Genomic DNA, 44,682 nt, shown 5'->3' with positions numbered 1-44,682 from the left:
ACTCCTCCCCACTCCTCCCCGCCCCTCCATTGTCCTCCAAATCCCCCCCCTTCATGCGAGATGTTTAACCTGCGGTTGATCTACAAGTAATAGTTAGTTGTTAAGATCAAGGCAACAAGATTACTGGGAGGGATACCGATGCGTCTGGCTTTATTCACGGACACCTTTCTTCCGCAGACGAATGGCGTTGCCCGTACACTCGGCCGGCTGACCGGCCACCTGCACCGCCGGGGAATCGATCATCTGCTGTTCACGCCAAAATCAGCCCCGGAGAGCAGCTACCCCGATCCTGTCAGACCCGTTGCCAGCATCCCTTTTTTCCTCTATCCCGAGTGCAGGCTGGCCCTGCCCGGCATGTCCTCCATCCAGAGTGAACTGACTGCCTTCGCCCCCGACCTGCTCCATCTCGCCACCCCGTTCAACATCGGCTTAACCGGCCTCCGGTATGCCCGCAAGCAGCAGCTCCCCCATGTCGCCTCCTATCACACCCACTTCGACCGTTACCTCGAATACTACAAAATGAGAAGAATCCTCCCGCTCTACTGGAAATACATGAAGTGGTATCACCGGTCCTGCGATGCCATCCTGGCCCCTTCCCGCGAGACCTTAACCAGCTTACGCATGGAGGGCTTTACCCGGCTGCGACTGTGGTCCAGAGGGGTGGACTGCACCTTGTACTCACCGGAGAGACGAAGCGAAGAAGTGCGGGAGCGTTACAGCAAGGGAGCAGCGCTGATGATGCTCTATGTCGGACGGATTGCCCCGGAAAAAGATCTCACCACCCTCCTTCAGGCCATGCCGCTCCTGCCGGAGTCTGTGCGTGCAGCGGTTCAGCTGGTGATTGTCGGCGATGGGCCGCTGCTGCCCGAGCTGAAATCGCAGGCACCGGACAATGTCACCTTCACCGGGGCCAGACACGGCGAAGAGCTGGCAGAGCTGTACGCCTCTGCGGATCTGTTCGTCTTCCCCTCCTGCACGGAGACCTTCGGCAACGTCGTGCTTGAAGCCATGGCGTCGGGGCTTCCCGTCATCGCCGCAGATGCTGGCGGAACCCGGGAGCTGGTGGCACCCGGTGTCACCGGCATGCTGTTCAAGCCCCGCAGCCCGGCAGCCATGGCAGAGCGGATCTGCACTTCCGCCGCCGGGCACCTGCTGCGCAGCGCAATGGGCCGCGAAGGGCGGCACCAAGCCCTCAAGCGCTCCTGGGAGCAGATTTTCGACAGACTGATTAAGGATTATGAAGAAGTCATCGAGCGCCGCAGGATCAAGAATGAAGCTGGGATTTACACCGCCTGATCCGCTGTCTGCCCGCCTATGAAGACTAAGCGTTCCCGGGACCACGGGAATGCTTTTTTCCATTGTTCACGGTTTCTCCCCATCACTCTATTGACCATTGGAATAATGACTTATATTATACACATATACAATAATCCAAAAAATGGAATTCAGTCAGGCGGTGATCCTTTGAAGCCCCTCACAACGATTCGCAGTCATCTTGAGGCTTATCTCTATTCCCAGCAGTTGTCCATCAACCAGTTCTCCATTCAGTCCGGCATTAATTCCGGCACCTTAAGCCGTATCCTTAGCGGCCAGCAGCCGATTGCCATGAATCATCTGAAATTGATTACCCGGGGCATGGAACTGCCCGAGGATCATTTCTATAGCATGTATGTCGATGAGTGCTTCTTATATTCGGCACCAACCTGGCGGCGGCTGCGCCCCTTCATCCTGAATTCGGCGGAGCTGGGGCGGCTGGACTGTATTGAGCTTGTAGCCAAAAATCTGCTGGACAACCTAACCTACGCTCCGATGCTTTTTGAAGTGGCCGAGGACCTGTTCCAGGAGCATCACTGGCAGGCGGCGGCCGTGCTCTACAAGAATATCAGCACAAGCGAGAAGTATCAGCATTCGGAGCGGCTGGCCCTCTGCCAGTACCGTTTGTTCCGCATCACCCTCGGAGACAGCCAGACACTCAACCTCCAGGCTGCTCTTTTATTCGAATGTTATCTTGAACGGCTTGAAGTGCCGGATCAGCTCGACGGGCTGAAGCATCTGATGCATGTCTATTACTCGCTGCACAAGTGGGACAAGGTGGACGCGCTGGCCCAGGAGATGCACCGTCTTGCCATGCTCAGCTACCACCATCTGCACCGGTCGCAGCGCAGGGACCGCCAGGATAAATGTCCTGAGAAGCCGGTTTTCTTCTATGCGCTGTATTCGCATCTGATGCGGGCAAGTGTGTGCGAAGAATTCCGGGACTATGAATCGGCGCTGAAATACGTAGCTCTATATATGGATAGGAGCTGGATACGCGAAAAAGGGGAAGAAACCCGGCACATTCTGGACCAATTCCAGGAGTGGGGTACGGCCAATACCCTTCTCTACCGGATGATGTCCGGCGACTATGAAGTGTTGCCTGAATATGTGGCCTATATTGCTCCGCATGCCAGTGAGATCTTTGTAGCCCTGTACCATATTATGATCTCAGCCAACCGTTTCTCCTGGAATGTCGATGAAGTGCTTGAACAGTTCCCTTCCTATATTCCTTACCGGACCAACCTGAAGGACTTCGGGGAGCTTCACAACCAGCAGATCCTGGCTGACCAGTACTCTACCTTTCTCGCGGAATTAGCCAACTATTATTTACGCAATCACCGCCTGGAAGGAATGGGCTTCCTGCTCCAAAGTCTGGAATCCTCTGCTAAAATAAAGAGTGATAGCATAATCATTAAATGTGTGAATCTGTTTGAACAATTCCGGCATCAAGCCACTGAGGAACAGACAGAACAATACAGACTTCTGATTGGAGAGGTGCAAGAATCCAATGATAAGAAAAATGATTATGCTTCTAGTTTCGTGTAGCTTGGCAGTTATAGTTTTTCACCCCTTGGGGGGTTATGAATCTGTAACAGAAGCTACTTTACAATCCGTGGTTCAGCCTATGGGTCACGGGACGGGGGACGGCTGATCCAGCAGTGGCCACACCCGAAGAAAGGATGAGAAACATGAAGATCAACCGGAGGATGTTAGTCCTCGCCGCACTCGCACTGGCTCTGGCCGGCTTCGGCCAAGCCTGCCCCGGGCGTGCAGCTCCAATTAACCTACAGTAACGGAAGCGGGTTATCAGGCATGGCCGGAGGCACTGCACAGATCAAGAACGGGGTCTCTTATATGCCGGCTAACCTGGTCACAATCATGGGACTTGAGGGCAAGTGCAATCATGCCAAGTAGAAACGGCTTTGCCGTCCTTTTAAAGGATGGTATCGTTTCAGCGAGAAATAGAAGGATAAGTTATCGTGTGCAACCTATACATTCTTAGATTTGGACAAAACTGCTGCCTTCAGCGGGTGGAACAAAAGCTTCAGTGTGAAGCTTGGTCAATCCACCGGCGTACTGGACGGGAAGAAGGTCTCCCTTGGAGGCACACCTTATATGGCTGATAAGCAGCTGTATGTGCCTGTCAAATTTGTAGTAGCGGCCCTTGAAGCCGGACCCGTAAGATGGGATGCCGCCATGAATACGATACGGGCCAATGGTCTGCATATGTACCGCGGTTATTCAGAAGTGTTCGACGGCGGAGTGTACTCCCAGTCGCTGGACAGCGGCGAGCTGTATCTGACAACGGTGCAGAACATTAAGCATAAGCTTGCTGTTCTCGGTAGAGGACTGGATGTAGTGGACTTTACTTTCGAGCGCACACCTGCCGGTCTGACACTGCTTCAAGTTGTCAACTCCTATGGCGAACCACATGTGCATGCGGAGTATTATACCTACCTGGTGAAGAACAACAATGTAATCCGCCAGGGCATACGAATATCCACACCTCCTTCGGCACAGCCCCGGTCTGGGCCGGCGATAAGCTGGTACTCAATGATGGCCGCACGCTAAGGCTCATTGAGGATGGAACCGGAGCAGTCCGCGAGACGGTAGATATACCGAAACTGCTGGGTGCCACTGTAGCCAAAGATGTCTATTATAATGTCGAAGCCGTCTACCCGGATGTTCTGCTGGTCCGCCCTACAGACACCGCATTCCTGACCCTTGTTGATCGTACTACCGGTAAGCAGACTGTGTTATACAAGCAACTGCTCAGTGCGGAGCGCCAGCGCGAGGTAGAGCAGCCCGACTCCATGTTCCCGGGGGACTATATCTACTTCACCGGACGCACAGACAATGTCTTCACCTTCAACCTTCATAGAATAGACGGCAGCCCAGACATCATCAAGACCTACACATGGCCAGGCAGCCAGAACTGAGCCGCTACACTTTACATTCGAATGAGCTCGGTTTTTCGCATACATTTTTTCGGCCACGACAAAAAACATATAAACGTCATCACAACAAACAATGACGTTTATACGCCTAACCTTTAACAACCACCAAATGAAAGACAGGGCGTCTACAAACGCCCCTGCTTTTTCATTCTCCGCTCTATTCTTCTCTGTCTTCTTCGTTCTCTTCTCCGTTTACGGTCCTTTCGGTAGAGCAGGAGATCCAGCATAACTTCGAAAAGCACCCCGAATAGCTCAGCCATACAACCCCTCTTTTCAGCGGTTTCAGCGGTTTCAGCAGTTATAGAAGTGCTGCTTCACTCCCTACGGCCGCCGCAGTCCACCCAAGCTTGCTCCTTCACTAAATACCCGCTCAATCCTCCGCTGCACCTCGGGGTCAGGAATTAACGGCGGCGCCTGATGCGGCTTCACCCGGGCGTCGATAATCACATTATCACAGGCCCAGTGCTTATGCTCTACCGTGCTGTTCACCCCATGGATGTCATGGGAAGGATTGCTGCGCGTGAAGGTCGCCCACAGGAAGTTGTTCAGCGATTCCGACATGAAGCTGCTGTCATCGCACAGAATAATCATCGGGCAGGAATCAAGCGCCCCCTGCGCTGCAATGGCAGCACTCAGAGCGGAGATTTCCTCTGCCGCCGAGGAGTAATCCCGGAACGGCTTCCCCTGCATGGCAACGATGCCCGGCATAATCATGGCCGCCGGACCCCAGCCCCGGTCTACCCGCTGAAGAACCTCAGGCACCTCCGTACACAAGCTCCGCTTCTTTTCCCCTACGGCTGCGAAGACCACCTTGCTTCCGCTGTTGATCCCGGTGCCGGAATAATCCAGCGTATCGATCGTTGTGTTCGTCTGGAAGTGAATATCGCGGCGCAGATTGATCCGCTCCAGGATGTAAGTCAGGAACCCGGCGATATCATGCGTGCTGACCGGCTTGTCCTCTTCTGCCGTGATGAACAGATATTTCGCCAGACTGAGCTGGCCGGTTCCGAGAATCCGGTTGCTGATCGTCAGCAGCTCTGCAGGCTGCTTAAGCTGCTGATACGGGGTATACCGTTCACTGCCGATCGCGAACAGCAGCGGGTGCACGCCCGCAGCATCTATCGCATGTACCTCCTTCACGCCGGGAATCTCCGAGCGGATCGCCCCGCCGGTCAGCTCATGGATGAGCTCTCCAAAGGCAGTGTCCTCCTGCGGTGGACGGCCGACCACCGTGAAGGGGAAGATGGCCCTTTTTTTGGCATAAACCTTGTGTACTCTCATCACCGGAAACGGGTGAGTCAGGCTATAATAGCCCAGATGATCGCCGAACGGCCCCTCCGGCTTCGTCTCCCCGGGATGAATCTCTCCGGTAATCACGAAGTCGGCATCGCTGCTGACGCAGAAGCCGTCTACATAGCTGTAGCGGAAATGACGCCCCGAGAGCAGCCCGGCAAAGGTCATTTCACTTAAGCCCTCCGGCAGCGGCATCACCGCCGAGAGCGTATGCGCAGGGGGACCGCCGATGAAGCAGCTGACCTTAAGCGGCTCGCCGCGTCTGTTCGCGTGGGCCTGATGAATGCCGATGCCGCGGTGAATCTGGTAATGGACGCCCACTTCCTTATTCAGCTCATATTCATTGCCGCTAAGCTGGATACGGTACATCCCCAGATTGGAGTTCATAATGCCCGGCTTATCGGGATCTTCGGAGTACACCTGCGGAAGCGTGACGAACGCCCCTCCGTCGCCCTGCCAGTGCTTAATCTGCGGAAGATCGGAGATTTGAATCTCCTCGAACCCGGCAGGCACGCCGCTGCCCTTCTTGATCGGCAGCGCTTTGCGGGCGGCAAGGCCTGTACCGATATACCTTAAAGGCTGTTTGAGCGCCTTCATGGGATTGCTGCGCAAAGCGATGACCGCCTGCGAAGATTCCCATGTGTCGCGGAAGATGAACTTGCTGCGCTCGATCGTTCCGAACAGATTCGAGACTGCACGGTACTTCGAGCCCCGGACATTCTCGAACAGCAGAGCAGGACCGCCTGCCTCATAGACCTTCATATGTATCGCCGCCATCTCCAGATGCGGGTCCACCTCTTCATGTATGCGAATTAAATGCCCGTGCTTCTCCAGGTCAATAATACATTCTTCCATATTGCGATATGACATGCTTCTACTCCCATTCTCTCAAGAATATGAACCTCTTTATTATCAATGAGTGTGTCCGTCAGGTCAATTGCCAGCCAGGGCAACCTCTCCAGTTGTCACAAATATTCTTGCCTTCTTCTGTGGAGAGCCATTATTATACTTGTAAACCGGACGGCTCCGGGCATACAAACGGCAAAGGGGACTAACGCAATGATCATCAAAAAGGTAACCTGGCTGGAGCTCTTCTACGATCTGCTGTTTGTCGCTGCGGTCTCCAAAGCCAGCCATGTGCTGCTGCATGTAGAACACGAGACCCTGTCCCTTGAGACACTGGGCAAATTCGTACTGATCTTCATTCCGATCTGGTGGGCCTGGGTCGGGCAGACGCTCTTCGTTAACCGCTATGGTCAGGATACGGTGATGCACCGGGTATTTATTATTGTCCAGTTGTTCTTCGTATTGATCATGACGGCCAGTCTGTCTGTGGATTTCGATGCCAACTATCTGCCGTTTCTGATCGGCTACTTGGGACTTCGCATCATGACCGCTGTCCAGTACCATTATGTCCATTCCGGAGAAAGCGGGCACCTGCGGAACACGGCCCGCTATTTGGGATCGCGCTTCTGGATTGGGCTTACGATTTCAGCCTGCTCCCTGTTCTTCGATTCCTGGCTCCGGTATGCCGTGCTGTACGCCGGGATTGTGCTGGATATTATGCTCCCGCTGACCGGCCGGCGGATTCTGGTGAAGACTCCCGCCAATACCCATCATCTGCTGGAGCGCTTCTCGCTGTTCGCGTTGATCCTGCTCGGCGAATCCGTGGTCAGCATCCTCGCCGTGCTGCAATCCAGCAGCTGGACCGGACCATCTGTCGGCTTCGCTGCGCTCACCTTTGTGCTGATCATCGCCATATGGTGGCAGTATTACGACAACCTGGAGAAGAAGGTCGATATGCATATCCAGACTGCCGGGCAGACGATTATCTACGGGCATCTGTTCATTTATCTGTCGCTGTGTATGCTTGCTGCGTCAATCCAGCTATTGTTCCTGGATCAGCTTCATTATGGGCAGATGCTGAACCTGTTGTTCGGCTCCGTGCTGCTCTATTTCGCTTCCACGGCACTGGTCTTTCAGGTCTACAGGCATAAGCAGCACCAGCTGGGAATGAAGCCGCTGGCACTACTGACCCTCATTCTGGCCTGCTTCTATGTGCTTGATCTTCTAGTCCATGTACCGAATGTACTGATCATGGGCGAGCTGGCGCTGTTCTTCGCACTGTACGCCAGGATTACTGCCTGACCCGTCAGCCAGTCAGCTCTCAGGCAAGGCCAATCTATTCGCTCTGCACGCCAAGAGGCTGCACCAGAGGTCATTGCCCGCCTCAGGTACAGCCTCTTCCGGCCGTCTTACTGGCCTGTAAATTCAATCTCATCGTAATCATAATAAGCCTGGAGGATCTGCTGCCGGTCATCCTGGAAGAGCTGGTCGGCCACACCGCTGACCAGTCTCGGAATCGCATTTCGTAGGCCCGAGATGGCCGATGCCGATAACCCGCAGCTGGCCAGAGCGGAATAGTTGAACACGAATACGCCATGCAGCAGCTTGCGGCCTGCTTCATCCCGGCTCTGAAGTTCAAAGCCGGGGCTAAGATACGGGTGCGCATCCAGCAGCGGATTCGCCGATCCCACAGGCGCTGTGTACCGGTCGCTCCAGCGGGCAATATGAGTCTCCACCTGCCGCAGCTCCGGCCGCAGGGCAGGATCGCTGAGCAGGCCCGTGCTGACGATCAGATAGTCGAAGCTGAACTCTCCGGCGGGCGTAGTCACCACCGCCTGCTCCCCTGAAGCCTCCACCTTCAGCCACGGCGAGCCGAGGTGCAGCTGGAAGCCGGGCCATGCCGCTGCGCGGCGGAAGGTATCGCTCGTCGGCGGCTGATTATACTGGAAGAAATGCGAGATGACCGCATATTTGTCCGCATCCGCCAGGGTATGGAACCGCTCAATCATGCCCGAGCCCTCCATCTGGCGGATCGGGTTCACCCCCGGAAGCTGCGTCCGGCGGACGAAGACCTGGGCCTCAGCCGCTCCCTCCTGAAGCGCGTAATTGGCATTGTCGAAGGCGGACGCCCCGCCGCCGAGAATCCCCACCCGCTTGCCGCGAAGGGCAGCGAAGTCAATCTGCCGGGAGGTATGGGCGTACAGGTGCTCCGGCAGATGATCTGCAATCATCGGCGGAACATGCCACTGCCCTCCGCCTTGAATGCCGGTAGCCAGCACCACCTTACGGGCCAGCAGTGTTTCGGCCTGCGCACCCGCTCTTGTAACCTGAAGGCGGTAGATTCCATCGTCACCAGGCTCGACCAGCATTAGCCGCACCTCGTTACGTACCGGCAGCTTCAGAATCTGCCGGTACCAGCGCAGATACTCCATCCACTGCCCGCGCGGGATTTTATCCACCTCACTCCAGGCCTCCGCCCCATGCTGAGCCACCCACCAGGAACGGAAGGTCAGCGACGGGATGCCGAGATCAATCGAGGTCAGAGCTTTGGGCGTACGCAGCGTCACCATCCGGGCATAGGTCTCCCAAGGCCCCTCCAGCCCGTCACGATTCTCGTCGATAATCAGCAGATTCGAGATCCGTTCACGCAGTAATCCAAAAGCCGCACCAAGCCCGCTCTGGCCCCCGCCCACAATCACGACATCATAGACATGGCCTTCATCATGCTCCACAGGGCGAACCCAGTCCGCGCCGCCATAGGCGAGGTAAGAGAGATCCGTGTTCACACGTTCATTCAAGGCTTCCAGGCTCATCATTCCTCAGACCTTTCCGGGGCATCTTCAGCTCATAGCTGCTGCTCACTTTGCATTCTATTCCATAATCCCTGATATACATCTATGGCGATATTATATAGGGTATGCCCCCGCTTTTGAATATCGATGGAAGGTTTATTGTCATAAGAGCTGAATTCAGTGGACGGGATTGTACATTAAGCCAACATTTCAACGTCAGCTCCCCTTAACGCTTGACAAATGGAATATTATCTTACGCGTATCAGCAAAAAAGAGCCGTCCCCATCAGCTCAAGCTCCGTGCTCTCAATGATAAGCTGCGTCAGCAAACTGCTCGATTTCCTGCTCTATATCCAGCCCGCCAACTTCCTGATCATTCCGGTGATCCTCTATAGTATCTATTATTTCAGACACACTAAGACAACAGCGCGCCCTCAATGAATCCGGGCGCGCTGTTGTTAGTTAGAAGCGTGCTACAAAAAACTCGCGGTTCGACGGGACGAACTTCTGTGTGCGCTGCACATTATCCGCATCGATAATCCGGAGCGTGTAGCTGACCGTTGTCAGCGTACTGATCGTATTGAACTGGGCGACGCCGAATTCATCGAATTGAGCCGTGATCACAGTGCCGGAGCTCCGGGTCAGTGTAGCCTTCCAGTCCTGCGTTTCATATGGGACATTGTTATTGTTCACGGCAAGCACGATGAAATTATTAAGCACCTGTCTGATCCGCCGTCTCTTGGGTCTTACTACCGCCGCTGCTCTTGCTTTTTTAGCCATCAGTTGACGTTTTGCCAGCAATGCCTTCTTCTCTGATTCTTTCATTTGCTTCACCACTTTCTATTGGAATACAGTAGTAAATGCAAGAGAAGAATCAGCCGAAACGCGTTATTGCCTGTTATTTGCATAAATGTATCGCTGTACTCATTCCTGGTTTCGTACCCACGAGGCAGCTGGCCGCATACACTGCTTCATAGAGGTGATTACATTATGAAGAGTAAACCATCATGGGCCAGGCGTCACGCCGCCAAGCTCAATCGGCCCCTAAAGCATAAGATCCGCAGAGCTTATTCCACTGTTGCTACAAAAGCAGCTATACCGGTGATCATACAGTTCAGACAACCGCTTACTCCGGCGCGGCTCCGCGAACTAAGGAAGCATCTGGGACGGCATGTCCTCCCGGTCAAGCATCATCTGCGGCTTCATCAGGCCGTGGCTTCACAGGTATCCCTGAAATGTCTGGAGTATGTATGCCGCTGGAACGGAGTCCATAAAGTCTATCTGGACGGCATTAAGAAAGCTACGCTCAACATTGCAACTCCATCCATAGGCGCTACAGCAGTTAGACGTTCAAGAGGGCTTACCGGCAAAGGCATCAACATCGCTGTGCTCGATACCGGAGTCTATCCGCATCCCGACCTGACCCGGCCGGTGAACCGCATTCTGGCGTTCAAGGATTATATCAATCACCGGAAATGCCCGTATGATGACAACGGACACGGCACGCATATCACCGGGGATGCCGCCGGTAACGGCTGGTCCAGCCGGGGCAAGTACCGGGGACCCGCGCCGGAAGCGGGAATTGTCGGAATCAAGGTGCTCGATAAGTATGGGGACGGCTATGACTCCACCATTATCAAGGCCATTGAATACTGCATTACCCACCGCAAAAAGCTGAGGCTGCGCATCCTCTCCATGTCCTTCGGCGGACCGGTGGCTCCGCATATCAAGGATGACCTTCTCGTTCAGGCCGTTGAAAAAGCCGTCAAAGCCGGCCTCACCGTAGTCATCGCCGCCGGCAATGCCGGCCCTAGGCGCCGGACCATTGAGTCCCCAGGGATCAGCCCCTCCGTGATCACCGTCGGTGCTGTCAATGACCGCCGGACGCTGACGCAGAAGGATGACCGGATCGCTGTCTATTCCAGCCGCGGGCCCGCCCCCGGCGGCAGAGTGAAGCCGGATCTGGTCGCCCCCGGCGATTCAGTGATCTCGCTGCGCGCCCCCGGCTCCCAGCTGGTCCGTGAATTGCCGCGCAATAAGGTCGGCAAGCGGTATTTCAAGCTGTCCGGCACCAGCATCTCCACGCCCATCGTGTCCGGTGCCGCCGCACAGCTGCTCCAGCTTGCGCCTTGTCTTACGCCGCGCCAGGTGAAGCTCTTGCTGAAGCGTAACGCCTTCCCTCTCCGCCTGAAGCCTAATACCGGCGGAAGCGGGGAGATCGACGTACGATTCCTGAAACGGCGCTGCTCCCCCAAGAAACCCCACAAAGTGAGACTTTAGCTCCCCAAAACAAAATAACCGGTACAGTAACCGCTCCTTATTCTTCGGGGAGCGGTTACTCCTCAGACAGCTGCGGCCATAGCTGGCGCGCCCAGGCTAACAGTATCTCGTCTTCTCCATATCTCCCTATACACTGGAAGCCGAGCGGCATCCCTTCAAGCGTTGCCGCAGGCAGAGTGACCGTGGGCACTCCCGCGAAGCCCCAGACCGCAGGCATCCCTGCCCAGCCCGTATTCCGCTCCTCGATCTTCGGTGCAGTCCCCCCTTGGGCCGGAGAGACCCACAGGTCGATTCCCTCTTGGTCCATAAGCTCCATCAAGTCGCGCCGCAGCTCCCGTTGCCGGGTGCGGTACTGCTCCAGCTCCTCCTCCGGAATCTGCTGTCCTCTAAGGATCGCTTCCTGCACGGGGACACCGTATTCTACTCTATGCTCCGCGAATCTATCTTCATGCTCCCGTGCCAGCTCACCCTCAATGAAGCGCAGCATGGCATTGCCGTAGATGAGTTCATCCTCCCACGGCATTTGGACATAACGGACTTCATATCCAAGCTGTTCAAGCCCTGTAATCTGAGCCTGGAACACCCCTTTGACTTCCGCACTCATCAGCTCCATATAGACTCCCTTAGGGATACCCAGAACCGGCTTACGGGAGATTGGGGCAGCAGGAGCTTCCCAGTCCGGGACAAGCAAGGCTGCCGCAGCCTCCATATCAGGCAAATCTTGCGTGAAGAACCCTATCGTGTCAAAAGACGGCGAGAACAGCAGCACACCATCCAGCGGAACCCGGCCATAGCTGGGCTTGAACCCGACCACTCCGCAAAAGGACGCCGGGGCGATCACCGAACGCAGCGTCTGTGTGCCCACTGCCAGCGGACAGAGCCCCGCAGCCACCGCTGCGGCGGAGCCTGCACTGGACCCGCCGGGAGTATGCGCGGTGTTATGCGGATTACGCGTAGCAATGGGTCCGTTGTAGGCAAATTCCTCGGTCACCGTCTTGCCTGCAATCACGGCCCCGAGAGCACGCAGCTTAGTGACCAGAGACCCCTGGGCACCGGCTAACAGCTCAGCGGATAGCTGCGATCCCGCCCGGGTCGGCAGACCGTCCACATGGAGCAGGTCCTTAATGGCTACAGGAATGCCGAATAAGGCCGGGTTACGCTCATCTCCGCTGTACATACTTTGCAGCAGAGCTTGTTCCGAATCCAGCCGCACTTCAACCTCATCCTCAGGGACAAACGCATGGATATGCGGCTCAAGCTGTCTGTAACGCTCCAAGTACTGGTTAAGTACAGTTCCGGGTGAATATCCGGGTTCATCCATCCGGCTCATCATTTCTGTCAGGGATACCTTGTGAAGCAACATTAGATCATCTCCATGGAATATTATGTATAGCATTTGGCTTATTACGTTTCAGACTGCATAAGGTAACAGAAATTCCCAAGCTTTCTCAGCGCCAAAAAAGCCACCCGGGCCGCCTCCCCTCCAAGATGGCTTTCATGTTCCCTATCACAAGAGCTTCCTAAAGCTCTTTGTCTCCTTGATCTCCGCTCTGCTTATACTCATTCAGCTTCTGATTAAGCTGCTTGGCTTCCCGTTTCCCGTCGATGTGCATCATTGCGTACACCATAGTTTTGACCACCAGAATGACAATGACGAACGGTACCAGCACTCCCTTATCCATTAGCGGGCCGTCCGCAAACTGCCACAGCCAGAGAATTACCAGCACATCCGCAAGGATGAAGCAGAGATAGAAGCTGATGGTCTGCACTTTGGGATCTACCTCATACGTATTCACCAGCGCATACCGGAAGCAGGTAAAAGCAGCCGCCCCCAGGAACAGCTGCACCAGCAGCGAGCCCCGGATCATCTCCGTAGCATTCAGAGCCAGCACAACCGCCGCAAGCACCATCAGCCCCCCGCAAGCCACCAGCAGATCCTTCACGAACAAAGATACATACTTTCTGGTTGTAATCATGAGTTTCCCTCCTATTCAAGTCTTGACAGCACAGCTATAACCCTAACTTCCGTTTGAGCACCGGGACATATTGTCTGGAGATGTGGACTTTCTCACCGTTGTGCAGCAGCGCCTCGTATCTTCCGTAGAGCACCGGGCGGAGCGACTCGATCTTGGCCACATTCAGGATGCTGGATTTGGAGGCCCTGAAAAAATCACCAGACTCATACTCCGTCTCCAGCTCATACAGCTTCAGCCTCGACTCATACACCTTCTCCTGGCAGTAGATGAACACCTTATGGTCCACCGCCTCGAAGTAATAGACATCACACGGATGGATGATGTGCATCTGTAGCCCGGTCATACCAATCAGCTTCCTGGGGCCTGTGTTCACCGAGTGGATCAGCGCCAGCAAGTCTTCATCCGGGTCATTGCACCTCAGAATAATTTCAGGCTCACCGCCCTCCGGAACCTGCTCAATCGTGATTTTCACCGCCACCGCCTCCTGCATTCTCTCCCTACAACTACAGTATATTTTTGTCAAAAGACTTATACAATGGCCTTTGCGCAAGCTGCACTCTGGCGGGTTCAAGCTGCAGGTTTGGTTGGTTCAATTCCTTGGTTGGCTCTCTAACTGGTCCGCCTAATTGCAGGCTTCAGCCGACGACGCCGTGTTATATAAGCAGCAAAAAACCCGCAGATCAGCTCTGCGGGTTCTTGGAATATACAATTTTACGGATGCTATCGATAGATAAGCCGTATTGCTCACACAATTGGTCCAACTCTGCACCTTTTTGGAAGCGGCTACGGATCTCAGCATTGCGGACTTTATAGTAATCGGCTGCCCCTGAGCTTTCGCCCCATTTTCTGCGTTTACTCTTGCAGGTTGGGATATACAGGGCTTCCCCTTGAATATATTGCTGAATCTCCTTCAGCAGGTGGTCTGGCAACAGCTTTGCTGCATTTACACATTGCATATCTGGCTCGCTCCTTAAAATTTATTAATCTTTTAAGGGCAAAGCCTGTGTAAATAACTGTATTACTTAAAACATACTTCAGGCGAATAAATCCGCTCCATGCCAAGCTTTCGCCTTAGTTATTTCACAGGCTTTGCATGGAGCGTGCCGTTCACATACTGACTCATCCGAAACATGGCCATCACCTCCCGGGATTCTGGAATTGGTGCAGATTAACTCTATTCTAGAATAATTTCCATATTGGTTCAACAACGGATGTGCACTGTGCCAGAAGTATAGCATTTAGCTATAATCAAATATTACCGGAAGAACATTAGTTTTTTGCGGGCGCCGATTATATAATAGAAACTATATGGTAAAGAAAGGATGCGATACAGCAAATGAAATTCTCAGAATATGTATACGAACGGCCGGATGTGGAGCAATTCAAGCAGGAGTTCACCACTCTGCTAAAGGACCTGGAGACAGGCAATCTGGAGGAGCAAAAGGCTGCCGTGGCAGCAATCAATAAGCTGCGCAGCCGCTTCGATACGATGGAGACCCTCGTGAGTGTCCGCCACTCCATCGATACGGAGGATGCATTCTACAAGGCAGAGCAGGATTATATGGACGAGACCGGACCGGTGATCCAGGAATACATCACGGATTACTACAGAGCCCTTGTCAATTCCAAGTACAGAGCCGAGTTCGAGCAGGTATGGGGAACACAGCTCCTAAGCTTGGCCGAGATCTCACTACGCACCTTCAGTCCTGAAGTAATTGAAGATCTGCAACTGGAGAATAAGCTGTCCTCCGAATACTCCCAATTGATCGCGTCCGCCAAAATCATGTTCCAGGGCGAAGAACGCACGCTGGCACAGCTGATTCCGTTCGATTCTTCCACGGACCGTGAAGTTCGCAAAGGCGTATTCGAGGCCCGTAATGCCTTCATGGCAGAGCATGAACCCGAATTCGACCGGATCTATGACGAGCTGGTGAAGGTCCGGGCAGGAATCGCTGCCAAGCTGGGATACAAGAGCTTCGTGGAGCTCGGGTATGACCGGATGGGACGTACCGATTATAATGCTGAGATGGTGGCGGGCTTCCGCAAGCAGGTGCATGAGCATATCGTGCCGGTTGCGGGGAAGCTGAAGCAGCGCCAGCGCGAACGCCTTCAGCTGGACGGACTGAAATTTTACGATGAGGGTATTAAGTTCAATTCCGGCAACGCTACCCCTAAGGGCGACCCGGACTGGATCGTGGCGAATGGTGCGAAGATGTACCAGGAGATGTCCCCGCAGACCGGTGAATTCTTCAGCTTCATGCAGGAGAACGGGCTGATGGATCTGGTCAGCAAAAAAGGCAAGGAATTCGGCGGCTACTGCACCTTCTTCAGCGACTACCGTGCTCCGTTTATTTTCTCCAACTTCAATGGTACCTCCGGGGATATCGATGTGCTGACCCATGAGGTCGGGCATGCGTTCCAGGCGTATTCCAGCCGGAATATGGAGGTTCCTGAATATACGTTCCCGACCTCCGAAGCCGCTGAGATTCATTCGATGAGTATGGAGTTCTTCGCCTGGCCATGGATGGACCTGTTCTTCAAGGAGGAGGCGGACAAGTACCGTTTCAACCACCTGGCGGACAGTCTGGAGTTCATTCCTTACGGCGTATCTGTGGATGAATTCCAGCATTTTGTGTACGAGCATCCCGAAGCTACACCGCAGGAACGCAAACAGGCTTGGCGGGACATTGAGCGAAAATATCTGCCCCACCGTGATTATGACGGCAATGCTTATCTGGAGCAAGGCGGCTTCTGGCACAAGCAGGCCCATATCTTCCGTCTTCCGTTCTACTATATTGACTATACCCTGGCCCAGCTCTGCGCCTTCCAGTTCTGGAAACGCTCGAATGAGGACTTCACCTCGGCCTGGCCGGATTATCTGAAGCTCTGCCAGGCCGGAGGCAGCCGCTCCTTCACGGAGCTGGTGAAGCTTGCCGGTTTAACCTCCCCGTTCGAGGATGGCTGTATCGGCTCTGTCATCGGTGAGATTGAGGGCTGGCTGAACAGCATAGACGATAAGGCGCTGTAGGGGCGAGGATTCATACACCGAATACAATTAAGTTACATTCACCATCAAGCACAGCGTCAACTATTAGGGGCTGTCCCAAGTAGCCGGTTCATGGCTTCGGGACAGCCCCTAATTTTAAGTTGGATCGATATGAGCACGCTCTCTTATTTCTTCTTCCCCTTCTCTGCGGCCTGCTGCTGATTCTCCTCTACTCTGAATTTGACGATTCTGGCAATGAGATCATAGGGGAGCGGCTCCTTGAGGGGGAACTGTACCGAACCCTTGGCTCCTTTGTACTGCGCTAGCTCCTCCTTGAAGGCTTCAATTCCCCGGGGTGCAGGATAGAACCCAATATGATTCTTGAAGGCGGCAAAATGCACCAGATTCTTATGCAGGAACCAGGTCGGCATCTGGTAGCTGATCTTCTCCACTGCCTCCGGTGCAGCTTCCGAAATGACCTTACGCAAGGTCTGCAGAAGCTCCTGGACCTCCGGCGCAAAGTCCGCAATATACTGGTCAACCGATTCATAGGTAACTTTATTCTTGTCCACTTCGGCTTCATCTCCCTTGGGTTGGTTCATAGATCTTCAAGCCATTGCAGGCATACCGGAATGAAACCGGCATAGTCATTCAGCGCTTGCAGGGTAGGCAGTACCTGGCTCGTTCCAAGCTCCCGCTCGGAAATATCCGGCCCTTCCAGTCCCAGAGACCGCCGAATGCTATACTCCAGCCAGCCTATTTTACCGTGGAAGCCGCTGCTCAGCACTTCTGGCCAGGGATCAGTAATCTCTCCCCCTTGATTACGGTAAGCATGAATCACTGCACAGAAATCTGCCATACGGATGTGACCACTCTCAAAGTCTGACCAATAGAGCGCTACTTCCATCAGCTCCTGCGCCGGGTTAACCCAGCCTGCGGCCTCCCAGTCAATGATCACGGGCTGACCTTCAGAGCTCCACAATACATTCTTCGGGTCCAGATCCCGGTGGCTGATGACTCTGTTCCCGCCAAGGACCGTCATAGCGGCGTTGACCTGCTTGCCATAACAGCTTAGCTTGTCCAGATTAGCCTTAAGGGGTACAGCCCACGAGAGGCCCATTGCTTCACCCTGCAAGGCATACCCCAGCCAATCTGTCCGCAATTCCTCCGCTGTGCTGTCCCTTTGGAGCTCGTTATGGAGGGGGGTGAAATCCGCCGCATGGATGTCAGCCAGAGCTTGTCCGATCAGAATGCAGTGCTCCAGCCCCGCTTCAGCCGCAGAGACGGAACGGCCTTCTATCCAAGGGAACAGCAGATAATATTGCCCGTCCGCTTCATGTATACAGCTTCCCTCATGGAGAAGTGCAGGAAGTGCGCTCACTCCCTGCCTGCGGGCCTGCACGGCTACCTTCTCGGCTGCTATCATGTTGTTCATCACAGCTTCCTTCCGCATGAGCTGCGGGTTGAGCGCCTTCACTGCATACTCTGCCTGATTCGTGGTCACACGATACATCCGGTGGAGGAAACCGCCGGAGATTTGCTCCGGCACCCCACTCAGTAAGCCCAACTTATATGTAGCACACAGCTTTTCAAAATTCAAATTGTAATTCGTTAGCGTCATGATCCCTTCGTCCTCCCGGCATAGAACTTCAAATATTCGTCCATATGGCTCTTCCAATAGTCCCCGTCATGCTGGCCTGCTCTGAGGTGATATTCCACCGGCACGCCCTTTCCTTTAAGCAGGGTATACAGCTGCTCTGTGCCTTCATAGAACCGGTAGCTGTCCTCCGCCCCGCAGTCCAGGTAGATACTCAACTTCGATAAGTCCCTGTTCTGCGCCAAAAGAAGCGGATCACGCTCCTGCCGCAGCGCTTCCGTCGGATAGAGAAGCTGGACCAGGCCGTTCTCGCCTCCGGCAAGAGACCAGTCATCCAGGAACAGCGCCGGGCTATGCCCGCCAACCTTACTATAGATATCGCTATGCAAAAACGCCGAATGCAGGCTGATAAAACCACCCATCGATATGCCGCCAATATAGCGGGAACCGCTCTCAGGCAGAGTATTGAAATGCGTATCCGTATACTCCACAACATCCTTGACCAAATAATCCTCATAGCGTTCACCGCCCAGCGCTGCGGGATTACCTGGATTAGCTACAGCATTCAGCCCATAGCTGTTGTCCATCTGTGGAGCGACGATAATGAGCGGCTCGATTTGACCGGCCTCTATCAGTCGGTCTGCATTCTGCTGAAGCTCCAGCCCTCCCCACATATCCGTCTCCCGGCTGCCGTAGCCATGGATGAAATAGAGGACCGGATAACGCTGAGAGGCATTATAACCTGTAGGAAGATAGACACTGAGCCGCATCTCCCGGTCCAGGGCCTCACTTTGAAAAACCAGATTATGAACCCCAGGGCTTTGCAAGGGTGCCATCTCAACCTTGTCTGCCGCCTCTTCAGACGCTTCGCCTGAGTTCCGTGAACAACCTCCCAGCATTATACACAGTATGATCAGAAACAGATACAGCCTGAAGCCTCGAGAACCTTTCATATCGGCCGCCTCCCGTTCTCCGCTACAATCGTAGCGCTTACATTAAACAATATCATGGATTTGGATATTAATGGTAGGACAATTATGTTGTCTATGTATTATCAGGTCAGCCAGAAACTACTGGTTGGCCTATCTTCTATGTGTTTTAATAAAAATCAATCGTTTTTCCGGTCAGCTCCGTCTTACTTATAAAAACATATTTCGAGGACGACTTCTTCCATAGACCAACACAATAAGGAAGAGGGGATGGTGAATGGGGGGAAGACAATGAACAAAACCAATACAGCAGATCTGTCGCTGATGGATGAAGAGGTGTTCTATGAGCGGCTAGCAAGTGAGCACCGTAAACTGTATGCGCTCGCTTACAGCTATCTGCGCTCAGAAGCAGATGCCCTGGAAGCGGTGCAAGAAGCCTCATGCCGGGCCTGGATGAAGCGCAAACAGCTTAAGAACGAGCAGGCCTTCACACCTTGGCTACTCCGTATTACCATCAACTGCTGCATGGATGAGCTAAGGCGTAAAAAACGCGTTGTGCTGACGGAAAGGCCGGAGGAGGAGACCCAGGAGATGAAGAGCAGCGATCGTCTCGATCTGGAGCGCGCCATGAGCCGGCTAAAGCCGAAATACCGGCATGCCGTGATGCTCAAATATTACCAGGATATGACAACCACCGAAATTGCCAAGGTACTGAATAAGCCCGAAGGCACGATCAAAACCTGGATGCGTCAAGGACTCATGCAGCTGCGGAAATATCTATGAGTAAATAGGAGGTGAAGGAAATGTTAGCAAAAGAAGAGCGTGTCCTAAAACAGGATGCACAAGAGGTCCATCTTCATGCAAAGGAGATTAAGGAATTGAAAATATATAATGCAATGCGCAGTGGAATGGCACAAGGGAAAAAACGCAGCAAACGGCGTTTCTATTCCTATGGGGCCGGCGCTGTATTAGCCGCGGCCGCAGCTATTTTTGTGATTGTCTCATCCATCGGCTTACCGGCCGGAGGTACAGACGATTCCGTCCTCGGCGGTTCAGTGCAGGCGGTCAGCACCACAAGCTGGAATGATTTTGCAGACTATCGCAGACAGCCATTAACGAACCGGCTGGTTGGCGGCATCCTGGAACGAAATCTGGTAAAGCCGGTCCGTCAAAGCGCATCAAACAAAGGATACCGTATGGATGTGGATGGCGCCGTCACGGATGGCCGTAAAGTGTATATCCTATTCAATGTGCACAACGGTACGGATCAAGAAGTTATTCCTGCGGATACGAAAATTCAATTCGGTGATTTCGAGGTTCCATATCCACATCGGGGCGCAGCCCTGGAATTAGCGAACAGTGGCGAATCCAGAATTCAGCCTGGCGAAAACAAGAATTTTATTTATTCCACCAACTATCCTGCTTCCATCACTGATTCCAAGGATCTGAAGTTCACTCTAATTCTCACCGGAACGTCCGAACAGGCGCTCGCTTCCAGCAGCAGCAAGTATCGGACCAGCCTGGAGGTATCGTTTCAGCTTGATCCAGACGATTTCAAAGACCAGGTGCGCACGCTGCCTGTGAATCGCACGCTTACAGTGGACGGTCAACAGATTATAGTGCACCAAGTACAGTATACTCCGTTCAATACTTATGTCGATCTGGAGTATGACAAGGCGAACACCAAACAGATTTTCAGCCTGCTGAATCCTGTTCTGACCGCAACAACCGGGAGCCAAACCGAGAAATTGGTGTATCCGGGTAGAATCACGTCCAATAATTCCGAGGTGTACAAAGACTCCTCGCAGGCAACACTGGTGTTCAGGTATACCGGGCTCAACCAGCCGGACTCCATCGCGCTGAAAATTGCCGGTATCTCGGCGCTGGAGCCGGAGCATATGAAATTTGTGGTCGATCTGAACAAGCAGCAAGTGATTGAAGCACCGGCAGACGATTGGGAAATGGTCACCTCCAAAAAAGAACATAATGCAACGGCGGAAGAGATTCTGCTCCGGCGTAAGGTGACCAACATGTTTTATTATACTGATTCGCAAGGGGCAGTACAGGCAGAGTACATCGGTGCAGGGCTGGACGACAAATTCACCGATGCGAACGGCCAGGTGCATGATAGAGCCAATCGGGAAACGCCACTAATCAACTTCGGCGGCACCATGATCTCTGGAGACGGTACGGGAATTGATGAGATGAGTTTATCTTTTGACAGTCAAGCTGCAGATTATCCGCAGCCGCTTACCCTATCGGTATCGCGCATTTGGAATCCAATTATGGAGACGCAGAGCATCGAGCTGTTCTCAAAGAAATAGACTACAGCAAGAAGCCCCGCCCAGCCGACAGGCTTACGGGGCTTCTTGCTTATTTATCTGGACTTTGGAACTTCCACTCCCTAATTAATTTTGGTAAGCTGCCACTTCTGGGCATCGGTTCCGTTATCTGTCCATTGCTGCACGACGGCTCCATCTGCGGTAGAGGAGTTCGAGACATCCATGGCCAGCCCGCTGGCTTTGGAGATCAGCTTGTAGTATCCGCCGCCCACATCGACGATGCTCCACCGCTGGGCGTTGCTGCCGTTGTCATTCGCCTGCTGGAGCTGGACTCCGCTGGCCGTGGAAGCATTCGGCACATCAAGCAGTTTGCCGCTGTGCATCGCTGTAAGCTTGTAGAAGCCGTCTCCCGTGCTCTCCACTCTGAACTGCTGATTGGCAGCGGTGTAATTAGTCCACTGATGCATTTTGGCTCCGTCTACTGTAGATACATCCGTCACATCCAGTACCTTGCCGCTTGCCTTGTTCATCAAGGTGTAGACCCCTCCGCTGACAATGCCGCTCGAAGGAGCGCCAGCCTGATATACCCGCACATAATCCACGAGCATCTGCGCCGGGAAGCTGGTTGAGGCATTCGGAGCACCCGGCCAGTTGCCGCCCACCGCGAGGTTCAACAGCAGGAAGAACGGTTTCTGGAATTCCTCCGTATTTCCGGTTCCGTTCTCAATATAGAATTCATTGAACTGGTTGCCGTCCACGAACCATCTGATGTACTTGGAATCCCACTCTACGCTGTACACATGATATTGAGAGAAGTCCAGATTGCCTGACACCCGCCCAAATTCGGCATGGCCTCCTGCATCCCAGTGCACCGTGCCGTTAACGGCAGCGTTATTGTTTACCCGCTCCATAATATCGATCTCGCCGCAGGCCGGCCAATAGGCGGTATTAATATTGGAGCCTAGCATCCAGAACGCAGGCCATAACCCTTGGCCGGACGGCAGCTTGATTCTGGCTTCGATTTTACCGTATGTGAAATTCTTAAGCCCCTGCGTCTTGATCCGCGCCGAGGTATAGTTCATGCCTTCATAGGATTCTTTCTGCGCAGTGATGACCAGATTGCCGCCTGTCACCTTCAGATTCTGTGAACGGTTAGTATAGTATTGCAATTCATTATTGCCCCAGCCCCCGGTGCCTGTGCCAATCTCGGCTGTCCAGTTCCCGGTATTGAGTGAAGAACCGTCGAACTCGTCGCTCCAGGCCAGATTCCAGGTTGCTGCGCTTGCGCTCCCTGCAGGCACCAGTGCGATTAATAACGCGAACAGCATGAACAAGCTTAAGACTTTACCTCTTTTAAACATCTTCGTCCTCCTCTTTTGGCGTTTCAAAGTTGCCAGCCTTATTTCAATGCACGCGTACGTTCGCGCAGTTGAAACCTTTCCCAACCGGTTTCGGACATGAATATGGTAGCGCCTTCTTCTGCTACATCCCATATATATCGCTTTTGGTTCCCGGAAGAACCAGAAATTTGACAATTTAGCGAACCCGGCGGAACGGAGCAGCTGGCCTTCGGACGACACTGCCTCATCAGCCCCAAACACAGCAAAAAACCGCTCCCGAGCGGAGGCGGTTCCTGCTTTTGCAAAGAGTTGTTGCCGTACTACTCGAGTCCGTGCTCTTCGCGGATCTTATACATCCCTTGTACGAGCAGCTCCGAAGGATCACGGTTAAGCTGCATATGCGTCAGTAACAGATGGAGCGGGATAGCGCATACGTTATTCCCGTCCGTGATTGCAGGGAAGCCTGCTTCAAAGACCGGTCCATGCTCCTCGTTCCAGGCCAGTCCGGCATGCACCTGCTCCGGTGCGAACTCCTCTGTTACAGCGGCGATACACATCGGAACCAGCACATTGTCGACAGCGGCCTTGGCTTCCTCTTCACTGGCGAGCGGCTTAGGCATGGAGTTGCCTCCCTTGGTCTTCATCAGCTCGTGGAAGAAGGACGCCATCCAGATCTCCGGACTGTTGCCGGACTGGAACCGGCCAGCCAGCTCACGAAGGAAGAAGCCGCAGTAATAATCAGCGTTATCGTTATCCTTTACACGGAATACAAATACCGGGCCGTAGTTGTCCAGGTTCAGCACCTGTCCTTCCACATCGCTGAAGCTCATTTTGAGCGCTACAATGCCGTTATGAAAAACAGCCTTGAGCAGCTCATTCCAGTTCTCTTCGGTCATGGCCTTCTCGGCAGCTTCCGCTTCACCGTTCACCGGCTCATTCGTGGTGTCATTGGTTGTTTCGTTTGTCATTGTTAAATTCACCCCACTTTCTATCATACCATCCTATTGAACAAGGTAACATACCCTATCTCTCAGGCACAAATGGAAAGGTCTGCCGGACCCGGATGTATGTCCTTATGCGCAAGTGCTATACTAGACAGGGTACAGTAACCATCTCATCTTGTAGAAGGGAATGACCCTAACCATGAATACCGAACAATTAGACCGAATTCACACTGGCCAAGGCTTTATAGCTGCTCTGGACCAGAGCGGAGGAAGCACCCCCAAAGCGCTGCTGCAATACGGTATTAAGGAAGACCGTTATTCAGGGGACGAAGAGATGTACACCATGGTTCACAGCATGAGAACACGCATTATTCAGAGTCCCGCCTTTACAAGCGAGCATATTCTCGGTGCAATTCTGTTCGAGAACACGATGGACCGCCTTATAGACGGGCAATATACCGCCGATTATCTGTGGGAGCAGAAGGGCGTCGTGCCTTTTCTCAAAATTGACCAGGGACTGGCCGCTCCTCAGCATGGAGTCCAGCTCATGAAGCCTATTCCCGCCCTCGATGCCCTGCTGAAGCGGGCAGTCAGCAAGCATATCTTCGGCACCAAGATGCGCTCCGTGATCCATGAGGCGAACCCGGAGGGTATCCGGCAGGCCGTTCAGCAGCAGTTCGAGCTGGCCCGGCAGATCGCCGCCTTCGGACTGGTTCCGATTATTGAACCGGAAGTAGATATCCTCAGCAAGGACAAGCAGGAGTCAGAGCAATTGCTGAAGCGGGAACTGGCCGCACGCTTGTCTGAGCTGCCAGATGACGTGAAGGTCATGCTTAAGCTGTCGATCCCGACAGAGGATAATTTATACAGCGAGCTCGCCGCAGATCCCCATGTGGTTCGGATCGTAGCCCTCTCAGGAGGGTATACCCAGGCTGAAGCCAACGAGAAGCTGGCCCGCCAGCATGGAGTGATTGCCAGCTTCTCCCGCGCCTTATCCCAGGGTCTCAGCGATCAGCAGACGGAAGAGGAATTTGGTAGCACCCTGGCTGCGTCGATCCAGGCCATCTATGAGGCTTCGATTACTTGATCAGATCCATGCTCATTTAAGCTCATAGCTTCATATACAGAAGAGGACCCCAGGCCTAGTGCCGCAGGGTCCTCTTCTGTATATTCCGAATAGAAGTTCAGAACTCAAAACTACTCCTGATAATCACCGGCTGATCGCTACTGTCACCGCAACAAATCTAAAGTGTTGCAGAATCTGCAACTTTCAGCTCTGTATACCTGGGTATGCAGGAGAGATGTTGCATGATATACAGGATTTCTCGAGCTAATCCGCACAAAAGAGAGGGAAATGCTGCCTTTCCTGCAACAATCTTGGATCAAGTCCTGGTTAGTGGAGAGAATGTTGTATTTCAGGCAGAATTTCATAGCAGTAATGCTCTTGCCCTAGCAGGAGCTATGCTTGCGTAAGCCGTTTAATGCCCTCCCGCACCCTAGGCGCTACCTCTGTCCCGAAGAGACGGATGGCCTGCATCACCTGGGCATGCGGCATGGAGCCGTGCGGGACATGCAGCAAGAAGCGGGTGATCCCTACATGCTCGTAGAGGTGAATGATTTTGCGGGCAACTGTGTCCGGGTCCCCCACATATAGAGCACCGTCAAAGCTGCGGGCGTCATCGTAATCCGTACGTTGATAAGAAGGGAGTCCCTTCTCCACCGCCCGGACATTCGTCCGTGCATGTGTAGACGGGAAGAAGCCCTCTACCGCAAGCTCGTCCGTCTCCGCAACATAACCATGAGAGTGTGAGGCAATCGGAAGCTTGGACACATCATGACCAGCCTTGGCTGCTGCCTCCTTGTAGAGCCGTACATGCATGGCATAATCGGAAGGGTTCACATTGCCGATAATCGCCAGGGCAAAGGGCAGACCCAGAGTACCCGCACGGACCGCAGACTCCGGAGTTCCCGCACTCGCAATCCATACGGGCAGCGGATTCTGCTCCGGACGCGGATAGATCTCCAGATTCGTTATGGCTGGACGGTGCTTGCCGCTCCAGCTCACCTTGCCGGGCTCCCGCAGCTTGAGCAGCAGGTCCAGCTTCTCGTCAAACAGCTCTTCGTAGTCCTTCAGATCATAGCCGAACAGAGGAAACGACTCGGTGAACGAGCCCCGGCCCACCATAATCTCGGCACGGCCACCCGATATTCCGTCCAGTGTAGCGAAATCCTGAAATACCCGCACCGGATCGGCTGAGGACAGAATCATGACCGCACTGGTCAGGCGGATTCGGGTCGTCAGCGGTACAGCCGCCGCCATCAGCACAGCAGGCGATGAAGCTGCAAAATCAGGCCGGTGATGCTCACCCACGCCGTATACATCCAGTCCTACCTGATCCGCAAGCACGATCTCCTCCACCACTTCACGCAGCCGCTCCGCATGGCTTAGAGTCACTCCGGTATTCACGTCAGGCGTTGTCTCGACAAAGGTGCTTATTCCAAGTTCCACGTATTGTTCCTCCTAGAAGTCAGTAATCTTTATATTCTAAAACTAAATAGTCAAATATTCAAAGAAAACTTTAACCTGCAGCAGGGCAGGGTGCCCCGGCTGTGTCAACAGCCCGTGAGGCACCCTGCCCTGGCAAAACCGTTACATTCTTATAGCAGCAAGTGAATTAATCAGCAAAGCTGCTGTCATTGAGCCTTTTCAGTACTGCAGTAACCTCTGCTCTTGTCGCTGTTCCTTTAGGATCGAACTGGTTACCCGGTTTACCGCTAATGAATCCGAACGACTGGATATCAGTAACCGCAGAAGCTGCCCAAGAGGAAATGCTCTTGTCATCTGTGAACTTGACAGCTCCAGCGGTCTGTTCCGGCTTCAGCTTCATATAATTCAGATAATTACGGATCAATACCGCCAGTTCTTCTCTGGACACCGCCTGATCCGGCGCAAACCTCTTATTGCCTGTGCCCTGTACGATACCATTGGCTGCTGCCCAGGCGATATAAGGCGAGTAATATTTATTTCCCGCCACATCGGTGAAGGAAGCTGCTCCAGAGGGTTCAGCACCTCCCATTTTGCCCAGAACCGTTGCGATCATTCCGCGTGTCAAGGTCTGATCCGGTGCGAACTTATGATTGCTAAGACCTGTGAACCAGCCTCTGGCCGCTGCAAAATCAATACTGTCTTTGGCCCAGTGGTTCACGATATCGCTAAAGCCGGCGCTATAATAGCCTACGGCAAATTTAGAGAAATGACTTGTCTTGAATTCTACCGTTTTCGCCGCTGTGTTGTAGCGGCTGGTTACTGGAATGGCAACACCGTTGTTGTCAATATAGTATGCAGCAAGCCCGTTCGCATTCTCTCCAGCAGCCTGAGTATATGGAATTTGCACATGGACCCTCTCACCGCCGAAGCTGGTAATCGCCGAGGTACCATCCCCAATTGTGAAATCGTACACGGGTCTGCCGCCCACCCGTGCTTGAACACTGCTGCCTGCTATATTAACCGAGGACAGCTCTACACTAATACGGAGCGTTTCCCCCTTGGCAGCCTTACTGATGGCATCCAGCACAGAATGGCTTAGTGTAATAATAGCGAATCCGGTATTAATCTTCAGCTCCGCTTGAGTGCCGGAAGATAATCTGCTGACAAATTCGCTCCCAAGCTCTACTGTCAGCTTCCTGGCTTCCTTGACTGCCTCCCCGCGGAGTTCAACGACCGTCCGCTTGCCGGCCTTATCACTCATTGCTGCGTTGTCCAGCAGCTTCGCGGCAGCCTCAGCCGTAAGCTTAAAGCTTGCTTCTTGAGTCTGGGCATTCTGAGACGGTGCTAATACAGCAACGGTATCAGTGATGATTGTCTGCACAGCTAACGGTGTAGCCGTTGGAGCAGAAGTTGGAGTAATTGTTTTGACGGGCACAAACACCTGATCCGGTGTTTGTGTAGCTGCCGGGGTTGCTGTTGGGGTCTCCGGCTTAATCGTTGGCGTCACTGCCGGTATATCCGGTTTTGTCGTCGGTGTTGGTGTTGGCTTCGTAGTTGGCGTCGCTGTCGGTGTCGGTTCAACAACCGGCGGTGTATAATAGCCTCTAGGAATTTCTATCACGGATACCGTACCAGACACCTCATTAGCCACAAGCAGCAGCGGATAGCGTGTCGGACTCTGATCGGCTGCGATGAACGTCTGTCCTTCCGGAGATACATCTCCGGCCACCCGGTAAGCCGGCTTGGAACCCGACTGATCCACTGAATGTTCAAAGTCTCTTGTATTCAGATAGTCATAGAACACCGGGGCGTTCACATCCGAAATATCGTACATCATATTGCCGCTGACCCGCTCCAGGCCGATAAAAGCATACGGCTTACCGTCCACGATGCCGACTTTAACGTCCTCAGGTTCGGGACCTTTTTTTGCGCTTCTTTTCTCGAATACGAAATCATCATTGGACCAGTTGAAATATTGCGGCAGCAGTCTGGCGGTAATCTGCTCAAAGTCTGCTCCGCTGTCATACAATAGGGACATGTTGTCTGCATCCCAGATGGAGAAGGAACGCGCACCGAACAGATAGGTTTTGCCGCTGACAAATCCGGTTCCGCCCGCACCCACTTCATAATCTGAAGGATCGAAGGTTGTCAGTTTGATGTCCTTATCAGCATTTCCGTCCTGCCCTTTGCCCAGCTTGATATCCTTCTCGTTAGTGTATCCGTTCCAGTCCCTGGAATCCCCTTCATTGGCAGTAAGGATATATGTCTTTCCCCCGGCAGTGTAGGTGGTAATCCCGTCCGGATTATACATTCCATATACATTCGGCTCCGGCTGAATCTGAATTTTGCCGTCTCTGCGCATGTCCAGCCCATTCCCGGACACACTGTGGTCTTTGAAGCCCAGTCCCTTGATGCTGGTGAATACACCCTGCTCAATATCAAGTGCAGCAATGGCATTAGCCTCCTGCAAGGAGATGAAGGCACGTTTGCTATCCGCCGATACCGCTGCATATTCAGGCTCCAAATCTACGGACGGTGCAGTTTGTTTTTTGAGAATAACATTGTCCGCCAGCAGTGCATTTCTAGCCTCCGTGCTATCGAAGCTGGTGAAATCAACAATCTTGACGGTATGCTCCTGCAGATGAATCACAGTAACCGAACCCTTGGGATCAACCGCAGGCTCTTTGTAGCCTTGTCTTGGCTCACCTTCATCAGCCGTCAATAAATACTTGTTATCCGGCGTGAAGGTCACCATATCCGGCTGAACCCCTGTCATATAGTGGGTCTGGTATTTCCCGTTATAATCCAGCAGCAGCACAGCACCTGGCTTGCTGTAATCCGCCTCCTGTACTGCTATAGCAACAGTATCCAGTGTTGTGCTGATATCTACACTCGTAATATCCCCGAAGCTGAAGCCGTCAATCATCTTGCTTACGTCAATCCGTTTCTCCAGTGTAAGCAGATTATCCTGGCCCGGGACCAGCGTCTTCAAGCTGACAATATCAATGCTCTTCTCCTTGCCGTTCACCAGATAGAACTTCTGATTGTCACTGTTGTATTTCACAATTTCTGCAACTCCGCCTTCCAGATCCGAGAAGCCCGTGGAATAGCTGCCGATTTTGTGCATCACCGATCCGCTAAGCCGTTTGATCTCATTTCTGTCCCGCACACGGATTCGCTTACCGACCGTATCCACTGAAGACAGGCCGATGGCAGAGATTCGCTCTCCCGGCTGAATCGTTTCAAGCTGTACGTCAGGGGTAATGTATCCGTCTATAAATACTCTTACGTCCCCGGAGCCGTCATTCACGATGATTGCCCCTACTTTTCCACTGTCGAGATTTACAGCCTTCACAGTACCCTCTACCTGTACAAGACTGCCCCGGGTAGAATCCGCTATTGCTGCCGCTGTAGAGACCCGGGCCGGGACAAGCTCATGAATGCTGCTGTCAATGATCTGTATTTCTGTTACTGTAAGCTGCTTCTCTCCCTGATATCCGCCTACGGTTCCGGTAACCTCCACCTTCTGTCCTGCGCGGAAATTACCCGAGACCGGGAACAGGTTAATACCGGCTGTAGCATCCTGTACATAGATCGAATCAAAGAATGCCGTGCTCTGATCATATCCGCTTGCGCTCGAAGTCACCGTGCCTTGAATGGTGAACTTCGTCCCTGTGGCTGCCGCCTGGACTTCAGCAATAGGTGTTACTGTTCGGGGTGCGATCTCCTTCAGAATATTCTGAGAGATATTGTAGTTGCTATAGCCAAGATCCGCAGCATTATCCAGCGTTGCCTGCACTTCGAAATTGGACATGAACACGGAACCAGCCACAAATAGCTTGGCTCCCTTGTCCAGTGTTTCTACCGTCAGAGCCGGAATATTGCCCTTAACCACCGGATTCCCTTCACCGCCCAGACCGTCCTGATCTGAATCCAGGCTCTCTGAAGTGGCATGAGAAATCACGATAGGACTCACCGCCGCCTTATCCGCTTCAGGTACAAAGATCGAGGAACCGCTGTAGAAGCTATATTCCTGCGCCGGATTAACGCCATACGTATATGGGCTGTCCATGTTGTAATTCTTGAACCGGAGCCGGAAATTCTGGCTAGGCACGAAATTCGTATTGTCGATCAATTCATCATCTACAAGCCGGGCCTTCCCGCCGAGTGCCTCCAGAATCAGATTCTGCTGGTACGCCGCGTGATGAGCCGGATCACCTTTGGCGTCGTTATAATCAGCCAGTCCAGTGACAATAACAGTATGACCGTTATCTGCAAAAGCCTTTACCGCCGCAATTTCATCCTGCGTATATTCACCAAGCGCACCCACGGAAGCTCTGCGGTTCGGCGGAGTCAGAATCAACGCCTTCAGATCATTCAGGTTCTCCGGCTTAAGGCCGCCCTTAATGTCTACTAGACGGATATCATAGGTCTCTGCCAGCTTGGCGAAATTAGTCATGCTGTTCGCATAGTTCCCGGCCACATAATCATTAAGATGCGATGCGTCCACTCCAATATTGACGAGCTTCGCAGCATCTCTGACATTCAATTCCAGGGAGCCGGTAAACGTCCGGCTAATTCCATTCACGACTGCATTTGCCGTAACTACCACAACCGCGCTGCCCGGTAATGATGGCGTGTACGTGATACTGTCTTTTAATGTACCCAGTGATGCGATTGGCGCATTAAGGGTTTTGGCCGCAATACTAACACCATCCATGCTGTAATCAATCGATTGAATGGTTGCCGCAGAAGCCTCATTGTTAAACAGCTCGGTGGATAGCTCCAGCGATTCACCGGTTACCGGCATGCTGACCGAAGAGGTCACCGCAGTAATTCCGGCCTTCTCTACCTCGCCGACCCATACAGGTGCTGTTACAGCGATGTTGCCATCTGCTTGTACCACACGAATATAATAGTAGCCGCTAGACGGATTATCGATTGTCACAGCGTAATTTGCCTGGTTAGCCGTGATATTCTGGATATTCGATTCTTCACCGCCCCTGCTGATCACCGATACCTGACCAATCTGATCAGTGACATCCGGGTCCAGCAGATCTACATTGATATCCAGCTTAGAGATACCTGCCGGCAGACTTGATCCCAGCGGTTCCCCGTTAGCCGTGTATTTAATCTCCAGATTCTCATCTTCAGTGGCATACACACGCAGCTCACGGAGAGCGGAATATACGCCTTCCTTGCTGAGATCATCGGTCACAATAGCCGTTCTGGCAGTATTGGAGTTACCCCAGCGCCCCTTGTGATTATCCTGATTGTTGGTCGGTGCGAGATGCCAGCCTTTATCCAGCGCATTATTGTAATATTCGTAGGAGCGGAAATATCCGCCGGAGTTCACAGCCCCTTCGCCATTACCTACTTCTATTAGCGTCATATGCCGGTTCAGTTCAGGATCGTAATTGGAGAAGGTATTGAAATCTCCAAAGGTTGGTCCCGGGTGGTTGAACTGTCCAATGGAGCCGGGAATATTCTTAAGCAGTTTGTAGTAGTTGGTCATGCCTGAGACACCAGAAGCGTAGGTTTTATTATTTCTGCTGACGAAGCCCTCTGTATTAAAAGTATTGATATGCCCGGGGCCGCCGGCCCAGGTCATCTCATACCCGTAAAACGGAACAAAATCCGGCGTTGCCGCCGCAGCCGCTGCTGATTGTCCCTGCTGCCATTTAGTATTGGCAACACTTGCCTCATACTCAACAGGACTACTTGAGGTATCGAAATAATTGGAGTGGTCAGTGAGCGCAAAGAAATCCAGCTTGGCCACATCTCTAGCATAAGCATAAGCCTCTTCCATCGTGCCAGAGCCGTCTGACTGCACGGTATGTCCATGGAGCTGTCCAAAATACACCTTGGCCGCCGTACCGCCATCCTTAAGTGTATAGTTGTACGTTGCTGGAACACTATCCTTATATCCTTCCATTACTGCCGAGGCTTCAATCTTGGCTGGAAGCATGTCCGCTGTTAACGTAACTGGAGCGCTGTAAGCTGCCTTTGCATCTATAATCTCTTCCGGCATGCCTGCTTTCCGGGTCAAAATATAGCTGATGGCCGCTCCTTCCGTTGGTGTGGTCAGTTCAATAGTACTGCCGGAGGGAATGGCTCCCGTTCTGCTGGCAGACACCGGTCTGGTCTGTGCCTGAGTGTAGGTGAACGTTCTTTCAACACTGCTATTCGTATTCTTCAAGGCTCTAGCCTTCAGGACTGCCGTATTGCCCGGCTGGTTAAAAGCATCGATCACCACTGAACCGGTTGAAGCGTCTATTGTCTGCAAGGCTCCGCCGTTCAGGCTGTATTCCAGACTTGCCCCTGCAGTAAGAGTGGATAACTCCACCTTGCTTCCCGCGGGAACCTCTGAATCTTGACCCGGAGCAGCCGTAACTGCCGCTACAATATCGGAATCGGCTTTTTGCTCCCCTGTGATGAAGATGTTGAACAAGCGGGAAGTTCCTCCAGCTGCCACTTCCTCGGCAGCGGAATAACTTGCCGTGCCAGCACGGATCGACAGATTGCTTGTCTGCAGAAAGCGCAAGGTTACTGCCGCGTTGTCGTCAATAGCTGCAGGCAGCGGCAGATTGGACTTGGTCGGGGTTGCCGAATAGGAGGAAGCATTGGAATAAGCCCCCTCCTGAATATCTGTGAAATGAATGTTGTCCATGCTGTATTGCAGCTTGAAATCTCTCGGGCCGGTGCCCGAGCCGTAAGAATTGAAGGATAGCTTTAGATTCTCATATCCGGCAGCAGAAAAAGCCAGCGTCCAATACTTAGTATCGGCGCCAGCATTCCAGCCGGTTATTGAAATGGATCTGTTGGAATTAGTATAACTTGATATTTCCCCGCCAATTCCATTCTCGCCCATATAAGTCGAGAGCGTCACTGTGGAGGCAGCAGCCAGTCCGCCAGTCGCCGGGAAGCGGGTCAAGGTCTTCGTCGCATCCGGATGATCAGCGAAATCCCATTCCGCAACAGATACAGGAGTTGCCGCAGCATTCACAAATGTAGATACAGGCAACGTCATTAGCAGCATGATTGCTGCCATAATTGCACTAAGTATCCGCTTTGAACTATTAATATTCATATATGCCTCCCTAGTCTTTGATACCTTAACTTTAAGAGGCATATGTAAATTCTCTGCTGCTATATTGTTAAAATTATAAGTTATTCACGTTGATCTTCCGGTTCCGCTGCATGAAGCTCCCGCTTATTTCACCAGCTCCTCCAGACTGCCAAAGGCACCCGCGGCCGATTTCAGCTTGGATTCGCCTCCGACCACACAGAAGTAATTCTGCTGCGTTACCGACTCAAGCAGACTGGCATAGCTCCTGATATCCCCGGCAGTGGCCGACAGAATTTCATTACGCTCCTGCTGAAGATCCTCCGCAGTAATCTGCTCGAAATAATGCCGGTCCGCCTGACGGCCTGTAGCGCCGGGACTCAGCGGCTGGTCCAGCATGGCCAGGGTCCCGATAATCGCCCTCTCCATCTCCGCTTCATCTGCTGTATATTCACCTGCAAACTGAGAAGCCCGGTCATAGATCTCCAGCGTCTCCAGCAGGTTCGGATCGCGGTAGGAAGTGAACAGGATCACCCCGTCGCGGCGCAGGAGCAGATTGCCGCCATACGCACCGCCCTTGACCCGGACCGTATTCCACAGGTAGGTCAGGCTGAGGATCTTCTTGAGCACCTGCAGCTTGCCGGAATAGGCGAAGCCCAGCTTCTTGTAGTCATAGCCTTTGACTACATACTGTACCTGGCTCGCGGACATGAAGCCTTCGTTGACCGCCTGCCCCTGTGCGGACAAGAGCGGCTGGGAATGCACCGCCCGGCTGCTTAGGTCCAGCTCCTGCACATGTGCGGCGAATTCCGCATACGAATCCGCCGTACCGGTGACGGAGAGCGTCAGATTCTCCGTATTGAATAACAACCCGCAGATTTCCTTCAAGGTATCTGCAAGTCCTTCAGCCTGCTGGTCAATGCTGCGGGCAAGCTCCTTGATGAAGCGGTAATACGCCACGCCGCCAAGCTGCTCCTCATACATCCCCCGATCCGAGAAATAGGACAGCACCCGGCTGGCTGCAATCTCATTGCCTTTCTGGATCAGCATCGCCTCCATCCCGGAGGCTTCGCGGCGGACAATCTCCTGCAGCTTGGACAGGTTATCCAGATTGCTGCCGTAGAGCAGCTCATGCAGCAGCTTCAGGGAACCGCCGATGTTACCCTGCATGACCTTGATGCGAGCGCTGAATTTGGCCTGATAACTTCCTTCCGCAGATTTCCCGGCTCCGAACACCTCATTCTGAAAACGGATGCCCCCGGTCGAAATCCCGATCTCACTGGTCAGTTCCTCAATACTGTAGGCTTCCGTCTCCAGCTGTCCAAGCACTCTCGCCAGCAGCTCCAGATAAGGAATCTGCTGCGCTGTAAGCACGCTGGTGTCCCAGTACAGCTTGATATAGGCAATTGCACCTGCAGCCACTTCATGATGCAGCACCTTCATCCCATCCAGCGCGTACTCCACTGTGGGTACCCCGGCCGGGGCGATAGGGTTAATATCCTGGAGAGTCAGCTTCGGCAGCTTCTCTAGCTCCTCTGCGGGGTCAGGTGTGTTCTGACGGGCCAGCAGCTTATGCGTGCTAAGCACCAGCTCATCCAGCTGGGCCGGGGCCAAAGACGCTTTGTATGACGCCAGACGGCTGCGGACCGCCGCATCCTTTTCCCCCGCAAGAGTCTGAGAGGGCTGGAGGACAACGACACTACAGTGGTTACTGTTCAGCAGGTAGGTCTCAATCAGCCGCTCGAAATAGCGGCCCGAACTTTGTTCACGGATCGCCGTAATCGCCGCTTCATACTCCAGATATGTGGACGGCAAGCCGTCATACAGCCAGGCCTTCATCACTTCCATGTTGTAGGTGAGACCCTTCGGATATTGGGTGAAATCGGCTTCACGCAGTTCAAATTCCTTACTGTTCACCGCAGCGAGCACCAGCTTCTCATCCAGTCCGTCTGCTGCAAGACGGCTTAAGGTGGTTCTGACGAGATTCACGAATTCTTCTTTGGCCTCAGGGTTCGAATGCGTCAAGGCAATGCCCAGCATAGGCTGAACCATGCTATCTGAATAAAAAGCAACCACATCCTTGCCAAGGCCGCTCTCCAGCAGGGCTTGCTTCAGCGGGGCTGCGTTGCTGTCCATCAGCATGCTTTTCAGAATGGCAAAGGCCAGATTCAGCTCCCGGTCCAAAGAGGTCCCTATTACATAATTCAAGCTCAAGTATGTCTTGTCGGCTGCGGTTTCCGTCTCCAGAATGGGATACTCCGCGGTAAGCTGGGTAACGCCGGCCGGTGCCTGTAGAGCAATCGAAGTATCCATAGCCTTGCGGGTATAGCGGCTGAGGTATTCCTCATGGATAAACTGCAGCCGTGCTTCGATATTCAAATCGCCATAGAGATAGAAATAACTGTTCGACGGATGATAATAATTCCGGTGCGCCTCCAGAAACTGTTCATACGTCAAGGAAGGGATATTCTGCGGATCACCGCCGGAGGAGTGACGGTAGATCGTACCCGGGTAGAGCGATTTTTTGATCCGGTCAATCAGCACCGTCACCGGCGAGGAATACGAGCCCTTCATCTCATTGTAGACAACACCCTTGTAGATTAGCTCATCCCCGGAATCCGGCAGCTCATAATGCCAGCCCTCCTGCTCGAAGATCTCCGGCTGACTGTAAATATTCGGCTGAAAGACGCTGTCCAGATAAACCTCCATCAGATTGGCAAAATCCTGGTCATTCTGGCTGGCTACCGGATACATTGTTTTATCGCCAAAGGTAAAGGCGTTCAGGAACGTCTTCATCGAGCCCTTCAGCAGCTCCACGAACGGTTCCTTCACCGGGAATTTGTCCGAGCCGCACAGAACCGAGTGCTCCAGAATGTGAAACACGCCCGTGCTGTCCGCAGGCGGAGTCCGGAACGTAACACTGAACACCTTATTGTCATCCTGATTCTGTACATAGAGCAGCCGTGCGCCGCTCTGCTGATGCTCAAGCGTGTATACGGAGGATTCGATTTCCCGTATGTACTCCTTGCGTATCACTTGAAACCCGGAATAGACCTCACCTGCTTTTAAGCTGCTCATAACTTTTCCCTCCTTAGTTCAGGGCTGCCCTGATTCCATGAGCTTATCATATCCGGGGTTTCCGGTTCCAGTATGAGCTGCATAGAGGCTTGGACTACGGGATGCAGCACCCTGCTCTGACGCTGCGAGAATCTAGACCCGGCTCAACCGCTCAACTGCCTGCTGCTCATCCGCTACGAAAAATATATCCTTCCCCTGGTTGCATTCATAGATGAAATCACGCAGACTGCGGCTGGTATAGCTGCTGAAATCACCAACCACGGCTGCCTTTACCTGATAGTTAATGAACTTCTGCAGAATCTCACCGGCCAGCCTTGTCTTGAGGTCGAAGAACTCCTCGCTCAGCAGCGCCTTATGGATCACTATCCGGTCGCAATCCGTCTCATAGCGTACCGTTGCCATCAGATCCAGCGCACTCCGGACATCACACACCACGGCTTCGTTGCCGCTCACTACAGCAATGATTGTACCGCCAGCTTCTATAGTTGTTATGTTCATTACTATAACCTCCTTATCGAATATGTTAAAATATGCGGATAGCTAATATTAGCAACGATTGAATTGTACAGTAAAGGATGGATCATGATGGAGCTCACGATGAATTGGATTACACTCAGGGTACGCAATCTGGAGGCTTCCCTTGATTTCTATCACAGAATTCTAGGGCTTCCGGTGGAGCGCAGATTCGAGAGCAGAGGGAAGCAGATCGTCATGTTGGGGGTAGAGGGGCAGCCGAAGCTTGAGTTGATAGAGGGTAGTGACCCGCCGTTGAAGCCGGAATGCGGAGTGTCTGTAGGCTTCGAGGTCGGATCGCTGGACAAGGCTATGGCGGAGCTTAGTAAGGAAGGAATTCCGGTAGCCCGCGGTCCCATCGCGCCGAATCCCAGCCTGCGCTTCTTCTATATCCTGGACCCCGACGGCTTCGAGGTGCAGCTTGCCGAGCATATATAGAGGTAAGCCTACTTGCGGAATTAGCGCCACGCGCCTACACACGGCTCAATGTAATCGGTTTTTCGATTACATTGGCGCCTCGCGCCTACACACGACCCAGTGTATTCGGTTTACCGCACATCTCTCTCAAAACAGCAAAAAAACGGCATTTCTGCCGTTTCTTAAGGGATGGACTCTCAGGGGCTCGAACCCTGGACAAATAGATTAAGAGTCTACTGCTCTACCAACTGAGCTAAGAGTCCGTATGGTGTCTATGTATGATTCTCTAGACGATAATCTCTAAGCTGACTGCGTCCGCTCAAAAGTACTTTCATAGTATACTTTTTTGAACGGGCGCTTGTCAACTGTTTTATTAAAACTTTCTCACACTCAGCTATGAACTGCTGTTTACACGCGATTCTTCCGCATCATCACCACATACACCGGGAGTCCGGCAAGCGTGATGCCAATCCCTATAAGCGAGCGCATCGGATCACTGATGATCGTGCTTGCCAGAATATAGAGGCCTCCTGCTACGCCAAGAATCGGGGTAAACGGATAGAGCGGCACGCGATAGCGGCCTTGTACGGGCGGCAGCTTCCTGCGCAGGAGGAACAGACCGAACACGCCCATGGTGAAGAAGATCCAGAGCACGAACACCAGCAGATCCGTCAGCGTATTGAAGGTTCCCGAGAAGATGTAGACCACCGCCAGCACACTCTGAAAAACAAGCGCATTCGCCGGTGTACGAAACTTCGGATGAATGCTGCTCAGCACCCGGGAGAACGGAAGCTGTCCCCGCTCCCCCATCGCCTGCGGAACCCGCGCTGCGGTCATGAGGTAACCATTCAGCGCCCCCAGCACGGAGACGATAATGCCTGCCGTAATAAAGGCTCCTCCTCCGCTCCCGAACAAAGCCTCAGCCGCATCGGCTCCCGGAGTCTGGGATGACACAATCTGGTCATAGGGCAGCGCCTGAAACACCGCAATATTGAACAACACATACACGGCGATGACAAAAACAACACCGATCGAAATGACTTTGGGCAGCGTCCTGGCCGGGTCCTTGATCTCACCCGCCATATTGGTCACGCTGATCCAGCCGTCATAAGCCCAGAGTGTACCGAGCACCGCAGCCCCGAAGCCTGCACCCGCAGCCGCTGTACCGATGCCGCCGAAGCCGGGAGCCAGATCCGAGAACAGCCCGACGCCCACAATACCCGCTACCGGAATCAGCTTCCCGACCGTGGCCACCGTCTGAATGATCCCGCCGAACTTCGTCGCGATGACATTCATCAGCAGAATGAAGGCCAGAATCCCCACCGCAAGCAGCTTCTGCTGCCATGCATTCAGCGGCAGGAAGTAACCGGAATAGGTTGCAAAAGCAATAGCCAGCGCCGCCACAGAAGCCGGATAGGAGATTACCGCCTGCACCCAGCCGAGCAGATACCCGAACACTCCGCCGTACAATTCACTTAAATAAGTATATAGACCTCCCGACTTCGGAATGGCGGCCGCAATCTCCGCCACACTCAGCGCCGACGCCAGGGTAATGATCCCGCCAACACCCCAAGCCAGAATACTCATCCACGGGCTACCCGCATTATTCAATACAATTCCGGGCTTCAAAAAAATCCCCGAACCGATAATCATCCCGACCACCAGGGCCAGGGCTTGCAGGAAAGTAATACTTTTGGTTACCGTTTTCGTTGTCATCGCTTCATTCCTTGTCCTTCCATTCTATGAGTATGTATATGCTTGTATTTCTTCTCTACAGCGCCTCTACTCCCCTGCTTTTGGCCGGATAAATTGACTATAAAATAAACTTCCCATTGAACGATCCACTATATGGAATATATACTAATAAGTGAGGACGCTTTCAATTAGCTACTAACCTTAAAGGAGGAATCATCTACTTATGCTGCACACTCCTGGCATTACCGACTGCTCACCGGCAGAGGTTCATTATGACGCTTCAAGAATCGGAGTACTCCATACCCTTTTTCAGAAATTGATCGACGAGAACAAAATCCAGGCCGCCGCTTACAGCGTCTCCCGGTACGGCAAGACGTTCATGAATGGTGCCATCGGCCCCCTCTCCTACCGCAAAGACAAGACGGACCCGCTGTTGCCGACAACCGTTCATCGCATCGCATCCATCACCAAGGCGGTTACCTCTGTGGCGATAGCCAAGCTTGTAGAGGATGGTATTCTCCGGTTTGACCTTCCCGTGGGTGCCTTTCTGGAACCGTTTAACATAGAGCCGTTCAATAAAATCGACATCTACAGCCTGCTGACCCATACCTCCGGCCTGTTCCCTGACTGTGCGGGCAGCATGATTCCTTATCATAAGTCTTACTGGGAGCTGATTGGCGAATATTTCGACAAGTATAAGCCGGAGGACGGCGAGCTGGACTGGATCACAGCTGCACTGAGCTGCGGGATTGACAAGCCGGTCGGTAAAGAATGGCAATACTGCTCCTTCGGCTTCTGTATTCTTGGTGAGATTATTAAGAAGGTCACAGGTATTTCCGCTGAACAGTACATAGAGGAGCAGATCCTGCAGCCGCTCGGCATGAAGGACACGATGTGGGAGCCGACTCCCGAATTAGCGGGGCGCTTCATTATAAGAAATGAACACAAAGAAAAGCAGCTCCAAGACCTGATCCATGGCGTGCAGCCGGAAGAACCTCCAGCAGAGAAGCTGTGGAAGAACGTATCCAGCACAGGCGGGGGACTGGTCTCTACTACTGCGGACCTCACCCGCTTCGCCAATATGCTCCTGGGCATGGGCACCTTGGGGGATACGCGGATTATCGGCCGCAAAGCCGTAGAGAAGCTCACCACCCGCACGCTCTATGACACGCCTGATTACTGCTGGGGCAACAATGTCAAAGACCGGAGCTATGGCATTGGACTGGATATGCGGAGAGGCCCAGCATTCCTCTATTCCGAGGGCAGTTATTTTCATGAAGGAGCCGGCGCCTGCTGTATGGTAATCGATCCGGTGGAACAGCTCACAGCGGTATGGTTCGTGCCCTTCACGGACGATAGCTGGCATGCGGAAGCCCTGTTCAATGTAACCAATGTAATCTGGTCAGGACTGATGTAATGAACCGTCTTAAGCATAACTGGCTCATCTGCCGGGCCGTTGCAGAGGTTACCTACAAGGAATGGAGTGCCTACCGCACCCATTCCTTGGTCTCTGTTATTGTCGGCCCGGTCTATTTCATGGTGCAATATTTCATCTGGACCGCAGTCTATGGCGGGCAGACTACGCTCGGCGGGCTTGATCTCCAGCAAATGATCCGCTATTTCGGGGCAACGGCGCTAATCGGGTATCTGATTATGGATTTTGCCGACTGGAATCTGTCGATGCTGGTGCGCACCGGCAAATTCCTCACCTTCCATCTGCGCCCGGTGCATCACCGTTCCTTCGCCTTGTTCCAGAAGCTGGGGCACCGGATGCTCGGCTTCTTATTTGAGTTCCTGCCCTGCCTGCTGATCTTCATCTATATTTTCGGGATCGACATGCGGCCGGCAAGCCTCCCATGGACACTGGTATCTGTGCTGCTTGCCTTTCTTATGAACTTCTATGTCAATTATACGATTGGCCTGACCTCCTTCTGGCTGGTGCAATCCGGCGGGATTCGCAGCGCCTTCATGCTGGTGTCGGGTATTTTCTCTGGAGCGCTGATTCCGCTTGATTTCTTCCCGCACTGGCTTCAGGTCACCCAGCTGTTCCTGCCTTTCCAGTACATTGCTTATATGCCTGCCATGGTGTTCACCGGGCATTATTCACTGGGCGGTCTTGAGTTATCCCTTCCCGAAGCTGTAGGCATGCAGGCGGCCGCTGTGCTGGTGATGTTCGGCTGTAATGAGCTGGTCCGCCGCCGGGCAATGAAGCAGTTCACGGCGGTTGGCGCATGAATACGCGGAGGGAAAGGAACGTTCCTGTTATGAAAAAATATGTAGATGTATACAAGCAGTGTATGTACTCTGCTATCCAGACCGCTTCGGCCTACCGGATGAACTTCATCGTCAGCAGTCTGATTACACTCGTCGGCAACATTCTGTTTCCGCTGGTGACGCTGTTAATCTACCGGGCGGGCACCAGCTTTCCCGGCTGGAGCTTGTATGAGGTGCTGTTGATTCAGTCTATATTCACCATGTCCAGCGGTCTCTCCAGTCTGGTCTTCGGAGGCTTGCTGTGGACAACGATGTCGCATGTGAGGGAGGGCAGCTTCGAGATCATTCTGCTCAAGCCGCTGAATCCGCTCTTCTACATTGTAGCAACTACCTTCTCTGTAGAGAGTGTCGGATTATTCCTGGGCGGGGCTGCCTTATTCATCTTCTCCGCTATGCATATCGGCGCCATCTCCGCCCTCGCCTGGCTGCAATTCACCGGAATGTTCCTGGCCGGGACGGCTGTACTCGCCGGATTATCGCTGATGATGGCGGCGATGTCCTTCAAATGGGTTGGCAATTCGCGGATTTCCGAGCTGGCGGACAGTGTGCTGCATGTCGGCAAATATCCGCTGCCGATCTTCCCGAAGGCGGTGCAGGCGGCAGCTACGCTGATCATTCCCGTGGGGATGGTTGGCTACCTCCCGGCCTCCGCACTGCTTGGCCGGGTACAGGCCGGTGATTTTATCGCGATTCTGCCTTGCTTTGTCTTTCTATGGGCAGGCATTTGGGTATACCGGCACATGATCAGATTATATGAGGGGGTTGGCGGCTGATGCCGGTGATCAATGTCAAACATTTAACGAAGTCCTATACCACCTATAAGCGGGGCGCAGGCATGGGGCAGACCTTTACGAGCTTTTTCCGGCGTGAAGCGGTCTCTGTCCAGGCCGTGAACGATATCAGCTTCGCCATTAAGCAGGGTGAAATCTGCGGGATGCTGGGTCCGAACGGGGCAGGCAAATCCACTGCGATCAAAATGCTCTGCGGCGCGCTCTACCCGACCAGCGGGGAGATTGAAGTACTCGGCTATTCCCCGGCCCGGGACCGGAAGCATTATGTCCGCACCATCGGGGCCGTCTTCGGCCAGAAATCCCAGCTCATCTGGGATATTCCGCCCATCGACAGCTTCAAGATGAACAAAGCGATCTATGGCATCTCAGCCACGGATTTCAGCAACCGGCTGGAAGAGCTGGCAACGCTGCTGGATATATTCGGAGTGATGGAGAAGCCCACCCGCGTGCTGTCGCTAGGCGAACGCATGAAATGCGAGTTCGTGATGGCGATGCTGCACCAGCCGGATATCCTGTTCCTGGATGAGCCGACCATCGGACTGGATGTGATAGCTAAGCTCAAAATCCGCGAATTCATCCGCCAGATGAACAAGCAGCAGAACATGACCTGCATTCTCACCACCCATGATCTGGAGGATGTGGAGGAGTTAGCCCACCGGGTGATTGTCATTAATCACGGTGAGAAGGTGTTTGATGACTCGCTGCAGCGGCTGAAGTTGTTCCTCGGAGAGAAGAAGCACGTGAGCTTTACGTTTAACGAGTCTGTGCGGGACGCCCTTTTCGACAATGACTGGACCAAGGTCATGGAACGCCCCTCCGACCTCCAGATTACGCTTGAGGTAGACACCGCCCGGATCTCAATCAGCGATTTTCTGGAGAGCATCTCCCGCAAGCATGCCTTCTCGGATATATCCGTCAAGGAACTCCCGATCCAGCAAGTCGTAATGAATATCTATGAGAATACCAAAAGCAGCCTGAACCGTCACCCGTTAGAGTGACAGCTCAGGCTGTTTTTTTATCAGACTAATATTAGCTTCGGCTTACTTCGCAGCAGCCAGCTCAGACGCAAGCTTCTCCGCCCCGTCAAAGATGGAATAGCTGTAGCCCCAGAATTGGTTGAAGTCAATCTTATAGATCGCTTTGTTCTGGATAGCCTTCAGACTCTGTAGTGACGGATCGGCATAGAACGCCTTTATCGACTGGTCAGCATCAATACCGCCTGTATACACAGAGATCAGCATGACATCGGGGTTGGTGGCGATCAATTGCTCCTTGCTGATCTCACCGGTCACATCGGCGTAACTGTTGGTCAGTCCTAGCAATCCCAGCACATCTCCCGCAAAAGTATCCACGTTCCCGCTATAGACAGCGATTGCGCCGTTGCCTCCGTCAGATACATAAGCGAAGGTCTTGGCGCCTGTGGCTGCCACTCCCTCCTTCAGCTTCGCTGCACGCTCCTTCAGCTCTGCGATGTACGCCGTGGCCTTCTCCTGCACATCAAAGATCTGGCCTAGCTGTTCAATATCCTTATACAGGCTGTCTAGCGTTGCCCCTTGCAGACTGGTGCTCTGCACGAAGGTCTTGATGCCCAGCTCGTTGAGTCCGCCTACCGTCCCTACTCCCCAATCCGCATCTGCGAACAGGCCGCCGCGGCCCATCACCAGATCCGGGCCTCTGCCTACAACCAGCTCTTTGCTGGCATAGTCTTGGGAGATGACAGGAATCTTTTTGAACTCTTCCTGAACTGCCGGATCGCCTGCACCGTAGAGAGCCGCAACCCCGACCATTTTGTCGGTAAGCCCCAGCTTAATCAGCAGCTCCGCCGCACCTTGGGTATTCGCTACTACCTTCTCGGGAGCTTTATCGAAGGTCTGCGATTTAGCCGTCCACTCGGTGCCTTCACCGTTATTCGTGTGGTTCTCGATTGTAAGCGGATATACCGTCTTGGCCGGCTGTGCAGTCTCCGCCGGTGCTGGACTGGCTGATGCAGGTGCAGCCGTTGCCGCCGCTTCCTTCTCATTACCTGCGTTGGAAGAACAAGCCGCCAGCATAACCGCCATCACCAGAACCGCCAGCAGCGGTACATATCTTTTGAATATTTTCTTCATTCTCTTAGGTCCCCTTTTCTGTATGTACGTTAGTTCCCCTGCGGGAATGGCATTAAGCCTATGGCCTTGCAAGGAATACCTCCGTAGAATATAGAAAGTTGGACAACATGTCAATGAGAATTATTATCATTGACAATCGTTCTCAGTATACCTTATATTTAAGAACATGCTAAGATATCCTGCTCACAGTGTCATCTGATGAGTCAGTCCATACTAATCCTCTAATGTAAAGGAGCCTTCCCATTGTCATGCATACTGATCTAGCCGTACCTTCACAGCCTAAGCAATCTCTCATTCATTCCCGTTATGGCTTCATGGCTGCTATAGGCGTCCTGTTCATTATTACCCTGCTGTCTGCCGGAGCTGCAGTCTCCTTCGGCCAGGTGGACATTCCTGTCTCACAATCCTACCGGATTCTGCTGCATCACATCACAGGCATCCAGATTGGAGATGTGCAGGAGCTGACCTCCGGTTCGTTCGTCGATATTATCTGGAAAATCCGCTTCCCGCGTGTCCTGATGGCGATGTTCATCGGCGCCGGACTTACGCTGTGCGGGACGATCATGCAGGCAGCGGTGCAGAACCCTCTGGCTGATCCATACATACTCGGTATTTCCTCCGGCGCTTCGCTGGGCGCAACCTTCGCCATCCTGATCGGCTTCGGCTCGATGGGGCTGCTCGGCCAGTCGGGAGTCGCCTTTTGGGCTTTTGCAG

At 53.2% G+C, this 44,682-nt stretch carries 34 protein-coding genes and 1 tRNA gene (1 of these 35 cut by a window edge); 16 read left to right on the top strand and 19 right to left on the bottom strand.

Features of this window, described 5'->3' with window-relative positions:
• The first annotated feature begins 138 nt into the window (after nucleotides 1-138).
• From C162_RS17625 to C162_RS17610, 4 genes are all read left to right on the top strand, one after another.
• Entirely contained in the window at nucleotides 139-1,296 is a 1,158-nt protein-coding gene (locus C162_RS17625; RefSeq protein WP_036695948.1) for a glycosyltransferase family 4 protein, read from the top strand.
• Nucleotides 1,297-1,464: 168 nt separating this feature from the next.
• Nucleotides 1,465-2,862: a hypothetical protein gene (locus tag C162_RS17620; protein ID WP_036695947.1), complete on the top strand. Its 1,398-nt coding sequence runs from the start codon at nucleotides 1,465-1,467 to the stop codon at nucleotides 2,860-2,862.
• Between the two features lie 459 nt (nucleotides 2,863-3,321).
• Complete coding sequence (locus C162_RS17615) at nucleotides 3,322-3,888, top strand: stalk domain-containing protein (protein ID WP_036695944.1); 567 nt, start codon at nucleotides 3,322-3,324, stop codon at nucleotides 3,886-3,888.
• Nucleotides 3,889-4,070: 182 nt separating this feature from the next.
• Nucleotides 4,071-4,256 carry a hypothetical protein gene (locus tag C162_RS17610; RefSeq protein WP_036695943.1) on the top strand — a complete coding sequence of 62 codons (186 nt, stop codon included), beginning with the start codon at nucleotides 4,071-4,073 and terminating at the stop codon, nucleotides 4,254-4,256.
• Nucleotides 4,257-4,595: 339 nt separating this feature from the next.
• Here C162_RS17610 and C162_RS17605 read toward each other — a convergent pair whose 3' ends face one another.
• The gene (locus C162_RS17605; protein ID WP_036695941.1) at nucleotides 4,596-6,437 is read right to left on the bottom strand and encodes a UbiD family decarboxylase; all 1,842 of its coding nucleotides are present in this window, start codon (nucleotides 6,435-6,437) and stop codon (nucleotides 4,596-4,598) included.
• A gap of 189 nt (nucleotides 6,438-6,626) precedes the next feature.
• Between C162_RS17605 and C162_RS17600 the strand changes: the two genes are divergently transcribed.
• Nucleotides 6,627-7,715, top strand: a complete 1,089-nt coding sequence (locus C162_RS17600; RefSeq protein ID WP_036695939.1) for a low temperature requirement protein A — start codon at nucleotides 6,627-6,629, stop codon at nucleotides 7,713-7,715.
• A 107-nt stretch (nucleotides 7,716-7,822) separates the two neighbouring features.
• Here C162_RS17600 and C162_RS17595 read toward each other — a convergent pair whose 3' ends face one another.
• On the bottom strand, nucleotides 7,823-9,226 hold the full coding sequence (locus tag C162_RS17595) for an NAD(P)-binding domain-containing protein (protein ID WP_036695983.1): 1,404 nt from the start codon (nucleotides 9,224-9,226) through the stop codon (nucleotides 7,823-7,825).
• 440 nt (nucleotides 9,227-9,666) lie between these two features.
• A complete protein-coding gene (locus tag C162_RS17590) occupies nucleotides 9,667-10,029 on the bottom strand; it encodes a hypothetical protein (RefSeq protein WP_051493645.1) in 363 nt (120 codons plus the stop codon).
• Between the two features lie 165 nt (nucleotides 10,030-10,194).
• Between C162_RS17590 and C162_RS17585 the strand changes: the two genes are divergently transcribed.
• A complete protein-coding gene (locus C162_RS17585) occupies nucleotides 10,195-11,484 on the top strand; it encodes a S8 family peptidase (protein WP_084648963.1) in 1,290 nt (429 codons plus the stop codon).
• A 55-nt stretch (nucleotides 11,485-11,539) separates the two neighbouring features.
• On the opposite strand, the gene C162_RS17580 is transcribed toward C162_RS17585, so the two are convergent.
• The 4 genes from C162_RS17580 to C162_RS17565 form a co-directional block, all read right to left on the bottom strand.
• A complete protein-coding gene (locus C162_RS17580) occupies nucleotides 11,540-12,847 on the bottom strand; it encodes an amidase (protein ID WP_036695936.1) in 1,308 nt (435 codons plus the stop codon).
• 157 nt (nucleotides 12,848-13,004) lie between these two features.
• Nucleotides 13,005-13,460, bottom strand: a complete 456-nt coding sequence (locus tag C162_RS17575; protein WP_036695932.1) for a DUF3021 family protein — start codon at nucleotides 13,458-13,460, stop codon at nucleotides 13,005-13,007.
• Between the two features lie 34 nt (nucleotides 13,461-13,494).
• A complete protein-coding gene (locus C162_RS17570; protein ID WP_036695977.1) occupies nucleotides 13,495-13,932 on the bottom strand; it encodes a LytTR family DNA-binding domain-containing protein in 438 nt (145 codons plus the stop codon).
• Between the two features lie 208 nt (nucleotides 13,933-14,140).
• Complete coding sequence (locus C162_RS17565; protein WP_036695930.1) at nucleotides 14,141-14,416, bottom strand: CD3324 family protein; 276 nt, start codon at nucleotides 14,414-14,416, stop codon at nucleotides 14,141-14,143.
• 380 nt (nucleotides 14,417-14,796) lie between these two features.
• Between C162_RS17565 and C162_RS17560 the strand changes: the two genes are divergently transcribed.
• On the top strand, nucleotides 14,797-16,488 hold the full coding sequence (locus tag C162_RS17560) for a M3 family oligoendopeptidase (protein WP_036695929.1): 1,692 nt from the start codon (nucleotides 14,797-14,799) through the stop codon (nucleotides 16,486-16,488).
• Nucleotides 16,489-16,631: 143 nt separating this feature from the next.
• Here the strand turns inward: C162_RS17560 and C162_RS17555 are convergent, their stop codons facing one another.
• The 3 genes from C162_RS17555 to C162_RS17545 are packed head-to-tail and all read right to left on the bottom strand — an operon-like array spanning nucleotide 16,632 to nucleotide 18,996.
• Nucleotides 16,632-17,018 (bottom strand): iron chaperone, encoded by a 387-nt coding sequence (locus tag C162_RS17555; protein ID WP_036695975.1) that lies wholly within the window; start codon nucleotides 17,016-17,018, stop codon nucleotides 16,632-16,634.
• A gap of 26 nt (nucleotides 17,019-17,044) precedes the next feature.
• Nucleotides 17,045-18,067, bottom strand: coding sequence for an aminoglycoside phosphotransferase family protein (locus C162_RS17550; RefSeq protein ID WP_036695926.1), 1,023 nt, complete (start codon nucleotides 18,065-18,067; stop codon nucleotides 17,045-17,047).
• A complete protein-coding gene (locus tag C162_RS17545) occupies nucleotides 18,064-18,996 on the bottom strand; it encodes an alpha/beta hydrolase (protein WP_051493641.1) in 933 nt (310 codons plus the stop codon). The genes C162_RS17550 and C162_RS17545 overlap by 4 nt, the downstream gene beginning before the upstream one ends.
• A 267-nt stretch (nucleotides 18,997-19,263) precedes the next feature.
• On the opposite strand from C162_RS17545, the gene C162_RS17540 reads away from it, so the two are divergent.
• Both C162_RS17540 and C162_RS17535 read left to right on the top strand, forming a co-directional pair.
• Nucleotides 19,264-19,755, top strand: a complete 492-nt coding sequence (locus tag C162_RS17540; RefSeq protein WP_051493639.1) for a sigma-70 family RNA polymerase sigma factor — start codon at nucleotides 19,264-19,266, stop codon at nucleotides 19,753-19,755.
• Nucleotides 19,756-19,775: 20 nt separating this feature from the next.
• On the top strand, nucleotides 19,776-21,296 hold the full coding sequence (locus C162_RS17535; protein ID WP_036695925.1) for a DUF4179 domain-containing protein: 1,521 nt from the start codon (nucleotides 19,776-19,778) through the stop codon (nucleotides 21,294-21,296).
• A gap of 80 nt (nucleotides 21,297-21,376) precedes the next feature.
• Here C162_RS17535 and C162_RS17530 read toward each other — a convergent pair whose 3' ends face one another.
• Nucleotides 21,377-22,615 (bottom strand): RICIN domain-containing protein, encoded by a 1,239-nt coding sequence (locus tag C162_RS17530; protein ID WP_036695923.1) that lies wholly within the window; start codon nucleotides 22,613-22,615, stop codon nucleotides 21,377-21,379.
• Between the two features lie 299 nt (nucleotides 22,616-22,914).
• On the bottom strand, nucleotides 22,915-23,562 hold the full coding sequence (locus C162_RS17525) for a hypothetical protein (protein WP_036695922.1): 648 nt from the start codon (nucleotides 23,560-23,562) through the stop codon (nucleotides 22,915-22,917).
• A 175-nt stretch (nucleotides 23,563-23,737) separates the two neighbouring features.
• Here C162_RS17525 and C162_RS17520 point away from each other — a divergent pair, with 175 nt between their 5' ends.
• Complete coding sequence (locus C162_RS17520; RefSeq protein ID WP_036695920.1) at nucleotides 23,738-24,625, top strand: fructose bisphosphate aldolase; 888 nt, start codon at nucleotides 23,738-23,740, stop codon at nucleotides 24,623-24,625.
• Nucleotides 24,626-24,997: 372 nt separating this feature from the next.
• Here C162_RS17520 and C162_RS17515 read toward each other — a convergent pair whose 3' ends face one another.
• From C162_RS17515 to C162_RS17500, 4 genes are all read right to left on the bottom strand, one after another.
• Nucleotides 24,998-26,047: an Atu2307/SP_0267 family LLM class monooxygenase gene (locus C162_RS17515; protein ID WP_036695918.1), complete on the bottom strand. Its 1,050-nt coding sequence runs from the start codon at nucleotides 26,045-26,047 to the stop codon at nucleotides 24,998-25,000.
• A gap of 166 nt (nucleotides 26,048-26,213) precedes the next feature.
• Nucleotides 26,214-33,116, bottom strand: coding sequence for a choice-of-anchor I family protein (locus C162_RS34435; RefSeq protein ID WP_051493637.1), 6,903 nt, complete (start codon nucleotides 33,114-33,116; stop codon nucleotides 26,214-26,216).
• A gap of 123 nt (nucleotides 33,117-33,239) precedes the next feature.
• Complete coding sequence (locus tag C162_RS17505; protein WP_036695916.1) at nucleotides 33,240-36,170, bottom strand: insulinase family protein; 2,931 nt, start codon at nucleotides 36,168-36,170, stop codon at nucleotides 33,240-33,242.
• A gap of 132 nt (nucleotides 36,171-36,302) precedes the next feature.
• Nucleotides 36,303-36,668, bottom strand: a complete 366-nt coding sequence (locus tag C162_RS17500; RefSeq protein WP_036695915.1) for a DUF4180 domain-containing protein — start codon at nucleotides 36,666-36,668, stop codon at nucleotides 36,303-36,305.
• Nucleotides 36,669-36,767: 99 nt separating this feature from the next.
• On the opposite strand from C162_RS17500, the gene C162_RS17495 reads away from it, so the two are divergent.
• Nucleotides 36,768-37,121 carry a VOC family protein gene (locus C162_RS17495; protein ID WP_235218455.1) on the top strand — a complete coding sequence of 118 codons (354 nt, stop codon included), beginning with the start codon at nucleotides 36,768-36,770 and terminating at the stop codon, nucleotides 37,119-37,121.
• A gap of 169 nt (nucleotides 37,122-37,290) precedes the next feature.
• Here the strand turns inward: C162_RS17495 and C162_RS17490 are convergent.
• A tRNA-Lys gene (locus C162_RS17490) sits at nucleotides 37,291-37,363 on the bottom strand.
• A 145-nt stretch (nucleotides 37,364-37,508) separates the two neighbouring features.
• Nucleotides 37,509-38,816, bottom strand: a complete 1,308-nt coding sequence (locus C162_RS17485; RefSeq protein ID WP_036695911.1) for an APC family permease — start codon at nucleotides 38,814-38,816, stop codon at nucleotides 37,509-37,511.
• A 202-nt stretch (nucleotides 38,817-39,018) separates the two neighbouring features.
• On the opposite strand from C162_RS17485, the gene C162_RS17480 reads away from it, so the two are divergent.
• From C162_RS17480 to C162_RS17465, 4 genes are read left to right on the top strand one after another with little or no spacing between them, the layout of a single operon-like run.
• The gene (locus tag C162_RS17480; RefSeq protein ID WP_036695909.1) at nucleotides 39,019-40,212 is read left to right on the top strand and encodes a serine hydrolase domain-containing protein; all 1,194 of its coding nucleotides are present in this window, start codon (nucleotides 39,019-39,021) and stop codon (nucleotides 40,210-40,212) included.
• The gene (locus tag C162_RS17475) at nucleotides 40,212-41,030 is read left to right on the top strand and encodes an ABC transporter permease (protein ID WP_051493635.1); all 819 of its coding nucleotides are present in this window, start codon (nucleotides 40,212-40,214) and stop codon (nucleotides 41,028-41,030) included. The genes C162_RS17480 and C162_RS17475 overlap by 1 nt, the downstream gene beginning before the upstream one ends.
• Before the next feature lie 29 nt (nucleotides 41,031-41,059).
• Nucleotides 41,060-41,842, top strand: a complete 783-nt coding sequence (locus tag C162_RS17470; protein ID WP_036695905.1) for an ABC transporter permease — start codon at nucleotides 41,060-41,062, stop codon at nucleotides 41,840-41,842.
• On the top strand, nucleotides 41,842-42,858 hold the full coding sequence (locus C162_RS17465; protein WP_036695903.1) for an ABC transporter ATP-binding protein: 1,017 nt from the start codon (nucleotides 41,842-41,844) through the stop codon (nucleotides 42,856-42,858). Before C162_RS17470 ends, C162_RS17465 begins: the two co-directional genes overlap by 1 nt.
• A gap of 42 nt (nucleotides 42,859-42,900) precedes the next feature.
• Here the strand turns inward: C162_RS17465 and C162_RS17460 are convergent, their stop codons facing one another.
• Nucleotides 42,901-43,968, bottom strand: coding sequence for an ABC transporter substrate-binding protein (locus C162_RS17460; RefSeq protein WP_036695901.1), 1,068 nt, complete (start codon nucleotides 43,966-43,968; stop codon nucleotides 42,901-42,903).
• Between the two features lie 248 nt (nucleotides 43,969-44,216).
• On the opposite strand from C162_RS17460, the gene C162_RS17455 reads away from it, so the two are divergent.
• On the top strand, nucleotides 44,217-44,682 hold the beginning of the coding sequence (locus C162_RS17455; RefSeq protein ID WP_051493633.1) for a FecCD family ABC transporter permease. It continues 641 nt past the right edge of the window; the window shows 466 of its 1,107 coding nt (coding positions 1-466); the start codon lies at nucleotides 44,217-44,219; its stop codon lies off the right edge, out of view.

Source organism: Paenibacillus sp. FSL R7-269 (genome assembly GCF_000517865.1).
GTDB lineage: Bacteria > Bacillota > Bacilli > Paenibacillales > Paenibacillaceae > Paenibacillus_AQ.
This window is presented reverse-complemented; position numbering and strand designations above follow the sequence as displayed.

Coding starts and splice junctions, on each gene's coding strand:
- C162_RS17625 (WP_036695948.1), top strand. CDS start 139: ATGCGTCTGGCTTTATTCACGGACACCTTTCTTCCGCAGACGAATGGC.
- C162_RS17605 (WP_036695941.1), bottom strand. CDS start 6,437: ATGTCATATCGCAATATGGAAGAATGTATTATTGACCTGGAGAAGCAC.
- C162_RS17600 (WP_036695939.1), top strand. CDS start 6,627: ATGATCATCAAAAAGGTAACCTGGCTGGAGCTCTTCTACGATCTGCTG.
- C162_RS17595 (WP_036695983.1), bottom strand. CDS start 9,226: ATGAGCCTGGAAGCCTTGAATGAACGTGTGAACACGGATCTCTCTTAC.
- C162_RS17590 (WP_051493645.1), bottom strand. CDS start 10,029: ATGAAAGAATCAGAGAAGAAGGCATTGCTGGCAAAACGTCAACTGATG.
- C162_RS17585 (WP_084648963.1), top strand. CDS start 10,195: ATGAAGAGTAAACCATCATGGGCCAGGCGTCACGCCGCCAAGCTCAAT.
- C162_RS17580 (WP_036695936.1), bottom strand. CDS start 12,847: ATGTTGCTTCACAAGGTATCCCTGACAGAAATGATGAGCCGGATGGAT.
- C162_RS17575 (WP_036695932.1), bottom strand. CDS start 13,460: ATGATTACAACCAGAAAGTATGTATCTTTGTTCGTGAAGGATCTGCTG.
- C162_RS17565 (WP_036695930.1), bottom strand. CDS start 14,416: ATGCAATGTGTAAATGCAGCAAAGCTGTTGCCAGACCACCTGCTGAAG.
- C162_RS17560 (WP_036695929.1), top strand. CDS start 14,797: ATGAAATTCTCAGAATATGTATACGAACGGCCGGATGTGGAGCAATTC.
- C162_RS17550 (WP_036695926.1), bottom strand. CDS start 18,067: ATGACGCTAACGAATTACAATTTGAATTTTGAAAAGCTGTGTGCTACA.
- C162_RS17545 (WP_051493641.1), bottom strand. CDS start 18,996: ATGAAAGGTTCTCGAGGCTTCAGGCTGTATCTGTTTCTGATCATACTG.
- C162_RS17540 (WP_051493639.1), top strand. CDS start 19,264: ATGAACAAAACCAATACAGCAGATCTGTCGCTGATGGATGAAGAGGTG.
- C162_RS17535 (WP_036695925.1), top strand. CDS start 19,776: ATGTTAGCAAAAGAAGAGCGTGTCCTAAAACAGGATGCACAAGAGGTC.
- C162_RS17530 (WP_036695923.1), bottom strand. CDS start 22,615: ATGTTTAAAAGAGGTAAAGTCTTAAGCTTGTTCATGCTGTTCGCGTTA.
- C162_RS17525 (WP_036695922.1), bottom strand. CDS start 23,562: ATGACAAACGAAACAACCAATGACACCACGAATGAGCCGGTGAACGGT.
- C162_RS17520 (WP_036695920.1), top strand. CDS start 23,738: ATGAATACCGAACAATTAGACCGAATTCACACTGGCCAAGGCTTTATA.
- C162_RS34435 (WP_051493637.1), bottom strand. CDS start 33,116: ATGAATATTAATAGTTCAAAGCGGATACTTAGTGCAATTATGGCAGCA.
- C162_RS17505 (WP_036695916.1), bottom strand. CDS start 36,170: ATGAGCAGCTTAAAAGCAGGTGAGGTCTATTCCGGGTTTCAAGTGATA.
- C162_RS17500 (WP_036695915.1), bottom strand. CDS start 36,668: ATGAACATAACAACTATAGAAGCTGGCGGTACAATCATTGCTGTAGTG.
- C162_RS17495 (WP_235218455.1), top strand. CDS start 36,768: ATGAATTGGATTACACTCAGGGTACGCAATCTGGAGGCTTCCCTTGAT.
- C162_RS17485 (WP_036695911.1), bottom strand. CDS start 38,816: ATGACAACGAAAACGGTAACCAAAAGTATTACTTTCCTGCAAGCCCTG.
- C162_RS17480 (WP_036695909.1), top strand. CDS start 39,019: ATGCTGCACACTCCTGGCATTACCGACTGCTCACCGGCAGAGGTTCAT.
- C162_RS17475 (WP_051493635.1), top strand. CDS start 40,212: ATGAACCGTCTTAAGCATAACTGGCTCATCTGCCGGGCCGTTGCAGAG.
- C162_RS17470 (WP_036695905.1), top strand. CDS start 41,060: ATGAAAAAATATGTAGATGTATACAAGCAGTGTATGTACTCTGCTATC.
- C162_RS17465 (WP_036695903.1), top strand. CDS start 41,842: ATGCCGGTGATCAATGTCAAACATTTAACGAAGTCCTATACCACCTAT.
- C162_RS17460 (WP_036695901.1), bottom strand. CDS start 43,968: ATGAAGAAAATATTCAAAAGATATGTACCGCTGCTGGCGGTTCTGGTG.